Origin of the sequence: Thalassotalea profundi (assembly GCF_014653195.1) — a bacterium.
GTDB classification, from domain to species: domain Bacteria; phylum Pseudomonadota; class Gammaproteobacteria; order Enterobacterales; family Alteromonadaceae; genus Thalassotalea_B; species Thalassotalea_B profundi.
Window position 1 is genome coordinate 288,357 of the sequence record NZ_BNAH01000004.1, and the last position, 42,055, is coordinate 330,411.

The following is a 42,055-nucleotide window of genomic DNA, read 5'->3' on the forward strand; positions in this document are numbered from 1 at the left end:
ATGGTTCGAATTGGATATCAGAACGCTTAACCATAAACTATAGAAAAATTATTGCATCTGGCCTTGCTATTGCACTATTAACAGGTGTTGGTAGTTGGTTTTTTGGTAGACCTTTTATGACAACCTGGTTTGATTATTTCGATATTCCTTTTATTGGAAATATTGAACTAGCAAGTGCTTTAGTTTTTGATCTCGGTGTTTATATTACGGTAGTAGGGGCAACATTAATGATATTAGCACACCTTGGTGAATTAACTGCTAATGCGCCTAAAGAAGAGGTGAATATTTAATGGAATTACTTTATGCAGCTAGCGTTGGAATTTTGGTTTCTTGTGGCGTATTTTTAATTTTACGCTCAAGAACATTCCCCGTAGTGTTAGGGTTAACCATGCTTTCTTATGCGGTTAACTTATTTTTATTTTCATCAGGTAGGCTAAGTCTCAATAGTGCTGTTGTTCTTGGGCACAGTAGTGAATATGCTGATCCATTACCGCAGGCTTTTGTTTTAACTGCAATTGTAATTGGTTTTGCTATGACCGCATTTGTGGTTATTTTAGCGATAAGAGGCCGAGCTGATTTAGGGAATGACCATGTTAACGGACAAGTGCCAGAAAATAAGGTGAAGAGATGATTCAGCATTTGACTTCATTACCTGTATTACTGCCTATGTTGGCAGGCATCCTTTTATTAATGCCACCTTGTGGAAAAAACCAAAGTCTTAGACGTTTTGTTTCTGTTACGCTTAGTGTTGTCACATTTTTAATTTCAATTGTTTTATTATTAAAAGTGCAAGCAGATGGTACCCAGGTTTATGCTATTGGTGACTGGAGTGCCCCGTTTGGCATTGTATTAGTTGCAGATCCTCTCTCTACGTTATTAACTTCTTTAACAGCATTATTGGGCATTGTATGTGTTTTATATGCAAGTGCTGGCGATGATGCAAAAGGTAGTTTTTTTCACCCGCTCGTGCACTTTTTAATTTTTGGTGTAAATGGTGCATTTTTAACGGGAGATGCTTTTAACTTATTTGTATTTTTTGAAGTATTACTTATAGCTTCATATGCTTTATTAATGCATGGTGGAGATAAAAAAAATACTCGGGCTGCATTACAATACGTAATAATGAACCTTGTAGGTTCTGCGGTGTTCTTAATCGCTCTAGGTGTACTATACGGCGTTTTAGGCACTTTGAATATGGCTGATATGGCACAAAAAGTAGGGCTTTTACAAGGAGATGATGTTTATCTTGCGAAAATTGGTGGTTTATTATTACTAGTCGTTTTTGCTTTAAAAGGCGCTTTACTACCTTTACATCTATGGTTACCTAATACTTATGCCACTGCGATACCTATTGTTGCTGCATTATTTGCGATAATGACCAAAGTAGGTGTGTACTCAATGATGCGCGTTTATACATTGATTTTTGGCGATGATGCAGGCGAATTAGCTCATATGGCGCAAGATTGGTTATGGTGGTTAGCACTTGCTACTATTGTTATGGGAGCCGTGGGCGTGCTAGCAAGCCAAGATTTACGAAAACTAATCGCTAATTTGGTTATTGTTTCTGTAGGCACTTTAGTTGCTTTAGTTACAGTACAAACAGTGGAGGCTAGTTCGGCTGCTATATATTATCTAGTTCATTCTACTTTAGTTACCGCAGCACTTTTTATATTAGCCGATTTAATTGGTCGTCAACGAGGAAAAGTTGCGGATAGGATCACTGTTGGTACGCCAGTTTCTCAGCCTAAACTATTAGGAACCTGTTTTATTATTGCTGCTGTAGCTGTTATCGGTATGCCGCCTTTATCTGGTTTTATTGGTAAAGTATGGTTGCTAAAATCAACCGTTAATTATGAATACAGCTTTATATTTTGGCCTTTATATTTACTGGCGAGTTTAGCTGTTTTATTTGCTGTTTCTAAAGCTGGAAGTACGGTGTTTTGGCACCATCAAACTAAGTTTGAGGGTAAAGTAACTGATAATAGATCGCCGGAAAGAATACAACAAGAGCGTGTTCAACCGGCTGAATTAGCGGCATTATTAATTTTAATTGTTAGTGCGCCATTAATGAGTATTTTTGCCGGACCATTGAGTGAATATGCCATAGATGCAGCTACTCAATTACATGACTTTAATAATAATATTAACATTATTCTTTCGGGAGACCAGTAATGCGACTAGAAACTCGATTTAAATGGTTACCTACTCCTATTACCAGTACATTATTGTTCCTTGTTTGGTTACTTTTAAATAATAGTGTATCTACAGGGCATATTGTTTTAGCATTGATTCTTGCTATTACTATTCCTTTGATAACCAGTCCTTTTAGAACTAAACAACCATTAATTATTAAACCAGTTTTAGCTATTCGTCATTTAATGTTGGTTTTATACGATATTATTACTGCTAATGTTCAGGTTGCCATTTTAATTTTAGGCCCAACTAAAAAGTTGACTCCAGGTTTTGTTAAAGTTCCTTTGGACTTAACGCATAGTATGCCCATTACCATTTTGGCCAGTACAGTATCCTTAACGCCAGGTACCGTTAGCGCCGAAGTTTATCCATGGCGTGAATGTTTTGTAGAAGGTCAAAAACCACAACAACGCTACTTATTAATCCATGTTTTAAATCTTACCGATGAGCAGGAATTAATCAAAACAATTAAACAGCGTTACGAAGCACCTCTTAAGGAGATATTTCAATGCTAGATACTGTTATATTAATTGTCTTCGCGATGATAGGACTGTCTTTGTTATTAAATGTATGGCGCTTATTAGTAGGACCATCTGTTCCTGATAGAATACTTGCACTTGATACTATGTATATTAATAGTATAGCGCTGATTATTTTATACGGCATGAATATGGGAACGGAATTATATTTCGAAGCGGCTTTATTAATAGCAATGTTAGGCTTTGTTAGTACTGTTGCTGTATGTAAATATTTATTACGCGGCGATATCATCGAATAAAGGGCAAGTTATGACTGAATGGATTATTTCAATATTATTATTAATTGGTGGCTCCTTTGTACTTATTGGCTCTATAGGTTTAGTGAAAATGCCTGATTATTTCATGCGCTTACATGGGCCTACGAAGGCAACAACTTTAGGTATGGCATCTTTGTTAACAGCTGCCATGGTTTTTTTTAGTACGTCACAAGACGCCTTAAGTGTAAAAGAAATTCTAATTTCAATTTTTTTATTATTAACCGCACCTATTAGTGCTTATATGATGATTAAATCAGCTATTCATCATAAACTTGACAGTATTGAGCGTACTCAGGGTAAAGATAATATAGAGGATGATGTTTAACTTTTATAACCTATTAATATACAGCTCAATAACATATACCTAATTGCCTTTACTTTTTACTTTCAATGAGGTTTATTTCTTTGGTAAATAACCTCAATGACAATGTTATTGTTGTCATTTTTCGTTAGAATATGCGCCAAATTATTTAACTTATGTTGCCGCTTTCAAAATAATGCCACATCATTACCAAGATTTAATGACCTTATTTGAAATTACTTTCTATAGCCAATATCGAACAAAATTGGTGAAAGGCGAAAGTGAGCCGGTTTACTTACCTATAAATGAAGAATGTGATTACCACCAAGTTATCTTTGCTCATGGTTATTATTCAAGTGCTTTACATGAGATTGCTCATTGGTGTATTGCAGGGCAAGCTCGCCGCTTATTGGAAGATTACGGTTATTGGTATCTACCTGATGGCCGTGATAAAGAACAGCAAAAGCAATTTGAGCAAGTAGAAGTAAAACCTCAAGCGCTTGAATGGGCATTTTGTGTAGCGTCTAATAAGGCGTTTAATGTTTCCGCTGATAATTTAAACGGTTATGAAGCTGACCATACAAGTTTTCGTTTGAAGGTTTATCAACAAGTAAAAAAATATTTAAAAGAAGGCTTTCCTAAGCGGGCCCAACAGTTTATTGATGTATTAGCTGATTTTTATCAAGTGAATACACCATTGAACTTATCACAATTTGAACTAGATTCTGAGTTATATCAAGATGTTTAAACTAGGTTTAATTATAAATCCTATTGCAGGAATTGGCGGAAGTGTTGCGTTAAAAGGAAGTGATGGTGAAGGCCTTGCTGAACAAGCTTTGTCTTTAGGTGCTAAGGCAAAGGCAAATGAACGAGCTCAACTTGCACTTGAAATATTAAAACCATATGCGGCTCAGATACATATTTATACAGCAAGCGGGCCAATGGGAGAAGATACAGCTAAATCATTAGGCTTTAATGTCAGTGTTGTTCATCACTTAGGGATGCCAGAGTCTGGTGGTAAACAAATAAGCTCAGCTAAAGATACTGAGAATACCGTGCAAGCACTACTCGATGAAGGTATTGACCTGTTGTTGTTTGCTGGTGGTGATGGTACAGCTCGAAATGTATGTAATAAAGTGTCAGATCAATTTCCTGTTTTAGGTATTCCTGCTGGCTGTAAAATACACTCAGGTGTTTATGCTGTTACACCTAAGGCAGCTGGACGTGTGGTAGAGCTTATGGTGACCAATCAATTAGTAACGCTTACAGATGCCGATGTAATGGATATTGATGAATCCCTTTTTCGAGATGGCATTGTTAAAGCAAAACGTTATGGTGAGATGCAAGTCCCTAGTGAATTGCGTTATGTACAGGCAGTAAAGTCAGGCGGAAAAGAGTCTGATGAATTAGTCTTGCAGGATATTGCGGCTGATGTGATTAACCAAATGGAAGAACAATTATTTATTATAGGCTCTGGCTCAACAACAGCATTTTTAATGGAAGAGCTTGCTATTAACAATACGCTTTTGGGGGTTGATGTTATTCAAGAGCAGCAACTTATAATGAATGACGCAACAGAGCCTCAATTGTGGCAATTAATTGAATCTTCAAATCAACCGGTTAAGTTAGTGATCACATTAATTGGCGGTCAGGGTCATATTTTTGGGCGGGGTAACCAGCAGTTGAGTCCGCGCATTATCAACAAAATAGGCAAAGATAATATCATTATCATAGCAACTAAAACTAAATTAATGGCGTTGAATGCTCGACCATTAATTGTTGATACGGGTGACAGTGAAACTGATAAAATGCTATCGGGCTTTATGACAGTAACTACTGGTTATAATGATCAAGTACTTTATCCAGTAGCAAGTCCGCAGTAGTTGCAATTATAAAACTCATAATTACCTAAGTTGGTACAGAATATATTTGGAGAGTAAATCTTTGGAAAATAATTTGAAATTTAATAACCTAACGCAATTGTATCAATATTTAGATGATTTAGTTGCTAATGACGCTAGTAGCGATGAACTGTTTGCAAGTAGCTATTTACGGGGCTTTATTAGTTTATCCGCAAGTCAATTTGGTGATGAATCTCAGGCATTAACAACAGCTTTAGCTAATGATATTACTGAAAAAGTTCAAGCGGCTCGTACTGAGTTGTCACCGGATGATCGCATTATTGTAAAGCAGTATTGGGCTGAATTAAGCCAAGCGTTTACTGCGTAAATTTACAAGGCATTATTATTAATAACCCGCTCATATTAATATTTGGTTAAACATTAACTTGGCGCTTTATTATATCGCGGATAATAAAGCGATTAGGCGCCAAATTAAATAGCATCTGGTTATCTACAGGATAAGGTTGACCACATAAATCCGCGGCAAGAATTTCAGCAAGCAATGGCGCTGTGCATAACCCTCGCGCACCTAAACCCGTTAAAGTATATAAATTATCGATACATGGTGCTGGGGTATTAAAACGCCAGTTTTTATCTTTTGCTAAATGCGCATATGTCTTTTTATGGGCGTCAATATCGGGCATCGCACCTACTACGGGCAGATGATCTGGTGTCATACACCTTAAACGAGCTTTACTTGATGCCACATGATTTAATTGCCAATCGGTGAGACCAGGTAAGCATTTATTAAGCATATTCAAGTTATATTCATCATCAATTTCCTTTTCTTGCATATCAAATGAATCTTTATCAAAGGTTGCTCCAATGCAATGTAGACCTTTATTTTCAGGCGTTAAATAGCCTTTATGACAAATAACTGTCGATAGTTTTCCTATGTTTACATTACTATGCATCGCGCTTATTTGCCCTCTTACCGAGGTTAAAGGCAAGGTTTTATTTACATTTAAAGGAATTGCTTCAGCACCGCCTGTAAGTATAACAACATGCGCATGAATAGCCCCTTCATTGGTATTAATTTGCCATTTTTTATCATCAAGTTGTGTTAATTCGGTAACTTCAATATTGTTTTTTATTCTTAGATTATTAGTGTCATTGGCCGCTTTAAAAAGTTGTTTTACAAGTTCAGCAGGAGCGATCCAACCAGCGCGTGGCATAAATAAGCCACCGTAAGCTAAGGGTAAATTAGCTAGCTTACTTGCTTGTTGGCTATTGACACTATGTATTAATGACTTTGGCCAAGCTTTATTTTGGCTAAATATTTCTTGCCTTTTTATTAAAGAATCTTTGTAAGCAATGTCTAATAACCCACACCAACTATGACTAAAGTGATATCCGTTTTCTAGTAACTGGTGATAAAAACTAATCGCATATTCAAAGGCTTGATGATAAAAAAGGCTTATATCGTCTTGCTGCTGATGTAGTAATGGAAATAATGCACCTATTTTATTACTTGAAGCGCCTTGAGCTACCGTTGAGTCTTTACACAGCAGGGTAACTTTCACACCTTGTTGTGTTAAAGCGTATGCGGCACAAGCAGAAGCAATACCACCACCAATGATTGTTGCAAACTGTGGTTTAACAATTTTTGGGCGAAGTTGGTAAGCCTTACCTAAGTTATTACCTTGTTGAAAAATGCCTATTAAAATTTCTTTCTTCTGGCCTATGTAGGTTTTTCTTGCAAGCCTAAAACCGGCATCAATTAGCTTTCTTCTAACGTGTCCGGCTACGGTAAATGTACTGATACTCGCTTGTGGCTTGGAAAGCCGAGCAATTTGTTCAAATAACGCTACTTGCCACATTTGTGGGTTTTTTGCAGGGGAAAAACCATCTAAGTACCAAGCATCGACTAGTCCGTTTCTAGTAGTGTGAAGTTGTGAAAAACCACTGGTAGCATCTTGAAATAACAAGGTGAGTTTTACTCTACCACCTAATAGTTCAATTGTGCATTGGGGTGAAAATGTCTCGGGGTAATGCTCAAGTAGCAAAGCTGCTTCTTTAGATAAAGTTGGAAAACTGGCTAATGAACGTTGTATTTGTTCCCGAGTTAATGGGGTAATCTCTGCGCTAATAAAATGTAAATTAGTTTGTGGTAATTGTTTATATAGCGATATAAATAGCTTTAAAGTGAGCAAAAAATTTAGTCCAGTACCAAAGCCTGTTTCACCAATGGTAAAGGTGCCTATACTGTTGAGTAACTTCTGCTGAATGTTATTGCCTTGAATGAAAACCTCACTACTTTGTTGGTAGCCAGATTCTGTATCAAAATAAATATCACTGAATTCTTCTGAGTAAGGGGAGCCGTCTGCTCTAAAACTTATGTTTGGGTTATTGATCACAACTTATACCAATTGAACTAATTTATTGATCACTTAGCGAGAATTAAAAGGCTTAGAGGCAAGGCATTGATTGTAGGTAATGGCTGTTCGCTTGTCAAAATTAATAACACAGTCTGTAAGCCTTTAATACTCAGCTCTGAGAGGTTTTTTGTCCACAGATCACAGTACCCAATAAATGAAATATATAATTGAACGGATAACAAAGATACAGCAAGTAAATAGGTAAACTTCAATAACCAGATTAACCTTCGTTTGTTTGTTTAACGCTCACGAATACAACTTTGATTTGGTTAATAAATAGTCTGTTTAGTATTAAGACAAATTTTACTATATCACTGTGATTATTTTACCTATAATTGAGTTTCTTTGTCATGGTTTGCGAAAATCAGTGTACAAGTGTACGCTGGACAGACCAGTATGATGGGTAAATATCTGTATGATACGCCCGTATTTTTTAAAATTTATTAGATGGTAAGTTGAATGAAACGTGTCGTAATCACCGGTTTAGGTATTGTCTCTAGTATTGGCAACAACGCAGAAGAAGTATTAGCCTCATTAAAAGCAGGGCGTTCAGGGATCACAAAATCTGAAAGCTTTGAAGAAAAAGGACTTCGTAGTCAAGTTTGGGGTAATCCAACACTTGATACAAAAGAACATATTGATCGTAAAGCGCTTCGCTTTATGGGTGATGCAGCAGGTTATGCTTATGTTGCTATGCAAGAAGCTATCACCGATGCTAAATTAACGGATGATCAAGTATCAAATTTTAGAACAGGTATTGTCGCTGGTTCTGGTGGCGCTTCATCGGATAATGTTGTTCAAGCAGCAGATACTTTACGTGAAAAAGGCGTAAAGCGTGTAGGTCCTTACGCGGTGCCAAAAACTATGTCGAGCACATGTTCAGCATGTTTAGCTACTCCTTTTAAAATTAAAGGGGTTAATTACTCTATTAGTTCAGCATGTGCTACGAGTGCGCACTGTATTGGACATGCGGCAGAACTAATACAGCTAGGAAAACAAGATATTGTTTTTGCTGGCGGCGGCGAAGAAGTAGATTGGTCATTAGCCATGATGTTTGATGCCATGGGGGCATTATCTTCTAAATATAATGACACACCAGAAAAAGCTTCTCGTACTTATGACGCTAATCGCGATGGTTTTGTTATCTCTGGCGGCGGCGGTATGGTTGTTGTTGAAGAATTAGAGCATGCATTAGCACGAGGTGCACACATTTATGCTGAAATAGTGGGCTATGGTGCAACTTCAGACGGTTACGATATGGTTGCTCCAAGTGGTGAAGGCGCCGTTCGTTGTATGCAGCAAGCAATGCATGGAGTTGAAGGTAAAGTTGATTATTTAAATACGCATGGTACATCGACACCTGTTGGCGATGTTAAAGAGTTGGGAGCTATACAAGAAGTATTTGGTAAAGACTCGCCAGCAATTAGTGCAACTAAAGCCATGACAGGTCACGCATTAGGTGCTGCAGGCGTGCACGAAGCTATTTATTCATTATTAATGATGGAAAATAATTTTGTTGCCCCTTCAATTAATATTGAAACACTCGATGAGCAAGCTCAAGGTTTAGATATTGTGACTGAAATGCGTGAAACTGAAATTAACATGGCAATGTCAAATAGCTTCGGTTTTGGTGGCACCAATGCAACCCTCGTGATGAAAAAATATAAATAACCGTTAACGGTTTACTTAATATTAAGTATTAAAGCCGCTAACGAAAGTTAACGGCTTTTTTTCTATGTGCAACATTATAATAACGTAGTAAATGAAAATTAGATGAATATATTTTACGATGAGAATATGCCATATGCGGCAGATTTTTTTAAAGACATTGGTCATTTACATCCGTTTGCTGGCCGTACATTATCTGCTGAAGCTATCAAAGAAGCAGACGTATTATTGGTTCGTTCAATCACACAAGTAAATAAAACGTTGCTTGAAAAAAATACTCGTTTGAAATTTGTTGGTACTGCAACTATTGGTGTTGATCATATTGATCAAGCTTATTTACAACAACGCGGTATAGGCTTTTCATCATCTCCTGGTTGTAATGCTATCTCTGTTGCAGAATATGTCCTGAGTAGTTTAGTGATATTAGCAGAGCGCTATTGTTTAACCTTATCTGAGATGACAGTTGGTATTGTTGGTGCAGGTAATACAGGCAGCAGACTAAGTGAAAAGTTGGATGCATTAGGAATAAAGTACTTGTTATGCGATCCTTTGTTAGCTGAGCAAAGTTCTGATAAGCGAATCTTTTCCACTTTAGATGAAGTGCTTGCTTGCGATGTAATTTCTTTGCATGTACCTAAAACGATGACAGGTGAGTATGCGACTTATCATTTGCTTGACCATGGTCGATTAAGTCAGTTAAGTGACCAGCAAATTTTAATCAATGCATGTCGTGGTGAAGTTATTGATAATAAGGCATTGTTAGCTTTAAAAAATTCAGGTAGAGAATTCAAATTAGTGCTGGATGTTTGGGAAGATGAACCTAATATTTTGCATGAACTGATCCCTTTTTGTGAAATTTCAACTGCTCATATTGCTGGTTATAGCTTAGAAGGAAAAGCTCGTGGCACAGAAATGCTCTATCAGGCATTATGTCAACAGCTCGAAATAACACCTAAAAAGCAATTGAAAAATTACTTAATAGAAGCAAATATCTCTGGTTTAACAATTAATCAGCCATTTAATGAGATATTACTAAACCAATTAGTGAAATTGGTTTACGATGTGCGTCGAGATGATGGTATATTTCGTCAACAAATTTTTAGTCATGGTTTTGACCATATTCGGAAAAACTATCCTGCTCGTAGAGAGTTTTCCGCAATGAAAATAAGTATGACTGAACAGGCAAAGAGTGATGTTTGGTATCACCTTGGATTTAATAACGTTTAATGATGAAAAACGTTTAAACACAGTAAAGAGAAGAGAGAGGGGCATGGCACAAAAATTTGATGTTTGCGTATTAGGAGCAACAGGACTTGTCGGTAAAACCATTATTGAAATTTTGGAACAAAGAGAATTTCCAGTAAATAAATTATATCCATTAGCCAGCGCTAGAACTGCAGGTGAAATTATTGAATTTAATGGTGAAAGTGTTGAAGTTATTGATGCAGATACCTTTGATTTTAGCTTAGCTCAAATTGGTTTCTTCTCAGCAGGTGGCGATATTTCAGCTAAATTTGCCCCAATGGCGGGTGAAGCAGGTTGTATTGTTATCGATAACACTTCTGAGTTTCGTTATGACGACGATATTCCATTAGTGATCCCAGAAGTTAATCCTCAAGCACTAGCTGATTATCGTAATCGTAATATTATCGCTAACCCTAACTGCTCAACAATTCAAATGTTAGTGGCACTTAAGCCTATTCATGAAGCTGTAGGTATTGACCGTATTAACGTGTGTACTTATCAATCGGTTTCTGGAGCAGGTAAAGAAGCAATGGATGAATTAGCTAAACAATGTGCTGATTTATTAAGTGGTAAGCCGGTTGATCCAAAAGTATTTTCTCGTCAAATTGCATTTAACGTTATTCCACAAATTGATGTATTCCAAGAAAATGGTTACACCAAAGAAGAAATGAAGATGGTTTGGGAAACGCAGAAGATATTAGGTGATAATAGTGTTCGAGTTAACCCAACGGCTGTTCGTGTTCCTGTATTTTTTGGTCATGGTGAAGCGGTACATATTGAAACGCGCTCACCTATTTCAGCTGATGAAGTGAAAGAATTATTAAAACAAGCACCAGGGATCGAAGTTTGTGAAAATGATGAAGATTTCCCTACACAAATTGGTGAAGCAAGTGGTGTTGATGCAACATTTGTTGGTCGTATTCGCGAAGATATCAGTCACAACAATGGCATGAATATGTGGATCGTTGCTGATAACGTGCGTAAAGGTGCAGCAACAAATAGTATTCAAATTGCTGAATTACTAATAAAAGATTACTTATCTTAATCAAGTTAGCTAGGTTCTTTAGCTAAATACCAGATATATTAAAGAAAAATTAAAACTCGTCGTTAAAGTAATGACGAGTTTTTTTTATTTATTTCTTTACTTTTTTAAAAGACTTTCTGTGCTAAATTGTTATTATAGATACAGTTGGAATAAACATTGCTTTAAAATTTAAAGATTACTGGTTGCCAAATAATTGGCGACAGTTTAAGAACTGTTAGGAAAACTTAATGCAGCGACTGTTATGCCTGTGCCTCTGGCAGGCTTTATTTATCAGTATTAGCGTGTTTAGCGCAATCACATATGCTTATGAAGAAAGTGGTGTACGCATTCGTGGTGCAAAATCCACAGATGCTTTCGCTTTCAGTCAATATGGACCTATTACTTCGCAAGACACCTTGTGGAATATTGCTATTCAAACTCGCCCAGATCCTAAATTTTCTGTATATCAAGTTATGCAGGCAATACTCACGAAAAACCCTCATGCATTTAATGACAATAATATAAACCACATGATTGATGGTGAAATATTATTGTTACCTTCAATTATAGAAATCGGCAGAATTGATCCGCTTACGGCAAAAATAAAGTCGGAAGAAGCTGATACTAATTGGAATAAAAATACTAGTGGTCAAAATGCTAAGCCTAAGTCGAAAACTCAATCGGTTCAAAAACAAGACTTAGATGCTGCCAAAACAGAAATAAATGAAAAACTACAAAACTTTGGTAGTGATCAAACCAAAAAATTAGAAACTATTCAAAATGATGTGCTTGATTCAATAGATGGCTTACAAGCTATTCTAAGAGAAAATGAAGCACTTAGAGAAAAACTCAATGCTTTTGATAATCAACTTACTGAAATGAAAGAAGAAGTTGCTAAAAGTAAAGAAGTTGAAATACAAATGAACAATGCGAATGCTAAGCTTCAAGCATTGTTAGAGAATGATGATGAACGTAAACAAGAACTTTTATTAGCGAAGCAACAAGCAGAGCTACAAAAAGGAAGCTTTTTATCGAGCCCCGCATTTATAATTTTGAGTGCGTTAACAACGATAAGTTTATTAATAGGTGGCGCATTTTTATTTTTCAAACGCAAAAAATCTGAAGAGCCTAGTCCTAAGCAAGAAACAACCGCTGAAACTATACCCACACCTAGCGAAGACGTTGAAGTAAAAGTACCTGAAAATGAATCTTTATCCCTTGATGATGAATTATCACTAGACGATGAGCTATCTCTAGATGATGAATTATCTCTTGATGACGAGTTGTCTATAGACCTTTCTGAAAATTCAGAGGGTGATGATAGTGACTTATTCGCTGATGACTTAGATGCGTTAAGTGAAGAATTACTTGAAGATGATGTTATCCATTTAGATGATGATATGGGAAGTCTAGATGATTTAGACGAGCTTGATGATTTAGAAGAAATATCACTAGGAGAAGACGGAGAGCCGCTAGAAGGTGGTGCATTAGATCAAAGCGATTTGGATTCATTATTATCAGGCTTAGAAGAAGAGCCTGAGGAAGAAAGTGAAGCACTTGAAGGTGGCACATTAGATCAAAGTTTACTAGATGATTTGTTACTTGATGCAACTGATATTGACGAAACGTTGGAAGATATCCAAGAAGAAAAAGCAGAATTAACCGACCCTGATGATATTGATGCTTTAATGGATTCAATGGCTTCCGGCCCTGCAGATGAGTCTTCTGAAGATGAAATTATCGATGTTGCAAGTGAGTCTGATGACGATAATGTCGAATTAACCGATCCCGATGATATTGATGCATTGATGGATTCAATGGCAGCTGAGTCAAACACAGAAGCACCATCGGAGCCAGAGCCAGAAGATGATAACGCAGAAATAACGGATCCCGATGATATTGATGCATTGATGGACTCAATGGCAGCTGAGTCAAACACAGACACACCAGCCGAGCCAGAGCCAGAAGATGATAACGCAGAAATAACGGATCCCGATGATATTGATGCATTGATGGATTCAATGGCAGCTGAGTCAAACACAGAAGCACCAGCCGAGCCGGAACTTGTTGCGGATAACGCAGAAATAAACGAGCCAGATGAAATAGATAACAGCAACGATGAACAGGATGCTAATAGCGGTGAAGAAAACGGCAACAAAGCATTAATAGATAATTTCACCGAAGAATATGTTGCGCCATTCTTAGCCGCTGATTTTAGCGATATTTTGGCAGGGCATAAATCAGATGAAGCCGATAATAATGAAAACGGGACGGAAGACTTTGATGCGTCGGATATTGATCTTGATGCTCTTCTTGCAGAAAGTGAAAGTAATAGTGATGTCGCGGATGATAAACAAGCTGAAATAGAAGATGAAAATGCTGAATTATCTGAAGATGATATCGATATTGAACAGATATTAGCTGATGTTGATAGTGCTTTACCTGATGCTGCAACAGATGAAGATTCATTACTTGAGACGAACTCGTCGGGTTCTAAAGACATTAATTTAGATGATATTTTTAATACAGTAGAAAGTGACGATGCTGATGATGGTATAGATTTAGCAAGTGAAGGTCTCTTTGGTGATTCAGAGCCAAATGAAAATATTGATGATGATATTTTAGAGGATATTTCAACTGAGTTTGATGAATCTACCTTAACCGATTTATTAAATGATGAAGAATTAACCGATGAAGCAAAGTCAGATGAACCTATTGAGCTAACCCCAGACTTTACCGATAGTAATGTTTTAGCTGATTTATTGTCAGATGATGATAATTCACCTAATAACACTCATGAAGTATCAGAGGCCAATGAGCTAACTGATATACAAGAGTTAGATAATTTAGACTTCGATGAGTTACTTGCTAACATAGAAGAAGAAGCTCCTGTCTCGTCAGATGATGATTTTGATGTAGATGATGCACTTGATATTGGAGATGATCTGAGCACCACTCCTGATGCAGTTGTAAATACTAATGATACAATTAGTGAAGATGAAAGCGAACCTGAACAAGATTTCATTTCTGTAGACTCACTTTTATCAGATAGTCTTGACTCGGATGAAATAGAACCTTATGACAGTACAAATATTGATGTTGGTCTTAATGAATTCCCTGAGTTTTCAATGGGCGCAAATGAATTAGATGTTGATGATGAAGATGATAATGGTGCCGCTGCAAAACTTGACTTAGCGAAAGTTTATATCGAAATTGGCGACAATGAAAATGCCGAAGTTATTTTAATGGATGTTGTCAGTATTGGTGATGCACAACAGCAGTTTGAAGCTCAGCAATTACTAGATAATTTAAATAGTTAAAAAGCTAAACTGCTAACATATAGCTATATTAAGTTAATACAAAAACAAACATAAAAAAACCTCATTTAATGAGGTTTTTTATGTCTTAATTTCGCCTTGTGATCTAGCGAAAATAACTCTCCGAATTACAATCCCGCAGCAGCTTTTAATGCGTCTGCTTTATCTGTTTTTTCCCAAGAAAAGGCAGTAAAGGTATCATCTCCAACTGTCATTTCATATGGTTCACGGCCAAAGTGTCCATACGCTGCAGTTTGACGATACATAGGATGTAGCAGGTCTAACATCTTAGTTATGCCGTAAGGACGTAAGTCAAAATGTTCACGAACAATTTTTACTAACTTCTCTTCTGATATCTTGCCAGTACCAAAAGTATCTACTGAAATTGAGGTAGGCTCTGCAACACCAATGGCATAAGACACTTGAATCTCACAGCGATCTGCAAGTCCAGCCGCAACAATATTCTTTGCAACATAACGACCGGCATACGCAGCACTACGGTCAACTTTTGAAGGATCTTTACCTGAAAAAGCGCCGCCTCCATGACGAGCCATACCGCCATAAGTATCAACAATAATTTTTCGACCCGTTAAGCCACAATCACCTACCGGACCACCAATAACAAAACGTCCTGTAGGATTGATGAAATACTTAGTATCTTTGGTTAATAAATTTGCAGGTAATACCGCTTTAATAATATTTTCCATTACGGCTTCATGTAAATCTTCTTGAGAAATCTCAGGGTTATGCTGAGTTGATAGTACAACGGCATCAATAGCAACAGGCTTGTTATCTTCATAAATAAACGTTACTTGAGATTTTGCATCAGGACGTAACCATGGCAATACACCTGATTTACGCATTTCTGCTTGACGTTCTACCAAACGATGCGAATAGAATAGTGGAGCAGGCATTAAGGTTTCTGTTTCATTTGTTGCATAGCCAAACATTAAACCTTGATCACCAGCACCTTGCTCTTCAGGTTTAACACGATCCACACCTTGTGCAATTTCTGGGGACTGTTGACCTATTAAGTTCATGATGCCGCAGGTTTCACCGTCAAAACCGACATCTGAAGAGGTGTAACCAATATCAGTGATTACTTTACGTGTGAGATCTTCTAAATCAACCCAAGCGGTAGTTGATACTTCACCTGATATAATCGCAACGCCAGTTTTTACCATAGTTTCACATGCGACACGGGCATTTTTATCTTTAGCAATAATAGCGTCTAAAACGGCATCAGAAATTTGATCAGCAATTTTATCTGGATGGCCTTCAGATACAGACTCAGAAGTAAAATAATACCTAGACATAAAACCTCAATTTAATAATAAAATAATGAAAACAGACGAAGCAAATATTTTGCCACAATCGTTAATATGATAATTCTAACGGGATTTTAAAATATTGCTACCTTTTTTACGCCTAGACGTCTAAATGGCTTAAAGTGTATTGGTGATTTAATTAGTTTTATGTTTGTTTTTTATTTTTATATCAATTAGATAGTTATGTTTCTTAAAGTTATGCTTTTTCGCCATAAAAGTGAAAAAACTTTCTCTTGCTGCTTAGTAGCACTACTTGAATAGAATTTAAAAGTGGCAATATGTCCCTTTACAGCATTTAATTGCCGCATTAGTAACTGTCTTTCAAGTTGCTTAGCCACAGGCATAGAGGTTTCTATTAATGTTACGTTATCTCCAAGAAGAGAGATAATTTTTTCACGTAAAAAAGGGTAATGTGTACAACCAAGCACAACAGTATCTATTGTTGTTTTAGTTTGGTGTGCTGGATTAAGCATAGGGGTAAGATATTGCCGCAATAGATCTTGGCAGTGCTTACTATCAATATTATCATTTTCCACAATTTCAACTAACCCAGGGCAAGCTTGAATATAAACCTCAGCGCCTTGCTTATACCTATTGACTAAGTTGATAAAGCGATCATTGTTGGCTGTAGCTTGAGTCACCATAATGGCAACATTATTCGATTTGCTTTGAGCAACAGCTGGCTTTATTGCAGGTTCCACACCAATGATAGGAATTTTAATATTCAGGCGTAATTGCTCGATTGCATTTACCGTAGCGGTATTACAGGCAATGACTAGTGCTTTAACATTTTTGTTGATAAACCATTGCGCAATTTTATTAACGCGCTCAGTTATTTGTTTAGGTGTTAAATTACCGTAAGGGGCATATAAAGAATCAGCAAGGTAAATAAAGGATTCATTAGGCAAAAGTTGATGAATAGCTCTAGTGATAGATAAGCCACCTACACCAGAATCAAAAATACCAATTGGTTGATTATTTTGCACAGTTAACAAGTGACTGACTTATATGTGAAAGATGTTTTGGTATGCTATCAAAGTAGTAAAAAGAATAAAATTTATAAATAACAAATAAATAATTTATGAAGGATAATAAAGGTAAGACTTCCAGAATGCCGCAGTCAACTTTAGTCCTGAACACCGTGTGTTCAGGGCGGAAACTGCACATTTGCCGTAGGCTTCCCAGTACTAGCTGGGCTTGCTCAATAGCGAATGATAAATTTCCTAAGGTAAAACTTATCGGCTCAGGGACATAGAAAACATACAAACACCCCAGAAGACTTAGTTTAATTATAGCTAATCTAACCCAGAGATTTAAGGTTTTTTATTGATTAAAGTACTGAATGCTTACTAACTGAGCCAAGTGGTTTATTTATATGCAGTTATTCTTGGGTTTTGATAATTCTGCCGCAATGAAATGATTAAATTCAGTAGTGTGGCCATTGTGAAATTGGGCATGGTTGGTAGTTAGGGTTTTTTGAGAGTAATATCGCTTCGCTTACTAAGAAGTCACTCGCGCTGGCTTCATTGTATTCCAACGCAATATTCAGCCATTGCTCTGTTAAATGGTTATCATAACTAAGTAAATTTGCAGCTTTCATTAAGAGAGTAAAATCATATATTTGGCTAGTTTTTATGGTCAGTGCTTCGACGGTATCCTGATTACCTTGGCGATCATGATAAATTCGTTGTAAGCTCAAACCTAGCCCTGTATGAAACCTTGTTTTACTTGATTGTTCCATCGTTAGCCCAATTTGTAGGCATAGTTCTTGTGTTTTTATTAATTGAGCCGTATTACAGTATTCTAATGCATGGCTATAACCTAGCGGAAGAGCGGCGGCATAGCCGACCCCTGAAATTAACTGTTCATTAATGCTCTCTGGCGCATATTTTTCTATTGTGTTTCTATGTAATTTTATGGTGTCGAAATAATAGTCATTAAAGTTTTTTGCATAGCTGGCTTTTAATAAAGCTGATTGTACTAGTTCAATTTTGTTTTCTTTAATATATATACTGGCTAATGTTAACCACAAGCTCCCATTATCTTTATCTATTGTTGTGATTGAATCATAAAATTCCTGATTGCAATATGAGTAACTAGCTTGGGTACATTGCGTTAATAAACGATGAAATGATAGTGGTTCATCAGGGGATTTTCTAAAGTAATTGATTAAAGCGTTGTTTCTACTATTTTTGTTTTCTGCATGAATACTTAATTTGTTGTTGAAAAAAAGTATTGAGGCTAACTGCTCATCAGGCTTACTTATATTAAGTTGGCTGTTTATCTCTTTATTAAATTCAGTTACTGATTCTGGATCGTTTTTTACATCGAGATTGCATTCTACTATGTATGGTTGATCAGAGCTTTCAGTAGGAGAATCAGCTTGACTAAAATGATTGCTAGCTAACGCAAGAGGTTTGTCGGTTGTGTTTTGAGAGTTATTTACGATTTTTAATGAGGTGTTTGAGTGTTTATTTGTATTTAAACTGTCAATTTTTATAGCATTCGATATTAAAGAGTTATCTTTAATTGTAAAATATAAAACAATTGTTAATAGACAAAGAATAATAACGCAGATAAAAATTTTGAAGGTTTTCATGTTTCCGTCCTTTGTAACATGAATGGTTTACGCTTTTTTCTTATTTTGTCCTACTGCTTTTTGAATAGTTGATTGCAATAAATCAATTTGATTCTGCATCGCTATTTTTTCTTGGGCTTGCTTTTGTTGGCTGATTAATAAATCATTCGCTAAATTTAATGCCGTCATTAGTAAGTTTTGCTCAGGTGTTTTCGTGGTATTGCTTTGTTGTTGCACCTTAGCTAAACGTTCATTCACTTCTTGTGCCGCCTGCAATAACGAAGTTTCTTGCCCTTTAGGACAAGCAATTTTCATTCGGCGGTTAGCAATATCAATGGTCACACTGTGTTGACTCATAACAACAAATTACTCTTAGTGATAATGTTTTTAGAATTAAAGGGTAGGTTTTCTATCTTACTAAAATAGTTAATAAAAAAGAGAACTTTAACCTACAGGTACAATGGTGGAAACTATAACGAGTGCGATCTTGAGATGCAAGCATTAACCGAGGAAATTATTGTCGCGTGCCTAACTGAAATGTTACGATACAACAATTATTGACATAACAGAAATTTTAAATGACTGATGAATCTTCTTTAGATTTTGCTTCTGTGCAAGCAATTATCACTACCGAAAATGTAAAAGCCCACGGGGCTGAAATCCATGGTGTTTTAACTGGCCTTGTGTGTGCGGGTTATTGCTTTGAAAGTAACGACTATATTAACTTGGTTAATGACATGCTAAATAATGGTGAAGGTTTACCTAATCCATTAAAAAACACTATTAAAATTATGTTTAGCGAAGTATGGCAAACTATTTTAGATGACTCATACGGCTTTAAATTATTATTGCCTGATGACGATGACTCAATAGAAGAGCGTGGTCATGCATTAGGGGTTTGGGTACAGGGATTTAACTTAGGTTTTGGTTTGCAGCATAAAAATCAAACAACCTTATCGGAAGATGTTAAAGAAATATTAAAAGATTTTGGTGAAATTGCCAATCTGTCTGATGAGTTTGAAGACGACGAAGCCACTGAGCAAGCTTATTATGAAATATCTGAATACGTACGTATGTCTGCATTATTATGTTTTACTGAATTAGGCTCTCCTCCTGAACCCAATAATAAACCTGATGTTATACATTAATAAATAGAGTGATTGTTTATGATTAATTGCGCATTACCCAACAGCGAATTTGTTACTCGTCGTCAACAATTTATTGATCAGATGGCTGATAATTCAATCGCTGTATTTTTTGCGGGAAAAGAAGTCACTCGTAGTAATGATACAGAATACTTATTTTGCCAAGATAAAAACTTTTTATATTTAACAGGGTTTAATGAACCCGAAGCTATTTTGATCATGGTAAAAAGTGGTGATGGTCAAAGTTTTCTGTTTTGTCGTGAGAAAGACCCTTTTCAAGAAGTTTGGCACGGCAAAAGGGTAGGTGCAGAAAAAGCCCAATCACATTATGCGTTTGATCAAGCGTTTAATCTTGCCGACTTTAAAGAAAAATTTACTGAATTATTGGGCAACAAAGAACAGTTGTGGTTTTGTCATGGTATTGATAAAGCAAATGAGCAACAGCTTATGAGTTGTTTAGCTAAAGTAAAAGGGCAGTCGCGACAAGGGATTACTGCGCCGAATATAATCTTTGATTGTCAAGAAGTGGTTAACGAAATGCGCTTAATTAAAAGCGCTGCTGAAATAGCGATAATGAAGCAAGCTAATGTGATCAGCGGTGGTGCTCATCAACGCGCTATGGAAAAATGTCGCCCTGAACTTTATGAGTTCCAAATAGAAGCGGAATTATTGCATGAATTTGCGCGTCATGGCGCCAGACATGCGGCTTATAACAGCATAGTTGCCGGTGGCGATAATGCGAATATATTACATTATACTGAAAATGATCAGCCTTTAGTTGATGGTGAACTATTACTGATTGATGCTGGCGGAGAGTTACATGGTTATGCCGCTGACATAACTAGAACTTTTCCTATTAATGGTATTTTTACTGAACCGCAAAAGCAGCTCTACCAACTAGTATTATCAGCACAAGATAAAGCCATAGCAGCGATTAAACCAGGTGTTACACTTGGTGAATTAAACGATATAGCGTGTGAAGTATTAACTCAAGGTTTGTTAGCACTTGGCATTCTAATTGGTGATTATCAACAATTGCTCAATGATAAAGCCTGTAAAAAGTACTTTATTCACGGCTTAGGACATTGGTTAGGCTTAGATGTGCATGACGTAGGCGATTATCAGATGAAAAATAAACGTCAAAGCCGACCGTTTCAATCGGGTATGGTATTGACCATCGAACCGGGGCTTTATATTCCTGCTGATGCAATAGACGTTGAAGAAAAATGGCGTGGTATAGGGATTCGAATTGAAGATAATATCTTGGTTACTGATCTAGGTCATGAAAATTTAACGGTAAATGCACCAAAATCAATTAAAGAAATTGAATCAATAATGGCCGCTCAGAAATAAACATAAAAATTAAGATATCTATGACATTAACACAGCAAAATTTTGACATTGTTATTGCCGGTGGCGGTTTATCTGGTGCATTAGCAGCGATAGCATTGTCGGCTATTAAACCTAAACAAGGTGAAGGCTTATCGATTGCTGTGATTGAAAAAAATCCATTACACGAAGATCCGAAACAAAGCTTTGATGATCGAGTTTTAGCCTTGTCACATGCAAGCGCCAATTATCTTAAAGAATTGGGTGTTTGGTCGTATTTAACCGATGTTAGCCAAGCTATTGCAGATATTCATATTTCTGATCGAGGTTATTATGGTAAAGCGCGAATAGCGGCTAAAGATCATCAAGTAGAAGCTTTAGGTTATGTTGTTGAAATGGCGAAAATTGGTAAAGCCTTACTCAATACTTTAAAACACAACAAGCAAGTTACTTGGTTTTGTCCTGATATAATTACGTCGATTGACTGGCAGCAAGAATCAGTGAATGTTGAGCTTGGATCAGGCGCGAAAATAAGTGCTAAATTGTTACTTGGCTGCGATGGCGCACAGTCTCAGTGTCGACAAGCGGCTAATATATCCATAAATTCAAAGCCTTATCAACAATCAGCATTAATTACTAATGTTGCTATGGTAAAGCCTCATAATAATGTAGCTTATGAGCGTTTTACTGAATTTGGTCCTATTGCAATGTTACCGCTAACGTCCCAAACAGGTAGTGAAAAAAGTCATCGTTGCTCTCTCGTTTGGACATTACCACCTGAACAAGCTCAAGAAGTTAAAACATTAGCAGATAAAGACTTTAAAATTACATTAGAAAAAGCGTTTGGTAGCTGGCTTGGCGGTGTTGAAAAGCTTGGTGTTCGTCATGTTTATCCACTAAATTTAGTACAAGCACAGTCACAGGTTTATCATCGCATGGCGTTAATTGGCAATGCATCCCATACTATTCATCCGATAGCAGGGCAAGGATTCAACTTAGGCTTAAGAGATGTTCAACAACTTGCTCAACATATTGAAGATGCGATTTTCCAAAATACTGACTACGCACAGTTTGCACAACTTTCAATGTATGCTGAAAAAAGAAAGCAAGATCATAACGCTGTTATTGAGCTTACTGATTCATTAGTCACGTTATTTTCTAATCACTTGCCTCCTTTGGTTATTGGAAGAAATATCGGTTTGAAAGTGCTCAATTATCTAACTCCGCTTAAAAATGCTTTCGTCAATAAAACGATGGGTTATTAATTTATGCGACAATTACTATTGGCGAAGAATATACTCTTAAATGTGAAAAATTATGCAAAAATTTGATATTTTAATTGTTGGTGGCGGCATGGTTGGGTTAACAACGGCACTGGCTATTCGTAAGTTAACGTCATTAAGTGTGGCTATTGTTGATACTACACAATTAACACCTTTGTCAGATACACCAGAAACACGAGTAAGCGCAATTAATATCGCTAGTCAGCAATTATTTGCAAATTTAGGCGTGTGGGAAAATATAACCAATCAACGTCTTCAAGCTTATCAGCATATGCACGTTTGGGATCAAGCGGGTAATGGTCATATTGACTTTAGCAGTGATGAACTTAATAACAATTATCAGCTTGAGCAATTAGGTTGGATCATTGAAAACAATGTAATTCGTCAAGCCTTATGGCAAAAAGCAGAGCAAGACAGTGGTATCGAGTTTTTTACTCAAGAAAATCTAACAAGTTTATCGATGGGCGACTCTGAAGTGTTTGCCAGTTTTACTAATCACACACCACTTATTGCAAAATTGGTCATTGGAGCCGATGGTGCGCACTCTTGGGTACGCAAGCAGATGCAAATGAATTTAACTTTTAGTGATTACGACCATCATGCCATTGTTGCTACGGTTGAATGTTCTCAGGGCCATAACAATACAGCCTGGCAAGTTTTTTTACCTACAGGCCCGTTAGCATTATTGCCATTGTTTAGTGAAAATATGTGTTCAATAGTTTGGTCAACTTCACCACAAGAAGCTCAGCGTTTAATTAAACTCAGTGCTGATGACTTTGCCAAAGAACTCACCGCACAAAGTGATGCTAAATTAGGTAATGTAACGCTAAAAAGCGAACGCTTTACCTTCCCCCTTACTATGCGTTTTGCCCAAGATTTTGTACAAAACAAAGTTGTGCTTGTTGGCGATGCCGCACATACCATTCACCCATTAGCTGGACAAGGTGTTAACTTGGGCTTGTTAGATGCCGCCAGTATCGCGCAAACCTTAGCTGAAAGTAATGAAACAGATCACTGTTTTACTGAAAAGTCATTAGCAAGTTATCAACGTTGGCGTAAAGCTGAGGCTAGCGATATGATTGCTGCCATGGCACTGATTAAAAAAGTATTTGAACCTCATCACCCGATAATTAATACCATTCGTGGTATGGGTATGAGCGCGCTTAATCAACTTAGCCCAGTGAAAAGTTTATTAATAAAACACGCACTTGGCTTAAAAACTTATCAACCAAAACTAACGTTAAAAAATAAGAGTTAGAGTACTAGAGCACTAGGGTACTAAATCTTTAAGTTTATGTTTTATTCTTATGCTAGAACCTAGAAAATAATCTTTTATCATTTTGTCACTGAATTTTCTTTGTTGGAATATATGATTTTTTCGTTATTAACGGTTAAGACCGTATTTTAGGTGTTAATTTGAAATTATATTCGGAATATTTTATTTATATGGGTTAATATTTTAATTTGTTGTTTTTAGTTGTTGTATCAACATGAGTGCAGGAGTATAATCTTGCTCAAATTTTACCAGATCGCGTGTTTGCTCTACTGCTATCTTAGTCTTTCTTATTGTGACTTTTGTTAGCGTTTACATTAAAGCAGAGTAAGTTCACCATATAAATGAGTACATTATTATGACAAGTAAAACCGTATTGCATGCAAAGCACCTTGAATCCGGCGCTAAAATGGTTGATTTCCACGGTTGGGAAATGCCAATTAACTATGGCTCTCAAATTGAAGAACATCATGCAGTTCGTCAAGATGCAGGTATGTTCGATGTATCTCACATGACCATAGTGGATATTCAAGGCGCAGACGCAAAAGCTTTTTTACGTCGCTTAGTTATTAATGATGTAGAAAAACTTAATGTTGCAGGTAAAGCGTTATACACAGGAATGTGTAATAACGAAGGTGGTGTAATTGATGATTTAATTATCTATTTCTTCACAGAAACAGATTATCGTTTAGTGGTTAACTCAGCTACACGCGAAAAAGATTTAGCTTGGATCAATCAACAAGCACAAGGGTTTAACGTTACTATTACAGAGCGCCCTGAATTTGGCATGATTGCAGTTCAAGGCCCACAAGCAAAAGCGAAAGTAGCAACATTACTTAATGCAGAGCAAACACAAGCTGTTGATGGCATGAAGCCATTTTTTGGTGTACAGGCAGGCGACTTATTTATCGCAACGACAGGTTACACGGGTGAAAATGGCTACGAAATTGTTGTTCCAGAGGCACAAGCTGCTGATTTATGGCAACAATTATTAGATGCAGGCGTAAGACCTTGTGGGTTAGGTGCTCGTGACACTTTACGTTTAGAAGCAGGTATGAACTTATATGGTTTAGACATGGACGAAAGTGTTTCACCATTAGCGGCAAACATGGCGTGGACTATTAGTTGGGAGCCATCAGATCGTAACTTTATTGGTCGTGATGCATTAGCCGCTCAAAAAGCGTCAGGCGATCAACCAAAACTTGTTGGCTTAGTATTAACCGAAAAAGGCGTATTACGCTCAGGTTTAACGGTTGTTACTGCTGATGGCGAAGGCACAATAACTTCAGGTACATTTTCACCAACACTAGGTCATTCAATTGCTATGGCACGAGTGCCTCGTAGCGTTAAAATTGGTGATACAGTAGAAGTTGAAATGCGTAAAAAATTGGTTAAAGTTAACGTAGTAAAACCAAGCTTTGTGCGTAATGGTCAAAGCCAATTATAATTGTAATATTTTCATTTGATGCTCTATAGTAAATAACGAGTTAGTGCATTAAAGCGATTTAAAATTAATAACACATTAGGAACAATAAAAATGAGCAATATTCCTTCAGAATTAAAATATGCTACATCACACGAATGGGTTCGAAATGAAGGCGAGGGTATCGTTACTGTTGGTATTACTGAACATGCACAAGGCCTTTTAGGTGATATGGTGTTTGTTGAGTTACCAGAAGTTGGTGATAATGTGAGTACAGGTGACGACGTTGCAGTTGCAGAGTCTGTTAAAGCGGCATCAGATATTTATGCGCCTGTTTCTGGAGAGATTGTAGAAGTTAATGAAGACCTAGAAGATTCACCTGAGTTAGTTAACTCAGATGCATTTGGTGATGGTTGGATGTTCAAAATTAAATTAGACGATGAAAGTGAATTAGAAAGCCTTCTTGATGCAGAAGGTTATGAGCATTCAATCGACGAAGATTAATTAAAAGTTAACAATTAATTAAAAGCCCCAAACGATGTTTGGGGCTTTCTTTTTTATTTATTAAGTACGTATTTTAAAGAGACGCTGTTTTATGACTACTCCATCTTTGTTTGAATTAGAGCAAACGCAAGACTTTATTCGTCGTCACATTGGCCCAGACGAAGTGCAAACCCAAGCGATGTTAAATGATATTGGTGCAGAATCTGTTGATTCACTTATCAATGAAATTGTTCCAAGTGATATTCGTTTAGCTGATTTACCAAAGATTGAAGCAAGTAAAACAGAAGTTAAAGCTTTGGCTGACTTAAAAGAAATAGCCAGCAAAAATATCGTAAACGATACCTATATTGGTTTAGGGTATTACGGCACATTAACACCTAATGTAATTTTACGTAATGTGTTAGAAAATCCAGGCTGGTATACGGCTTATACGCCATATCAACCAGAAATTGCGCAAGGTCGTTTAGAGTCTTTACTAAACTACCAACAAATGTGTATTGATTTAACCGGTTTGGAACTAGCGTCTGCATCGTTATTAGATGAAGGCACTGCCGCTGCTGAAGCAATGGCACTGGCAAAACGCGTTTCAAAAAATAAAAAATCAAACCTATTCTTTATCTCAAGTGATGTTTATCCACAAACTATTGATGTTGTTAAGCAACGCGCAGAAATGTTTGGTTTTGACATTATTGTAGCCCCTGCGGTTGAAGCGCCTGATCATGATGTGTTTGGTGCCTTATTACAATACCCTAGCGCCACCGGTGAGGTAACTGATATTAGCGACCTTATTGCTAAAATTCATGACAACAAAGGTATTGTTGCCGTAGCTGCCGATATTATGAGTTTGGTTTTGTTAAAAGCGCCAGGCGAATTAGGTGCAGATGCTGTTATTGGTTCAAGTCAACGTTTTGGTGTACCAATGGGCTATGGTGGACCTCATGCCGCATTTTTCACAACATCAGATAAATACAAACGCTCATTACCTGGTCGTATAATAGGTGTGTCTAAAGATACTCGTGGCAACCCTGCATTACGTATGGCAATGCAAACACGTGAGCAACATATTCGTCGTGAAAAAGCTAATTCAAATATTTGTACTGCTCAGGTATTACTAGCTAACATGGCTGCGTTTTACGCGGTATATCATGGCCCTAAAGGCTTAAAAGTTATTGCTGAGCGCATACATCGCTTTGCTGATATTTTAGCGCATGCAGCAAACTTTAAAGGGCTTTCACCTTTACATGGTTTTTATTTCGATACATTAACGTTTAATGTGTCAACCGACTTAAAAGCTGAAATTGTAAATCGCGCATTAGCGAAAGGCGTTAACTTACGTACTGACGTAGACAGTCAAATTAGTATCTCACTTGACGAAACAACAACACGCGAAGATGTTTACACCTTATTTGATATTTTATTTGGTGATGATCATGGTTTAAATATTGAAGGTATCGATGCTGAAGTTCGCGCCTTAGGTAATATTTCAATTCCAGAATCATTAGTGCGTGAATCTGAGATATTAACGCACCCAGTGTTTAACTCGTACCACTCAGAAACAGAGATGTTACGTTACATTAAAAAACTAGAAAACAAAGATTTAGCGCTTAACCATTCAATGATCTCGCTTGGCTCATGTACCATGAAGTTAAACGCAACAGCCCAAATGATCCCTGTATCTTGGCCTGAATTTGCTAATATGCACCCGTTTGCTCCAATGGACCAAGCACAGGGTTACAAGCAAATGATTGACGAACTAGGCGATGCATTAGTTGAATTAACAGGTTACGACAATATTTCAATGCAACCTAACTCAGGGGCACAAGGTGAATATGCAGGCCTTATTGCTATTCATAAATACCACCAAAGTCGAGGCGATGCACATCGTAATATTTGTTTAATACCAGCATCTGCACATGGCACCAACCCAGCGTCAGCGCAAATGGTAGGCATGAAAGTAGTTGTGGTAGATTGTGATAAACAAGGTAACGTAGACATGAACGACTTGCGCGCTAAAGCAAGTGAAATGGCTGATAACCTTTCTTGTATCATGATCACATACCCGTCAACACACGGCGTATACGAAACAACCATCGCTGAAATTTGTAATATTATCCATGAGCATGGTGGCCAAGTTTACCTTGACGGTGCAAACATGAACGCGCAAGTAGGTTTAACATCACCTGGGTTTATTGGCGCCGACGTGTCTCACCTTAACTTGCATAAAACCTTTTCAATTCCTCATGGCGGTGGTGGCCCAGGTATGGGACCAATTGGTGTTAAATCACACCTTGCACCATTTTTACCCGATCATCCATTAGTCACGGTAAATGAAACAACCAAAGGTAACGGCGCTGTATCAGCAGCACCATTTGGTAGTGCTGGCATTTTATGTATTTCATACCTTTATATTGCTCTATTAGGTAGAAAAGGCGTAACTGATGCCACTAAATACGCTATAACTAATGCGAACTACTTAGCGAAAAAACTGAGCCAGCATTATCCTATTTTGTATACAGGTAAAAATGGTCGTGTTGCTCACGAATGTATTGTTGATTTACGCCCAATAAAAGAAGCGTCTGGCATTACGGAAATGGACGTAGCTAAGCGTTTACAAGATTATGGCTTTCATTCTCCGACCATGTCTTTCCCTGTAGCGGGTACGTTAATGATCGAACCAACAGAATCGGAAGCTAAGCCAGAGCTTGATCGCTTTATTGAAGCAATGACTTGTATTCGTGATGAAATTCGCAAGGTAGAGCAGGGTGAGTGGACGTTAGAAAATAACCCACTGCATAATGCACCGCATACGTTAGCCGATATTACTGATGCAAACTGGGATCGCGATTACTCAATTGCACAAGCTGTATTCCCAGTACCAGCGGCAGCCGCTAATAAATTTTGGCCAACGGTTAACCGCATAGATGATGTATATGGGGATCGTAACTTGATCTGCAGTTGCCCTCCGGTTTCAACATATCAAGATTAGTTAACTGTTGTTGTCGATCAACAATTAAGATTGTGAACGCATGATTTAGAAAAGGCGAATCAGAGATGGTTCGCCTTTTTTAATGGGTAATTTTTTTTATTTCATGTAAGATGATTTACAAATGAATAAGAATAAGCAATTGGACAGTGCATACACTTTTTACGTGGCTTGGTAATCGCGATATTGAAAACATGGAACAGGAACAGAATGCTGCTATTGTTTCACTTGCGACAAAATCCGAAGTTCCATTTGATAAAATAGTCATTCTTTCCAACAAAGATGAAGCTAAGTGGGATTCGTTTGAGCGCTTTCTGAAAAAGCGGATGGCGATGATAAGCCGACCATCTGAAGATATTAAAATCCACTTAGCGCAAATCCAAAGTCCAATTGACTACCAATCTATTTCAATCGAAACAGGAAAGTGGATCACAAAGTTATCTGAAGAGTCAGACATTCTCTCAATTAACCTAACTTCTGGTACACCTGCTATGACAACGCTTTCTGTGCTTCATGGAAAGGGAAAGTCTAATACTCGCTTTGTGCAATCGTCCCCGAAAAACGTTATTGAAGAAGTCGAAATACCACTGGATTTCGGTAAAGAATACGTTATGTCTGCCTCGAAGAACATTGCTCATATAGCGACCTCATTACCTAAGGTACAAAAGGCGTTTTCAGAATTAACTGCCAAGTCAAAAACAATGGCTGATGTGGTTGAAAAAGCTAAAAGAATAGCGGCATCTGAAGTTCCAGCACTTATTTTAGGTGAAACTGGTACTGGTAAAGAGCTAATGGCAAATGCTATTCACAAAGGTAGTCTGAGAGGCAATAAGCCTATAAGAGTCGTAAACTGTGGTGCGCTTGCTGAAAATCTAGTTGATTCAACACTGTTTGGTCATAAAAAAGGGGCGTTTACTGGCGCAGATAAAGATTATGCAGGTCTATTTGAGCAAGCTAACGGTGGAACCTTATTTTTAGATGAAGTTGGTGAATTAAAGCCTGATATACAAGTTAAGCTTCTAAGGACATTACAGCAAGGTGAAATTACCAGACTTGGTGATACAAAAACCATTAATGTCGATGTGCGCGTTATTGCTGCCACCCACCAAGATTTGACCACCTTGATTGAACAAGGGGATTTTCGAGAAGATCTGTTTTACCGCTTAGCGGTGGGCATTATCAATATGCCACCACTACGCGATCGAATAGAAGATATTCCAGTCATAGTTGAACAACTGACAGACCAAATTAATGAGTCGGGGTCCAAACATCCAGACTACATAAGTAAAAAAGTTTCCGAAAATGGAATTAAATTTATTTTATCGCAATCATGGCTAGGCAATATTCGTGAATTATGGAGCACATTAAACCGAGCGTTCTTGTGGTCAGATTTACAAACTATTACAGATAAAGATCTTAGTGATGCGATAATTAATCGACATCAAAGTAATGATTGTACAGATGTCGTATTATCTTATAATGACAAAGTAGATATTACTCAACTTACTGAGCAGTATCAAAAAAAATATATTGAAGCAGCATTGAAGGCGAGCGGTAATGTTAAGAAACACGCTACCCAAATGTTAGGCTTAAAAGATCATCAAACGCTAACAAATTGGATGAAGCGTCTAGGAATAGAAAGCGAAAAATAATAGGAACAATAGTATTGGTATTAAAGTTGCCAATATTAATTATGTCAAAGGAGTAGTTCGTCAGTGAAAAAATCTAATTTTGAATTTTTAAAAGGTGTTAACGACATTCTGTATCGCATAGCATTTGCGGCAGAAAAGAACTTTCCTGACGATCCTAATACCACCTTAGTTAAACTTCGTATGTTTGGCGAAGCTTCCGCCAAGCATATCGCAAAATTGTTAGACATTCAGATACCTGATACCCAATTAGAGCTAACCCGAGAACTCGCCAAAATTGCTTGGGTTGATGATTCAATTATCAATGTCTTCCACTCACTACGTAAAGTGGGCAATCAAGCAGTTCATGATTATCACAATGACCTTGATGATGCGGAAATGGCATTACGCTTAGCCTATCGATTAAGTATTTGGTACTACAGGCTAGTCAAAAATGATGTTGACTTTGCAGCGCCGATATTTGTATTACCCGATGGTAAGCAAGATGATGAATACCAACAGCAAGTCACCGAATTAAAACAACAGCTACAACAAGCATTAAATACCAGCGCACAAACTGATGCTGAACTTGAAGCCAACAAAAATAAGTTAACCGCATTAGGTGGCTATATTGCCATTTTGGAAGGTAAACAAGAAGAAACCGAAGCTCAAACCAAAGCAAGAGTTGATGCACTCGAAGCGCAATTACAAGCAAAAGAGAAAGAACTTGCCAAGAAAACAGAAACAGAGCGCAAAGCTTATAAGAAAGAAATCACACAGCGTGCAGCAGCTCGCCGTTTAGACTTATCAGAAAAAGAAACCCGTTTTATCATCGATCAACAGCTGCGTGATGCAGGCTGGGCTGCCGACAGCCAAGCATTAACCTATGCTAATGGTACACGTCCTCAAGTGGGTAAAAACTTAGCTATTGCAGAATGGCCAACAGATAAAGACGAAACAGGTAAAGCAGGTTTCGCTGATTACGTACTGTTTGTTGGTCTGCAGCCACTTGGCGTAGTTGAAGCGAAAAAAATCAATATTGATGTTTGCGGTAAGTTAACGGAAGCACACCGCTATAGTATTTATTTCAATTACGATCACTTAAACGATGAATTATTAACTCAAGTCGCAAACGATCCCGTTCAGCAGGCAAAAGTCGCTGAGCAAACAAAAAACTATCAAGTGTCATGGCCAGAATCGGCAACAGCCAATACCAGAACCTATAAAATTCCTTTTGTATTTTCTGCCAATGGTCGGGAATACCGACGTCAGTTATTAACCAAAAGTGGTATTTGGTATCGTGATGTTCGTAAAACCAGTAACGACCCTAAAGCATTACCTGCATGGCATACCCCAGAAGAGTTAAAAGCAAAGATCGGTAGTAATAGTGATGCAGCGCACCAATGGTTAGAAAATAATAAACCAGATGATTTAGGTTTGCGTTATTTCCAAGAAGAGGCCGTAACAGCAACCGAGCAAGCGATTAAACAAGGTCAGCAAAATATATTACTGGCTATGGCAACTGGTACAGGTAAAACCCGTACAGCTATCGCGTTAATGTATCGTTTAGTACAATCACGTCGTTTTAACCGTATTCTGTTTTTAGTTGACCGTCGCTCTCTAGGTGAACAAGCCCTTGGCTCGTTTGATGATACCCGTATTAACGACGTACCTTTTAATACCATCTTTAACATTAAAGGCTTAACCGATAAATTCCCGTCTGACGCTACTAAAATTCATGTCGCAACGGTGCAGTCCTTAGTAAAGCGTACACTGCAAAGTGATGAATTTATGCCTGTAGAACGTTACGACTGTATTATTGTTGATGAAGCGCACCGTGGTTACATTCTCGATAAAGAACAAACCGACGGCGAAATGGAGTTCCGCAACCAGCTTGACTACGTGTCGGCGTATCGAAGAATACTCGATCATTTTGACGCAGTTAAAATAGGGCTTACCGCAACGCCTGCGCTACATACTACCGATATTTTTGGTTTACCTGTGTATCGTTATAGCTATCGTAAAGCAGTAATCGACGGTTACTTGACCGACCAAGAGCCGCCAATAAAAATTATTACCAAACTTAATAGCCAAGGCATCTTTTTTGGTAAAGGCACCGAAGTTACCAGGCTCACCAATCAAGGTGAATTAATAGAAGACACCCTTGAAGATGAGCAAGACTTTGAAGTCGCTAGCTTCAACCGTGATATTATCGCTACGAATTTTAATAAAATAGTGGCAGAAACCTTAGCGAAAGAATTAGACCCAACAGGTAAGCAAAAAACGCTGATCTTCTGTGTCAATAACACCCATGCTGACAACATGGTGCTAGAGCTAAAAACCGCCTTTAAAGATAAATACCCTGAGTTAGAGCACGACGCCATTGTAAAAATAACAGGCGAAAGCGATAAAGATCCTAAAAAAATCCAAAGCATGATCACCCGTTATAACAAAGAACGCTTACCCAATATTGTTATTACCGTTGATTTGCTTACCACAGGCATCGACATTCCCAGTATTTGTAATCTGGTGTTTTTACGTAAAGTAAAAAGTCGTATCTTATACGAACAAATGAAAGGTCGTGCCACGCGCTTATGCCCAGAAGTGGGTAAAACCAGCTTTAAAATTTATGATGCCGTTGACTTATACAGCACATTAGAATCAGTTGATACTATGCGCCCAGTAGTAGTCCGTCCTAAAATAGAGTTGAAAACCTTAGTAAACGAAATTACTGACTCAGAAACTTATCAAGTTACCGAAGCTGACGGGCGAAGCTTTGCTGAGCACAGCCATGAACAGCTGGTCGCTAAAGTGCAACGTATTGTCAGCCATGGTTTATTTAATCGCGAAAAATCAGTTGAAATAGAGCACGCGATTAAACGCCTTGATGAGTCATTGGCGGTTGGTGCAGGTTGTGATTTTTCAGGCTTAGCAAATACGTTAAATAGTAAAGGACCGCAACCAAGCGCTGAAATTTTTGATCAAATGCCCAAGCTGGTTGAACACTTAGAAAAACTCAAAAAGCTAATCAATAAAGTACGCAAAGAACCCATATTTACTGACATTGATGATGAACTTATTGAAGAGAAGCCCGGTTTTGGTGAATTTGATACCCCGGAAGATTTCTTAGAAGCATTCGACAACCTCGTTGAGCAAAGTGAAAACAAACAAGCCGCATTGCATACAGTGATTACCAAGCCAAAAGATTTAACCCGCAAAGCCTTACTAGAGTTACAAGAATGGTTTGACGCGCAATCGTTTGACGAATCGACATTGCGCGTAGCTTGGCAAAAAACCACCAACCAAGACATAGCTGCACGATTAATTGGCCATATTCGCCGCGCAGCCTTGGGTGATGCGTTATTACCGTTTGATCAACGTGTTGATAATGCCTTAAGTAAGTTACTGAAACAAAACGACTGGAGCAGCGAACAAACCAGCTGGCTTGAACGCTTAGCCAACAGTTTAAAAGAACAAGTTGCTATCGATGACGACACCTTTAAAACCGGAAACTACAAACGTCGTGGCGGCAAACGCAAACTAGAAGCCGTGTTTGACGGGAAACTAGCAAAAATACTCGAACAATTTAATGAATACATGTGGGAACAACCTGCTTAACAGCATGCTAGGTCAGGCTTTAGCCTGACAAATAATAACAAGGTAACGGATTATATATGTCATGGAATGACTTACGAAAAGGGCGTTTTTCGCAACCAAAAGCAGAATACTTTATAACCTTTAATACCCATAACAGGCAGGATATATTTACAAATTATAAAATCGCACAGTTGTTTTGTAAGCAAATAGTCATAAATGAACAAAAGCATCACCGTAAATGGCTAACTTGGGTTTTAATGCCAGATCATTTTCATGGTTTATTAAGGTTGGGTGAAAAGGAAATATTATTATCAAAAGTTATTGCTGAATTAAAAGGGTCAACAGCATATATCATAAATGCTGAGTTAGACCGCAAGGGAAAATTATGGCAAACATCGTTTTATGATCATGCATTACGCAAAGAAGAAAGTAGGAAAAATATCGCACGATATATCGTTGCCAACCCGTTAAGAAAAGGGTTAGTAAAAGACATAAAAAATTATCCATATTGGAATTCAATATATCTGTAGGTCAGGCTTTAGCCTGACAAAAAAAGAAACAATTTAAAGCGTTAGCCTAAAGGCTAACCTACAAGAATAGATTTACCGTAGGTCAGGCTTTAGCCTGACAAAAAAAGAAACAATTTAAAGCGTTAGCCTAAAGGCTAACCTACAAATAAATAAGAGAAATTATGAATAACAATGATCTAGTAGCAAAACTTTGGAAAATGTGTGACAACCTACGTGACGGCGGTGTCTCTTACCAAAACTACGTAAACGAACTTGCTTCATTACTGTTTTTAAAAATGACCGAAGAAACAGGGCAAGAGGATGACTTGCTACCTGAAGGCATGCGCTGGGCAGATCTCAAAGGCAAAATAGGGCTAGACCAACTGCAATTTTACCGCAACATGTTAGTGCAACTTGGTGCTGATGAACATGCCATTGTTCGCGCTATTTTCCAAAACGTTAACACCACTATTACCAATGCTAGTCAATTAACAGAGCTTGTTTCAACAATGGATGGTTTAGATTGGTATGAAAGTGGCGAAGGTGAAAATGTTGTAAAAACCCGTGACGATTTTGGCGACATGTACGAAGGGCTGTTACAAAAAAATGCCAACGAAACTAAATCGGGCGCAGGTCAATACTTCACCCCAAGGCCATTAATTGAAACTATGGTTAGGTTATTAAAACCGCAGCCGCGCGAAATAATTCAAGATCCTGCTGCTGGTACCGCAGGCTTTTTAATTGAAGCCGACAAATACATTAAAAGCCAAACCAATGACCTAGACACCTTAAGTGACGACGATGTAGAATTTCAAATGCATAAAGCTTTCATCGGGCTGGAACTCGTACCTGAAACTCGCCGTTTAGCGCTGATGAACTGTTTATTACACGACATAGAAGGCAATGAAGACGTTGGTGGTGCTATTCGTCTTGGTAACAGTTTAGGTAACGACGGTGAAAACCTACCTAAAGCAAACGTTATTTTAACTAACCCGCCATTTGGCAGTGCCTCAAGTACTAATATTACCCGCACCTTTGTTTACCCAACCTCTAATAAGCAATTATGTTTTATGCAGCATATTTACAACGCTTTAGAGCCAGGTGGTAGAGCCGCCGTTGTTATTCCTGATAATGTCTTATTTGAAGCAGGTGTAGGCACCAGTATTCGTAACGACTTAATGCACAAATGTAATTTACACACTATTTTGCGTTTACCTACCGGTATATTTTACGCAGCAGGGGTTAAAACTAATGTATTGTTTTTCCAAAAAGGCACACCAGAGAATCCTAATCAAGACAAAGACTGTACTACCAATACTTGGGTATACGATTTACGAACCAACATGCAAACCTTTGGTAAACGTAGTCCCTTTACCGCTAAATACCTTGAAAGTTTTGAGCAAGCTTATAACCCTGTAGGTTGGGCTTTAGCCCAACAAGCAAATGCAGGCGCAACTTCAGCCAAGCAAGAGAGTGTAGGTCAGGCTTCAGCCTGTCAAAACGATATAAAAGAAATACTAAAAGCCCGTACTGAAGGCATTTATAATATTCTCGGTTGTACAACGCCAGTAGATGAGGATGCTGAAAAAACACTTGAAAGTGTCAACAGCCTTGAGCTGGGTAGATGGCGTAAATTCTCTCGTCAATACATCAAAGACAAAGGTGACAGCCTAGACATCACTTGGCTTAAAGATAACTCAATTACCGATGCTGCCAACTTGCCAGAGCCAGATGTATTAGCGACAGAAGCGATGACCGAGCTTACCGAAGCCCTACGAGAAATGAATCAACTGATGATAGAACTCGGCGCAAGTGAACAAGCTGAAGGGCAGGTAGCATTGTTAGCTGAAGAGTTTGGATTAGAGAAAAGAATTATTGGAGCTGTAAATGAATAGCTCAGCAGTCATTATAAAAAAATGCGTTGAAGAATTTGCTAGCTTTGAAAGCCTAAAGAGGAAAAAGCAAAAAGAAAAAGTGTTTAAAAAAGGTATTTTATGGGATTTTAGTGACCAAATTACAGCAGGGTGGTATATCGCTGATTTATTTGATGTTACTAACTTAATTACTTGTGGTGTGGCAAAACGTCCAGAATATGTTGAAGAAGGGATTCCTTTTTTGTCAGCACAAAATGCAAGACCATTTAAAACTAATTTAAATAAAATTAGGTATATAGACGAAAATACTTTTAAAAAAATCACTGTTGGTGGAAAGCCAGAAAAAGGGGACATTCTATATACACGTGTAGGAAATTGTGGTGAAGCTGCAACTGTTCCGTATGATTTCAATTTTGGTGTTTACGTAAGTTTAACTTTAATAAAACCAAACAGTTTATTTTTATATTCTGATTATTTAACAGCTTTTTTGAATAGTCGCTTCGGGATTATGCAAGCTTCTCAAGGTGCGATTGGCATAGGTTTGAAAAACTTAAATGTTGATAATGTTAGGAGGTATAAGATCCCATTGCCTCCTATTTCAGAACAAAAGCGTATTGTTGAAAAGCTCGATAGCTTATTGGCGCAAGTTGACACCATACAACAACGCCTCAACAACTTACCCAACATCATCAAACGCTTCCGCCAATCCGTCCTCGCCGCCGCCGTCTCCGGCAAACTCACTGAACAATGGCGTGTAGTTCATAAATTTGATATTAAGCTTAGTGAACTTAAGTTAGTTAAAGAGTTATTGATTACTAAAAAAGAAATTAAAAACGATCTTGTTTTTGAAACAACTGAAGGAACGTTTGCTATTCCTGAATCTTGGGAATTTATAAAGTTACAATCACTAGCCAATAAAGTAACAGATGGTGAACATAAAACACCAAAAAGAGAGGAGTCTGGTCGATTTCTCCTTTCCGCACGTAACGTGAGAGATGGCTATATAGACACTTCTAATGTCGACTTTGTTGGTGATGATGAATACGCTAAGTTACGTAAACGTTGTAATCCGAACAAAGGAGATATTCTTATTTCTTGCTCAGGATCAGTTGGTCGAATTTCTTTGGTTGATAAAGATGATGAATATGTAATGGTACGTAGCGCTGCGTTAGTTAAAACGCTACCCGAGTATGTTTCTAACAAATTTTTAATGTATGTTCTTCAATCACCACATATTCAAAAACAAATAGTGGATGCATCAAAATCTACAGCCCAAGCAAATTTGTTTTTAGGTCCGATTAAGAATTTGTTTATTCCATATTTACCAATAGAAGAACAAACCGAAATCGTACGTCTAGTTGAACAATACTTCGCCTTAGCCGATACCTTGGAAAAGAATCTCGCCAATGCCAAACAGCGTGTCGATAACCTAACACAATCGATTTTAGCCAAAGCCTTTAAAGGCGAATTAGTACCACAAGACCCTAACGACGAACCTGCCGACAAACTGCTTGAACGCATCAAAGCCGCCCGCCTTGAAGCTGAAAAACTAGAAAAGGCTGCTAAAAAAGCCGCGAAAGCAAGCAAGGCTAAAAAGAATTAGGTGTTTTGTAGGTCGGCATTTATGCCGTCATGATTATTATCATCATGGTTATTGTAAACATGACTTGTCAGGCTAAAGCCCGACCTACAACGCATCAAAACCGCCCGACTTGAAGCCGAAAAACTAGAAAAGGCCGCTAAAAAAGCCGCGAAAGCAAGCAATGCTAAAAAGAATTAGGTGTTTTGTAGGTCGGCATTTATGCCGTCATGATTATTATCATCATGGTTATTGTAAACATGACTTGTCAGGCTAAAGCCCGACCTACAACGTATCAAAGTCGCGCGATTTGAAGATGAAAAGCTAGAAAAGGCAGCTAAAAAAGCACAATAGCAAGTAAAGCTAAAAATAAATAAAGGAATTTTATATGCATGATTTAAAAAATTTATGGGATGAGTTTTTAACAACATGGTCCATTGATCGTGTTAAAAATATGACATTAGAGGAATATGTAGGCTTTGCAGACAAAACAACCTTTACTTACTGGCTTGAGACTAAAACCCACCCGATAGCTAATATAAACGGTTCACCTTCGTATAAGTTTGGAATCTATAAAAGAAACCCTAATAAAGAAATTAAAGAAAAAGCCGGTACAAAACAAGGTGAAGAATACTCATGGTACAGTCGTTTTGGTGATACAGAACAGGAAGCTTTTATAGCAATACGAAAAAACATTTTAACTGTTATCAATGCGTCTCAAAATAATGATTTAAATACCATTGAAAATGTTTCATTGTCTAATATGTTTAAGTGGAAAATAGCTTTTTTATATCAAAACCGTAACTCGCCCACTATCGTTAATATTTTTTCTAAAGATAAATTAGATGAGTTAACAGGCCTTTCAGGAAAGCCTTCCTTTTCCGATTATTACCAAGAGTTAGTGTCTAATTATAACGCTGAGGATTATGAAAGTATTGCAGAGTATGGGAAAGAACTGTGGTTGCAATCAGAAGTGGAATCTAATGCTGATGCAGCAATTACTCGTCAATATACTGATAACAGTATTGATATACAAGAGTCACCTTTAAACCAAATTTTTTACGGCCCACCGGGTACAGGTAAAACCTATCATACTCCTGAAGCAGCCGTTAAAGCAGCAGAGCCAATAAAATACCAAGCATTAGGAATAGATAAACTATTAGGTGCCACACCTGCTCAGCAAGCAGAGCTAAGAGAATTGTACAAGTCACTTACTGATGCTGGGCGAATTCGTTTTGTTACTTTTCATCAAAGCTACGGATATGAAGAGTTTGTAGAAGGGCTAAAGGCGTTTACCAATGAAGATAAGCAAGTAGAATATGAAGTTATTCCTGGTGTCTTTAAAAAAATTAGTGAGGATGCCGAAAAATCAAAAGAGAAAAAAAATATCGGCCTGAAACCATCAGCTAGAGTTTGGAAAATATCAATTGATGGCGTCAATCATAGTCCTGTAAGAGATTATTGTTTACAAAATGGACTAGCGGCTATTGGTTGGGGCGATACAGGAGATATGAGAAAAGACGAACGTTCTGAAAGTGAAAATGAATACTTTGCCAATTTGTCAAGTACGAATAGAAATACAATTGATAACTTCTGTTCTCGTATTACTGAAGGTGAATTAATTCTTTGTATTAGTAGTGCTAAAACCATACAAGCCATTGGTGTTGTAAAAGGGGAATATGAATATAGAGAAAATGGTATTTTAGGTCGTAAAGACTTTTGCCATACATTACCCGTAGAATGGCTTGTAACTGATACAGTGCTTGATATATATGAATTAAACAACAATATAAATCTCGTTCAAAAAACGGTTTATGAATTAGATAGGTTTTCAACTGCAGACTTATTGAAAAAAGCAGAAGAAAACGGAATTACCTTAAACAAGGACTGTGACTCTAACTCTGAAGATAATTATGTGCTTATTATTGATGAAATTAACCGTGGTAATATTTCTAAGATCTTTGGTGAACTAATTACTTTAATAGAGCCTTCTAAACGGTCAGGATTGGATAAAAACGGTAAAGAAAACCGTGAAGCGTTGTATGTTCATTTACCCCATACACCTCATAAAAAGTTCTCTGTACCAAGCAACCTTTATTTAATTGGCACAATGAACACCGCTGACCGTTCTCTAGCCATGATGGACACTGCACTACGTCGTCGTTTTGATTTTGTTGAAATGATGCCAAAACCTCAGCTGTTTAAAGGCAAAAAAGTGCATAATATTGATCTCCAACAGTTACTTGAAGTAATGAATGAACGTATTGAAGTACTTTATGATCGTGAGCACACACTAGGTCATGCTTTTTTTATGCCTGTGATAAATGTATTAGATGATAAAGGTGAAGATGATGCTTTTATTGAATTACAAAAGGTATTTAAAAATAAAATCATCCCACTTTTAGAAGAATACTTTTTTGAAGATTGGAACAAAATACGTTTAGTATTAGGAGATAATCGTAAAAATAGTCAAACGCAGAGCCAGTATGTTTTTATTCAACAAAGTACCGCTTCATACAATGATATCTTCGGTGAAGGCCATGGTTTAGAAACCTATGAAGATAAAAAGACTACTTACAAACTTACTGACTTTAATGACGAAAATAGTTCATGGCAACTCCCGTTGGCTTATCAAGCCATTTATGATGTATCGGTATTGAAGAAAACTGATACACCGACTAACTCAGATGAAGAGCTAAAAACGAGCAATCAATAATGTTGGTAGTTAAAAAGCAAGTTACGGTTTTTGAGTTTGGTTATTTAGGTAATGGTGACGATAAAAGTGGCAAAGCACAGGCATCACCTAAGATAAAAGCTATTTCTGAAAAAGCATATGAATATTTAAAAAGCTTATGTTTATGTGATGAGTCAGAAAGCCGTTTTTTGCGCCTAAAACAAATTGATAGCTGTGAGGTACTGCAAGTTCAAAACTATGCAGGCGTACTTTTTACCCCTGATGGTACACAAATAGAGGTGTTGCCCAAGGTTGCTAAAAAGCTAGCGAGCGAAAAAGTTGAAGATGAGTCTCGTGGCTCTTTATTGATGATGCTAAAAGCATTAAAACAATTTCGTCATTTACAAACCCATAATGCTAATTTAGCCAAAAACAAAATTCCCTTATTAGAGGTGTTTATCAGTCAGTTTTTATCGTCGGTAAACACCCTGATTAAGCGAGGGTTACGCAGTGACTATGTTCGGTGTGAAGATAATTTAGCTTTTTTAAAAGGTAAATTATTGGTGGGTAATCAGGTTCAGCATAATTTTGTGAATAAGCATAAGTTCTATGTTGAATATGAAGAATACTTGCAAGATAGACCCGTTAATCGCTTGATTCACTCTGCATTAAAAAAAGTAGCTAACTACAGCCGTAGTGCGAACAACCAAAAGCTTATTCAAGAGCTGTCATTTGCTTTTGCTGATATACCAATGAGCACCAATATCAAAAATGATTTTGCTAGCATAAAGCTCGATAGAGGCATGAGCTATTATGAAGCGCCCTTAGCATGGGCAAGATTAATTTTGGAAGGGTTTTCACCATTAACGATGCAGGGAAAAAGCAATGCATTTTCCCTATTGTTCCCAATGGAAGCCGTCTTTGAAAGTTATGTTGCCAGTATTTTACGCAAAGATCTGCCTGAACGTTTGAGTTTAAAAACACAAGCCAGCTCTGAGTATCTAGTTAGTCACAAGCAAAAGGGACAGGATAAAAATCTCTTTCAACTTAAACCCGATCTGTTACTTCGCCACACAGCAGGAAATCATGAAAACAAAAATGCTTGTGTACTTGATACTAAATGGAAGTTGATTAATCAAAAAGATGAAGGTAACAAATACGGATTATCACAAGCTGATTTTTACCAAATGTTTGCCTATGGGCATAAATACTTAAAGGGCAAAGGTGAGCTAGTTTTGATTTACCCAAGTCATGATGATTTTCAAGAGACTATTGAGCAGAGCTTTAACTTTAATGAAAGTGACGATAACAGTGAATTACTGCGTTTATGGATAGTTCCTTTTAATATTTCAGCTTCTGTACCTGAAAATGAAAGTCGGTTTAAATGGCCGAAAGGTTCCTGCCTTGCAAGATAGTACTGAGAGAGTCACTGTATTCGTAGGGTGATCTTCCCCAAATAATGTAGACATCTTTTATTTAGAAAATGAAGTATGATGAGAGATGTTATGAGTAATAATAAATACCC

At 37.4% G+C, this 42,055-nt stretch carries 32 protein-coding genes and 1 other RNA gene (1 of these 33 running past the window's edge); 27 read left to right on the top strand and 6 right to left on the bottom strand.

The window, feature by feature from the left end; genetic code table 11:
- The 9 genes from IE155_RS06890 to IE155_RS06930 form a co-directional block, all read left to right on the top strand.
- Positions 1 to 290: the final stretch of a monovalent cation/H+ antiporter subunit A gene (locus IE155_RS06890; protein ID WP_189377496.1), read on the top strand. 2,503 nt of this gene lie to the left of the window's left edge; the window shows 290 of its 2,793 coding nt (coding positions 2,504-2,793); its start codon lies off the left edge, out of view; its stop codon occupies positions 288 to 290.
- On the top strand, positions 290 to 631 hold the full coding sequence (locus IE155_RS06895; protein WP_189377497.1) for a Na+/H+ antiporter subunit C: 342 nt from the start codon (positions 290 to 292) through the stop codon (positions 629 to 631). Before IE155_RS06890 ends, IE155_RS06895 begins: the two co-directional genes overlap by 1 nt.
- Positions 628 to 2,172, top strand: coding sequence for a monovalent cation/H+ antiporter subunit D (locus IE155_RS06900; protein WP_189377498.1), 1,545 nt, complete (start codon positions 628 to 630; stop codon positions 2,170 to 2,172). Before IE155_RS06895 ends, IE155_RS06900 begins: the two co-directional genes overlap by 4 nt.
- Entirely contained in the window at positions 2,172 to 2,708 is a 537-nt protein-coding gene (locus IE155_RS06905) for a Na+/H+ antiporter subunit E (RefSeq protein ID WP_189377499.1), read from the top strand. Before IE155_RS06900 ends, IE155_RS06905 begins: the two co-directional genes overlap by 1 nt.
- Complete coding sequence (locus IE155_RS06910; protein WP_189377500.1) at positions 2,702 to 2,971, top strand: K+/H+ antiporter subunit F; 270 nt, start codon at positions 2,702 to 2,704, stop codon at positions 2,969 to 2,971. Before IE155_RS06905 ends, IE155_RS06910 begins: the two co-directional genes overlap by 7 nt.
- A 10-nt stretch (positions 2,972 to 2,981) precedes the next feature.
- Entirely contained in the window at positions 2,982 to 3,314 is a 333-nt protein-coding gene (locus IE155_RS06915) for a Na+/H+ antiporter subunit G (RefSeq protein ID WP_189377501.1), read from the top strand.
- A 196-nt stretch (positions 3,315 to 3,510) separates the two neighbouring features.
- Entirely contained in the window at positions 3,511 to 4,038 is a 528-nt protein-coding gene (locus IE155_RS06920; protein ID WP_308433816.1) for an elongation factor P hydroxylase, read from the top strand.
- Complete coding sequence (locus tag IE155_RS06925) at positions 4,031 to 5,173, top strand: ATP-NAD kinase family protein (protein ID WP_189377503.1); 1,143 nt, start codon at positions 4,031 to 4,033, stop codon at positions 5,171 to 5,173. Before IE155_RS06920 ends, IE155_RS06925 begins: the two co-directional genes overlap by 8 nt.
- 73 nt (positions 5,174 to 5,246) lie before the next feature.
- A complete protein-coding gene (locus tag IE155_RS06930; protein ID WP_189377504.1) occupies positions 5,247 to 5,519 on the top strand; it encodes a YfcL family protein in 273 nt (90 codons plus the stop codon).
- A 46-nt stretch (positions 5,520 to 5,565) separates the two neighbouring features.
- Here the strand turns inward: IE155_RS06930 and mnmC are convergent, their stop codons facing one another.
- A complete protein-coding gene (gene mnmC, locus IE155_RS06935) occupies positions 5,566 to 7,548 on the bottom strand; it encodes a bifunctional tRNA (5-methylaminomethyl-2-thiouridine)(34)-methyltransferase MnmC2/FAD-dependent 5-carboxymethylaminomethyl-2-thiouridine(34) oxidoreductase MnmC1 (protein ID WP_189377505.1) in 1,983 nt (660 codons plus the stop codon).
- Positions 7,549 to 8,028: 480 nt separating this feature from the next.
- On the opposite strand from mnmC, the gene fabB reads away from it, so the two are divergent.
- From fabB to IE155_RS06955, 4 genes are all read left to right on the top strand, one after another.
- Positions 8,029 to 9,240, top strand: coding sequence for a beta-ketoacyl-ACP synthase I (gene fabB / locus IE155_RS06940; protein WP_189377506.1), 1,212 nt, complete (start codon positions 8,029 to 8,031; stop codon positions 9,238 to 9,240).
- Between the two features lie 102 nt (positions 9,241 to 9,342).
- Entirely contained in the window at positions 9,343 to 10,464 is a 1,122-nt protein-coding gene (locus IE155_RS06945; RefSeq protein WP_189377507.1) for a 4-phosphoerythronate dehydrogenase, read from the top strand.
- 43 nt (positions 10,465 to 10,507) lie between these two features.
- Positions 10,508 to 11,527, top strand: a complete 1,020-nt coding sequence (locus IE155_RS06950) for an aspartate-semialdehyde dehydrogenase (RefSeq protein ID WP_189377508.1) — start codon at positions 10,508 to 10,510, stop codon at positions 11,525 to 11,527.
- Positions 11,528 to 11,754: 227 nt separating this feature from the next.
- Positions 11,755 to 14,826, top strand: coding sequence for a FimV/HubP family polar landmark protein (locus IE155_RS06955; RefSeq protein WP_189377509.1), 3,072 nt, complete (start codon positions 11,755 to 11,757; stop codon positions 14,824 to 14,826).
- Positions 14,827 to 14,951: 125 nt separating this feature from the next.
- Here the strand turns inward: IE155_RS06955 and metK are convergent, their stop codons facing one another.
- The 5 genes from metK to IE155_RS06980 all read right to left on the bottom strand — a co-directional run bounded on the left by metK (position 14,952) and on the right by IE155_RS06980 (position 19,086).
- Positions 14,952 to 16,139 (bottom strand): methionine adenosyltransferase, encoded by a 1,188-nt coding sequence (gene metK / locus IE155_RS06960; RefSeq protein ID WP_189377510.1) that lies wholly within the window; start codon positions 16,137 to 16,139, stop codon positions 14,952 to 14,954.
- A gap of 185 nt (positions 16,140 to 16,324) precedes the next feature.
- A complete protein-coding gene (gene murI / locus IE155_RS06965) occupies positions 16,325 to 17,137 on the bottom strand; it encodes a glutamate racemase (RefSeq protein ID WP_229817114.1) in 813 nt (270 codons plus the stop codon).
- 113 nt (positions 17,138 to 17,250) lie between these two features.
- A non-coding RNA gene (gene ssrS / locus IE155_RS06970) (6S RNA) lies at positions 17,251 to 17,432 on the bottom strand.
- Between the two features lie 145 nt (positions 17,433 to 17,577).
- Positions 17,578 to 18,750 carry a hypothetical protein gene (locus tag IE155_RS06975; RefSeq protein WP_189377511.1) on the bottom strand — a complete coding sequence of 391 codons (1,173 nt, stop codon included), beginning with the start codon at positions 18,748 to 18,750 and terminating at the stop codon, positions 17,578 to 17,580.
- A gap of 27 nt (positions 18,751 to 18,777) precedes the next feature.
- Positions 18,778 to 19,086 carry a cell division protein ZapA gene (locus tag IE155_RS06980; RefSeq protein ID WP_189377512.1) on the bottom strand — a complete coding sequence of 103 codons (309 nt, stop codon included), beginning with the start codon at positions 19,084 to 19,086 and terminating at the stop codon, positions 18,778 to 18,780.
- Between the two features lie 221 nt (positions 19,087 to 19,307).
- Here IE155_RS06980 and IE155_RS06985 point away from each other — a divergent pair, with 221 nt between their 5' ends.
- The 14 genes from IE155_RS06985 to IE155_RS07050 all read left to right on the top strand — a co-directional run bounded on the left by IE155_RS06985 (position 19,308) and on the right by IE155_RS07050 (position 41,945).
- Complete coding sequence (locus IE155_RS06985) at positions 19,308 to 19,877, top strand: UPF0149 family protein (RefSeq protein ID WP_189377513.1); 570 nt, start codon at positions 19,308 to 19,310, stop codon at positions 19,875 to 19,877.
- 18 nt (positions 19,878 to 19,895) lie between these two features.
- Positions 19,896 to 21,227: a Xaa-Pro aminopeptidase gene (gene pepP / locus IE155_RS06990; RefSeq protein ID WP_189377514.1), complete on the top strand. Its 1,332-nt coding sequence runs from the start codon at positions 19,896 to 19,898 to the stop codon at positions 21,225 to 21,227.
- A 20-nt stretch (positions 21,228 to 21,247) separates the two neighbouring features.
- The gene (gene ubiH, locus IE155_RS06995; protein WP_189377515.1) at positions 21,248 to 22,468 is read left to right on the top strand and encodes a 2-octaprenyl-6-methoxyphenyl hydroxylase; all 1,221 of its coding nucleotides are present in this window, start codon (positions 21,248 to 21,250) and stop codon (positions 22,466 to 22,468) included.
- Positions 22,469 to 22,520: 52 nt separating this feature from the next.
- Positions 22,521 to 23,744 carry an FAD-dependent monooxygenase gene (locus IE155_RS07000; protein WP_189377516.1) on the top strand — a complete coding sequence of 408 codons (1,224 nt, stop codon included), beginning with the start codon at positions 22,521 to 22,523 and terminating at the stop codon, positions 23,742 to 23,744.
- 373 nt (positions 23,745 to 24,117) lie between these two features.
- Positions 24,118 to 25,206: a glycine cleavage system aminomethyltransferase GcvT gene (gene gcvT, locus IE155_RS07005; protein ID WP_189377517.1), complete on the top strand. Its 1,089-nt coding sequence runs from the start codon at positions 24,118 to 24,120 to the stop codon at positions 25,204 to 25,206.
- A 90-nt stretch (positions 25,207 to 25,296) separates the two neighbouring features.
- Complete coding sequence (gene gcvH, locus IE155_RS07010; protein WP_189377518.1) at positions 25,297 to 25,686, top strand: glycine cleavage system protein GcvH; 390 nt, start codon at positions 25,297 to 25,299, stop codon at positions 25,684 to 25,686.
- 91 nt (positions 25,687 to 25,777) lie between these two features.
- Positions 25,778 to 28,672 carry an aminomethyl-transferring glycine dehydrogenase gene (gcvP, locus tag IE155_RS07015; protein WP_189377519.1) on the top strand — a complete coding sequence of 965 codons (2,895 nt, stop codon included), beginning with the start codon at positions 25,778 to 25,780 and terminating at the stop codon, positions 28,670 to 28,672.
- Between the two features lie 146 nt (positions 28,673 to 28,818).
- Positions 28,819 to 30,321 (top strand): sigma-54 interaction domain-containing protein, encoded by a 1,503-nt coding sequence (locus tag IE155_RS07020; protein ID WP_189377520.1) that lies wholly within the window; start codon positions 28,819 to 28,821, stop codon positions 30,319 to 30,321.
- Positions 30,322 to 30,384: 63 nt separating this feature from the next.
- The gene (gene hsdR / locus IE155_RS07025; protein WP_189377521.1) at positions 30,385 to 33,915 is read left to right on the top strand and encodes a type I restriction-modification system endonuclease; all 3,531 of its coding nucleotides are present in this window, start codon (positions 30,385 to 30,387) and stop codon (positions 33,913 to 33,915) included.
- Between the two features lie 56 nt (positions 33,916 to 33,971).
- Positions 33,972 to 34,424 carry an REP-associated tyrosine transposase gene (locus tag IE155_RS07030; RefSeq protein ID WP_189377522.1) on the top strand — a complete coding sequence of 151 codons (453 nt, stop codon included), beginning with the start codon at positions 33,972 to 33,974 and terminating at the stop codon, positions 34,422 to 34,424.
- 161 nt (positions 34,425 to 34,585) lie between these two features.
- A complete protein-coding gene (locus IE155_RS07035) occupies positions 34,586 to 36,298 on the top strand; it encodes an N-6 DNA methylase (protein ID WP_189377523.1) in 1,713 nt (570 codons plus the stop codon).
- Positions 36,291 to 37,880 (top strand): restriction endonuclease subunit S, encoded by a 1,590-nt coding sequence (locus IE155_RS07040; RefSeq protein ID WP_189377524.1) that lies wholly within the window; start codon positions 36,291 to 36,293, stop codon positions 37,878 to 37,880. Before IE155_RS07035 ends, IE155_RS07040 begins: the two co-directional genes overlap by 8 nt.
- Positions 37,881 to 38,244: 364 nt before the next feature.
- On the top strand, positions 38,245 to 40,572 hold the full coding sequence (locus tag IE155_RS07045) for a DUF8426 domain-containing protein (protein ID WP_229817109.1): 2,328 nt from the start codon (positions 38,245 to 38,247) through the stop codon (positions 40,570 to 40,572).
- Positions 40,572 to 41,945, top strand: coding sequence for an McrC family protein (locus IE155_RS07050; RefSeq protein ID WP_189377525.1), 1,374 nt, complete (start codon positions 40,572 to 40,574; stop codon positions 41,943 to 41,945). Before IE155_RS07045 ends, IE155_RS07050 begins: the two co-directional genes overlap by 1 nt.
- The last annotated feature ends 110 nt before the right edge of the window (positions 41,946 to 42,055 follow it).

Coding starts and splice junctions, on each gene's coding strand:
- IE155_RS06895 (WP_189377497.1), top strand. CDS start 290: ATGGAATTACTTTATGCAGCTAGCGTTGGAATTTTGGTTTCTTGTGGC.
- IE155_RS06900 (WP_189377498.1), top strand. CDS start 628: ATGATTCAGCATTTGACTTCATTACCTGTATTACTGCCTATGTTGGCA.
- IE155_RS06905 (WP_189377499.1), top strand. CDS start 2,172: ATGCGACTAGAAACTCGATTTAAATGGTTACCTACTCCTATTACCAGT.
- IE155_RS06910 (WP_189377500.1), top strand. CDS start 2,702: ATGCTAGATACTGTTATATTAATTGTCTTCGCGATGATAGGACTGTCT.
- IE155_RS06915 (WP_189377501.1), top strand. CDS start 2,982: ATGACTGAATGGATTATTTCAATATTATTATTAATTGGTGGCTCCTTT.
- IE155_RS06920 (WP_308433816.1), top strand. CDS start 3,511: ATGACCTTATTTGAAATTACTTTCTATAGCCAATATCGAACAAAATTG.
- IE155_RS06925 (WP_189377503.1), top strand. CDS start 4,031: ATGTTTAAACTAGGTTTAATTATAAATCCTATTGCAGGAATTGGCGGA.
- fabB (WP_189377506.1), top strand. CDS start 8,029: ATGAAACGTGTCGTAATCACCGGTTTAGGTATTGTCTCTAGTATTGGC.
- IE155_RS06945 (WP_189377507.1), top strand. CDS start 9,343: ATGAATATATTTTACGATGAGAATATGCCATATGCGGCAGATTTTTTT.
- IE155_RS06950 (WP_189377508.1), top strand. CDS start 10,508: ATGGCACAAAAATTTGATGTTTGCGTATTAGGAGCAACAGGACTTGTC.
- IE155_RS06955 (WP_189377509.1), top strand. CDS start 11,755: ATGCAGCGACTGTTATGCCTGTGCCTCTGGCAGGCTTTATTTATCAGT.
- metK (WP_189377510.1), bottom strand. CDS start 16,139: ATGTCTAGGTATTATTTTACTTCTGAGTCTGTATCTGAAGGCCATCCA.
- IE155_RS06975 (WP_189377511.1), bottom strand. CDS start 18,750: ATGAAAACCTTCAAAATTTTTATCTGCGTTATTATTCTTTGTCTATTA.
- IE155_RS06980 (WP_189377512.1), bottom strand. CDS start 19,086: ATGAGTCAACACAGTGTGACCATTGATATTGCTAACCGCCGAATGAAA.
- IE155_RS06985 (WP_189377513.1), top strand. CDS start 19,308: ATGACTGATGAATCTTCTTTAGATTTTGCTTCTGTGCAAGCAATTATC.
- pepP (WP_189377514.1), top strand. CDS start 19,896: ATGATTAATTGCGCATTACCCAACAGCGAATTTGTTACTCGTCGTCAA.
- ubiH (WP_189377515.1), top strand. CDS start 21,248: ATGACATTAACACAGCAAAATTTTGACATTGTTATTGCCGGTGGCGGT.
- IE155_RS07000 (WP_189377516.1), top strand. CDS start 22,521: ATGCAAAAATTTGATATTTTAATTGTTGGTGGCGGCATGGTTGGGTTA.
- gcvT (WP_189377517.1), top strand. CDS start 24,118: ATGACAAGTAAAACCGTATTGCATGCAAAGCACCTTGAATCCGGCGCT.
- gcvH (WP_189377518.1), top strand. CDS start 25,297: ATGAGCAATATTCCTTCAGAATTAAAATATGCTACATCACACGAATGG.
- gcvP (WP_189377519.1), top strand. CDS start 25,778: ATGACTACTCCATCTTTGTTTGAATTAGAGCAAACGCAAGACTTTATT.
- IE155_RS07030 (WP_189377522.1), top strand. CDS start 33,972: ATGTCATGGAATGACTTACGAAAAGGGCGTTTTTCGCAACCAAAAGCA.
- IE155_RS07035 (WP_189377523.1), top strand. CDS start 34,586: ATGAATAACAATGATCTAGTAGCAAAACTTTGGAAAATGTGTGACAAC.
- IE155_RS07040 (WP_189377524.1), top strand. CDS start 36,291: ATGAATAGCTCAGCAGTCATTATAAAAAAATGCGTTGAAGAATTTGCT.
- IE155_RS07045 (WP_229817109.1), top strand. CDS start 38,245: ATGCATGATTTAAAAAATTTATGGGATGAGTTTTTAACAACATGGTCC.
- IE155_RS07050 (WP_189377525.1), top strand. CDS start 40,572: ATGTTGGTAGTTAAAAAGCAAGTTACGGTTTTTGAGTTTGGTTATTTA.